Source organism: Flammeovirga aprica JL-4 (assembly GCF_012844305.1).
Taxonomy (GTDB): domain Bacteria; phylum Bacteroidota; class Bacteroidia; order Cytophagales; family Flammeovirgaceae; genus Flammeovirga; species Flammeovirga aprica.
Genome location: NZ_JABANE010000035.1, coordinates 1 through 57,671, shown reverse-complemented (window position 1 = coordinate 57,671; position 57,671 = coordinate 1). Strand labels below are relative to the sequence as shown.

Sequence of the window (57,671 nt, the reverse complement as noted above, 5' to 3'; positions counted from 1 at the left end):
GTGTAAGGCATTTTGAACACTAAATACTTGTGCTTGTAATACAAATGAATTGATTAAGAAAAAGAAAAATAGGAATAGTTTAAATATGTTCTTCATGTTGAAGAGTTGATTGAGATTGAGCCTTTAATAAGGAAATACGATTAATATGTCTTGTAAATTTAGTAATATTCTTGGTTTGATGAACAGCTTAGTGAGATTATTATGATGAAATAGTATTTAGAATTTAAACATTCTTATAAAAGGAATGATAAAAAAGGTTTAAGTACCAAAGCATTAGTTATCGCTTTGGTACTTAAAATAGATTTAGTAATCTAATTGTACATGCTTGACAATCATTTTACTCCCTACTCCTCCAATAAAATCTGCACCATATGCACTTGATGCAAAAACGATGATGATATGAGTCGGGTCAGCCTCTTTATCAGGATAAAAACCATGTTCTGGCATTTCAATATTTTCCTCTGATGGTAACATATAATCAGGTACTCCTGATAGTTCACCGTATGTAAATTCAAGGGACATATCTTTAAAGCTTGATACTTCTTCATCAGAACGGTACCAAGCAGTTGCAAGTCTATACCTTTTTTCATTACTACCGCTTCCTTCTCTTACTTGTAATATGACATAAATATCACATTTATCCATTGTACCTGAGTATGGTTGAGGTTCATAAGTAAATGAAGTACTGAATCCCTTGGGTCTACCTGTAAACGGAACGCCAAAATCAGTATCCACTTTATCAAAACCTGAGCCGTGAATTTCACCTGTAAATAACGAACCCGCAGCTAGTTTACCTAACACAGACTTTGTTTCAAGCTTTGCTCCAGATGGATTAGTTGGGTTTGGATCTGGAAATACGGTGTGCAAATGAGCAGGAATTATTACTTCATCAGCCCCTTTATCACCACTTCTCCATGGTGTGGTCAAATTATTTCCCGGCAAATAATAGCCCTTACTTTCTGAATCTCCTTTTAAAAACCAAGTTCTGAAATCGCTAAACAAAACTTGTTCTTCCTCTACTTCTTCTTTCGTAACCGTCACAACCCATTCTGTTCCATCTTCAAAGAGATAATGAACTGGAGATGAAAAATCCGTTACTTCATCACCTGGTGTGATTGTACTGTTTTCCGGTAAATAATGAAAGTTTGAAATTCTTAAATTGGATAAATCTGCGGTTGAAGGCATCAATACTTCTACGCTTTCAGAATCAAAATGAATCGTTGAAGAAATTTGGCCATCAATAGTAAAAGCAGTAAACATGGATGATTCATGCATAGCGATCACTTTCCATTCTAACATTTCTGAAAAGAAAAAAGAAACGGTATCACTCAAATCATGGACTGTAGTATAATCAGGTGAAAGCTTATGTTCTTCAGGCGTATACTCAAAAGATGTGATATTTACATTCGTCAAATCATACTCCGCTGGCATCACTACTGTAATAAGCTGAAGTCCATTATCAATCACCGTTGAACGTTGATCTTCTACTTCAAATTTTAGAACTTCCACCTCCGGCATGGCTTTTTCTACAACCACTTTCCAATCATAATCTTGATAGGTGGAAATTGTAAATTCCACATCATCGGTAAAATCATTTACAGAATCTGGATTAGGATAAATACTTGCTCCTTCAGTGATCACTAGTGAATCAATACTTAAATCTGACAGATCACTAGAGGCATTTACATAAACTTTAGCAGTTTGTTCAGCAGAAGATATTGTGGACTCTCCTACTTGATCACTCATTTTGATATACAAAATTTCTCCCAACACTTTAGGGTAAGGCAGATCATTTTCAATACATGAAACGCTAAAAATGAATAGGGTTAATAAGGTAAATAGTTTATATATTTTCATGTTCTAAATGTAAAAGGCTAATCCAATGTTCAAGGAAAAAATATCAATATTGAAGTTGGCTTCACTTGTTCTCCTCCAACCTTCAGTTACTTGGTTTTCTGTTTGTTGGACCCATTTATTGGAGAATCCCATAATTCCGATCATTACTTCCAACGCAACATTATCATTGATAAAAGCTACCATTCCTGGTGATACACCAATATTAAATTCATTAATTACAGAGTAAGTTCCTTTCGTATCTGAAGGAGTTTCTCCATGCGTCATACTTTTTGATTGACCATATCCATATGATATCCCCACTTCATTAAAAAGTGCAAATCTTTTACTATTCCCTAGCGTAAGATAATGCCTCATAAATAGTGTAGAATAAAAGGTGTGGGATATTTCTTCTTGGCCTTGAATGGTAAATGAAATATCATCATCAATGGCAATTTTCATATTGTCCACTTGTGAAAATGATCTGTTGTAGGTAAATCTAGCACCTACTGCAAAATCATCTCTTAGGAAATAAGCGACAAATGGACTAACATCAAAATTGTAGCCATTGCCTGTCCATTCTTCCATCATTAGAAATTTGAAATTTTCAGTGGAATTCTCTTTATATTTAAAAGTAGTACCAACTAACCATTGTCCTTTGGGGATGAAGGTGGTCTTTTTGATATCTCTTTTAAAATGATCGCTTCTATGATGTTCAAGATCGTCGTTATTTTGTTGTAAAGTTTGTCCGAATAAAGGGTTATAATAAACCATCAGACATAGCAGGATTAGTTTTCTCATTATATTATTAATTGCTTCTGGACAAAGATTCTAGGATTTTGTCTGATAAAATATCTTATTAATAATATTTGGGGCCTTATTAACGTATTACAAGGAATTTATTTTTAACAATGTTATAAGTCTTGATAAAATAAAAAGCTCAATTAGTGTTATTTATAGTACAACATTAATTGAGCTTTCCGTTAAAGCAATTCAATGAGAGCTTGTTACCTTTAAGTTTTTTTAGAAGACTATTTACATTTATAGGTTATGATCCCACTTCCGTCATAGTAAATGGTCAGGTGTTTACTTTTACGTTTTGGAGGGGAAACCAATAAAGATAGCGTGTCATTATTATACTTCACTTTAAACTCTTGTAAATATTGTTCTGTATCAAAAGCGTAAGTGAATTTTTTGGCATCCAATTCCGTCTTTATTTTGATTTCAACTTGTTTTTTTGCACTTATAAATGCTGTCAATGGAGAGACAACTTCCGTACTTTTTGTTATTGAGGTTAGATAATATAAAGGTTGATTGGTAAAATCTGTCAATGACTTATTTAAAAACAGCCATTTTGTATCTGAAGGATAGTGATTTCTGAAAAATACTTCAGGGCTCCCTTTAAAGTAAAGTGGTTCATATTCCCAAACAAACTTCATAGATTCATCTAAATACCCTGCCCCCCAAGTAACATCAACTAAATACCATTTCCCATCAATTTTTATCGCATTCCATGCATGATCTGGATTTTGGAATTTTCTATTTAAGTCTGATAAATAAACTCTTGAAAAACCTTCTACAACTTCACATTCAATCGATAATTGATCACAAACTGCTTTATACAACTTAGAATAACCATCACAAACTGCTGTTTTATCTTTCAAAGCATCTTGAGCAATTTCCTGAAAAATCTGTTTTTCTATCTCCAATTTTTGAGCTTCATTGCTATATGAATACTTAAAAACTTTTTGCTCATTAAGTCCTTTTACATTATAACTAATATTGTAAGCCATCCAACAATAAACAGCTCTAGCTTGTTCTTCCTTTGTGTTGAAGTCGCTTTTCACTCTATTGGCAAACTTTTCAATGGAAGAAAATCGTTTAGGATAATTTTCTTTGACATACTGATCTACATTTTCTTTTGGTGAAAAGCCAAACACAGAATTTGTAACGATCAAAAGGATAACTAAAAAAAATCTTTGTAAGGGAAGGTTCAATGACATTCTAATTAGGATAATTTATTGTTTGATTTGAAAGTTACTGATCAATTGCTTAAAATAAAAATAGTTTAAAGAGGATTTAATTGTTCATTAGTACTATAATAAAAAAGACCTCAATATGAATTGTATTGAGATCTTTTCGTTTCTTTTTATTTCATACTATTTATTGATCATCCTTATAGATTAGAGACATTTTATTATAGTTGTGAAATAGAATTTCTGTTTTTTCCGATTCATTAATAGCTTCCTTAAAAGTAGAACAGAATAAATCTAATTCATTACTTCTTAAGCCTTTCAGATCGAAAACCTGCTCTTTTCCGTTGTAAAGTTTTACAATGAATGTGGTTCCATTAATGGAGAACTCATCAATCCTGTCTTTCTTAAGTGTAGTTTTAGGAGTTCCCTTTACCTTAATTTCGATCTCATTCAAATCCCATTTTAAATAGTTTTTTTTATTGATCACTAACATTAGACTGAGTCCACTGAAAGCGAATAAAATAAAATTAGCTAATTTGGCCTGATCAAACGAAAGAGGGTACACTAGTAGAAAAACCAAACTGATTACGGGTACCATTAAAATACTTTTTTGGAGTAGTGAGTACCTGTAATAAAACGAACGCTTATTAATCCTTTTCATTTTTTGTGTTATTTAGAAGGGTCAAGATGATAGTAAAATACATTTAAATTTAATGAGTGGTAATTACATGAGTTAGTGTATACTTCTAATTTTTTGAGTTACCATACAAAACATTAATTTAATTATAATTGTTTTGAATATCAAACACTTACAATAATTAAAATTATTTATAAAGTACGTGTGTAAGCTATAGCCTTATAACGATAGTGTAGAATTAGTCTATTTTTTTATAAATTTTGAAGATAGGAAATTCTGATCAACTGTTTTGATTCTGATAAAATACATTCCTTGTGATAGGTTTCGTACATCAATAGTATAATTATTTCCTTCTGAATTTATAGTAGGTTCTATCACAAAATCCTTTATTTCCTGTCCAGAAACATCAAACAATTTTATCATTTTTAATTTTTGAGAGTTGGCTAAAGTAAAATGTATTCTATCGCTCACGGGGTTAGGGTAAATATCTAATCTTTGGGTTGTGATTGAGTTTTCTAAAGAGGTGGGGATAGTATCTTCTAAAACAGTCAATTCAAAACTAGTACTAATACTTCCGTTATAATCGTCTTCCGCTTGTACAGTAATTATACCATTACCCGCTTGATTAAACTGAATTTCTAATGTTTTTTCGATTAAATTAAAAGTCACAAAATCTGAGTTAGTAGTACTGATACTATAATTTAAAGGGTGCTGATCTTGATCTTCAAAATAATCGGAGATAATATATAGTTGTTGTTGATCCGATAGGTAGAATTCTTGATCCTCCATTTTTTTCAGAAGCACAGGAATACGGTTAGGAATATTGACACTAAATGAGGTTGATACTTCTGAATAAGAATCGGTTGCTGTAATTACAATTAAAGCTTCACCTATTTCCATAGGTATAAATTCATAAAGATTACCCGTTAGCTTTCTTTGTGAAAGTACACTATTATCATCTATTTCTATGTTATAGCTTAAATCATGACCGTCTACATCATTAAAAATAGTGTCCATATCCATCAAAATTCCTTCATCAGTAATATACATTTGTACATCATCTATATCCTTGATTAAAGTAACAGCATTATTTAAGGCTATTACATTAAAAGCTATTTCACTTTTCTTCTCTCCATCTGAAACTATAATATTAATTGAAGCTTTTCCTTCTTCCAATGCTTTTAACTTCAGTGAAGTCCCTTCTATCTCAGCTTCAACATTTTCATTGGAAGTACTTACTTCATAGGACAAAAGAGCATCTTCAGGATCTACAAATACGTTACTAATATCTATTTCTTTAGTAAAACCTAAAATCAATTCCTGATCTTCAATCGTAATATTTTGAACTGGCGAATAATTCCCTTCCACAGTTATATTGATAGTGTCGTTGATAGACTGATAGCCATCATCAACTGTAAACATAAGTGACGCTATGCCTTTATCTAATGGCGTTATTTTGAAACTTGAACCTTCTGCTTTTTCGACTTTAATTATTGTGTTCGTTGGGATAAATACTTTATAAAGTAATGAATGCCCGTCTCTATCACTATATATTGCAGAGGGGTCCAAAAGATAGCTTTCACTTTCTACTATATCAATGACGATATCATCGCCTTTACCTTCTGGACGATTGTTATAACTGACAATATTGAAAATCTGTGTTATTGACCCTTTAGAATTTAAGGCTATCAGTTTTACTTCAAGGCCGTTCTCCTTACCAAAAATATGATTAGTTTGAAGAGTTAAAATGGAATCTTCAATTGAATAATTTGCTTTTGCTTCATCTTCCAATTCGATCATATACATCTCTTCATTCGTAGGGAAACCAAAGTAATCCTTAAGGTTAAAAGAATAGGTACCTCCAATAAGGAGTGTTTTATCGGTTATTTCTTTTTTGATATAGGGCTTATCAGTAAATGTATTCAAACTAAAAGACTGCTGATTACTAATATCACCTTGACTCGCTATAACAGATATAGATTGCATATGATCAAAGTAGTGGTCAACAATTATTGTCAAAGTGCCATCAATTTCTTTAAAGGTAAGATAAGGGTTAGGCTGTACCGAAAAATTGATATTTGTATCTTCTAATGAAGAAGAAAAGTATTGAGTCATATCTATTTTAATAGAATCTTTTAACTCTACTGTCTGATTGGGGATCGTATCTTTTATATGAATTCCCCTGAGCACATTAAAGTCTATATCTAATTGATAAGCCGGATAATCAGGATTTGAGGTTTGAATTGTAATTGACTGTTCAAAATTATCCGCATAAAAAAGGTCCTCTGCATTCACTGCAAAATATACTTCTTTACTTCCCCCTCCTTCTAAAGTAAACCTTGTAGATTGAGGTACCAAAACTCTTTTGGGAGGTGTAAGATGATAACTTGTATTAGCAGTGATTTCATTTGAATTATAAGCGATAGTTAATCCTTCATAACCTGCATAATTTTCAATCCCTATGGTATATTCATTGGCTTCAACATTTTTGTAATTGTATTGAATCAGTCCATTTTTCCAATACACCACTTGGAAGGTATTTTCTCCTTCAAAATTATCATAAGTGGATACTTTTGTATACTGAACTATCAATTTATCATCATCCAATGCATAATGAATAGTGCCTGACCTCTGTGGTGTTAAATCGGTCCAAAGTGGTGCAATGATACTATGTGGTTTACTGGTATTAGGTAATTCTTCGTTTTCAAAAACAGTTGTATTCTCTTTATCAAAGGTAAGGTAGCCATTAGAGGAAATATAGATGTTCTCGTAATGCTTTTCATATAAGATAAAGTCCCAACTCAGGTTTTGCAATTTAAAGGATTCATCATCTCCTAATATAAGCTCCGTTCCAGTTGTTGTGATGTCAATCCACTCAAAAGAAGGGCCTCCAACATCATTACTACTAGTAAATGAATACTCTTGTCCTGTGGTCTGTAAAGATGAATTGGAGTAAAGATTTTCCAACACTGCCTCCTCATAATAACTACTCAATATAAAATCAACGGAACCTGTTTCTGGATTGGTAAAGGTATGAGAAACGATTTTCTTTTCATCATGTTCAACATTGATCACTAATGTATTTTCAAAACTCAACGTACCATTAGGTACCACATTACCTTCTATGGAAAATACCACTTTCTCACCGTCTGTACCTACTAATGTGATGGAATCTTTTACTATACCAACTTCATCCGCTTGATAAGTGATATCATAATAGTAAGAAGTGTAGGGATTGATTTGACTGTCTTTAATGTCGGTATCTTCAATGTTTATTTTATCTGAACTTAATAAGGTCTCATCAATGTAAAAGTACCCTGCCCCTTTATTTTCTAAAGTGATACGCTTGGGTATACTTTTATATTGTCGCTCATTATTAATTACAAATGTACTGTCCACTGAAATTAAATGGGTTGCTTGAACATTGACATCTATATATGATGTTGTTTTTAATACATCATAATTCCCCTCTGTCACATATACTTGTAAGCTTGCCGAATGACTTCCTCCAAAAATATCTTGATGTTCATTAATCAGAAAATCAAAATCCAGTGACTGACCCGCACCTATTTCACCTTCAAAAGGTATAGAAGATGTAACCCACGATAATGAAGATCCTGCATTTACATTATATGCCTCATGAATCACATTGGCAAAAAGTTGTCCTCCATCAGAACCTTCTGTCCAATAAGCTGTATAAGAGTTTACATAGAAAATGCTTTTGTTATTGATATTACGTTTTAAAACACAAGGAACACCATCGTTATAACTCACCAATACTTCTGTATCCGTTTTTATCTTGTTCGTTGGAATTCCTAATCTATTGTAAGTATCAAAGTAATTAACCCCATCTAACAAAGGGTGAGTATTATCTGCAATACCATTCCCTTTTGTACTTAATTGTTCATTCGTTACCTCAATAGGATCATAATCGTTTTCTTTCCATAAACCCAAAATCTGATCTGAACTTTCTAAATTTACGAAGGCTGATAGTACAACACTTCCCCCTTTTTCAATGTATTGATGCAGAACATTACCTAATTTTTCAGAATTGTCATAACCAAAAATCCCATTCACTAAGATCACATCAAAATCTTCTATCTGAGGAATACTAGGTGTATAGTCAAAAGCGTTAATTCCTGAAACGGAGGTAAACCTTCCTGTAGCATAAAGTTCATCCACTGACTGTTTCAGCCACTCATCTCTTCCACTACCTAGAATTAGAACATTAAAACCATCATTGTAAGTTGAAGCAGGGCGATCTATGACCTCATCAGATGATTTCTCTTTTACGACAATTTTATACAATGCCGAATGATCTGAAGTATTTTCAATATTTAGTTGTCCATTTGCCGTTTCATTAAAATCAATATCAAAAGTGCTGAATCGTTCCGTTACTTCAACTTCTCTCTCAAAAACACCATTACCTGAAAATCGAATTTCATAGGGTACTGTATCTGCCATATTCGTTAGAATTGACAAATTTTCTGTCACTTCGTTTTCACTTAATGGATTAAAATCAAACTGTAGTGTATCTTTTTCATTTGCTCCTAAAGTAAGAGCCGTATTATTTATAAGTCCGAAAAACTGAAGATTGGATTCATCGTAGCTCAAGTTTAAATCTTCATCTCCTATGTTCTCAATGACAGCCAAAAAAGTATTGGTGCTATCAATATATCTTTGATCAAAATGAATAAACTCAACCACTGAAAGATGTGGAGATGGATTAACTGTAAGTTCTATAGCTATCTCTAGTTGTGGTTGAAAAGGATCATTTGTTTTAATTATTACTTTTCCTGAATAATCACCAGTAGGTAAATTCTCCTTGATTTCAATTCTTAATGTTTTCTCAATATTTTCATCCAAAGAGAAGGCAGCTAATGTGGTTGAATCATTTATAGTGAACCAAGGAGTTGGGGTATCAGACTCTACTGTGACTTCAAGGGTTAAAGGTAAAACTCTTCGGTTTTTAACAATAAATGAATCCAATAACCCTATAGTTCTTTGGTAATAACCATTGAACTGTAGAAGGCTTTTTGTCACTTCCACTTCTGGATAATCTATATTATGAATAGAGACAGGAATTTCAACATTCTGTTGTGAAAGATCATTTGTTTTGAATGTGATATTTCCCTCTATATTTTCAACAATCTCAGAAAGTCTTTCGATCTTAATAATAACTGAATCGTTGGATGGAACAGTTAGATTCGTTTCATCAAATAGAATAGCTGGAATGTTAGAGGTTAGGTCTGAGATTAGTAGGTTTTCATAGCCATTATTATAAATGATAATTTCTTTTGAATATTGATTTCCTATATATGAGGTATCATTTACCACAGTGTCTGAAAGGGCTAATACCACATCACCATATTGAACAGTAAATGGAAGTAAGACCAAAGGTTGGGATGGATCATTTGAGTAAATAAAAACTGAATGTTCATTTCCACTCCCTGCATCAAAATAAGAAGCAGAATTATATGAAAGTTGAACACCTGCATTCGTATTTGAAATAACAGTTCCACTTTCAGGACTAAATTGGAAATAAGATGGAGTGATATGAATAGCTCTTTCATTCTGTATAAAACTATTATTAAAAGCAATCAACAACCCTTCCTCCGCATTCTCGTTTTCAAGACCTACTGTTCCTTTGTGAGATAGTGTGATAGTATGATAATAAAAATCGATTTCACCGCTTTTGTGGAGGACTACTTGAAATTTTGCTTCACTCTCAGGCTTATGAAAATACTGTCCTTGGTATTGGATAACAAGTTTATTCTGCTCTTCAAGAATAGTCACTTCAACGGAATCAAGATCAGTCCAATAAGGAGCTATTATATTGTTTACTGCATCGTTTACTGGAAAGCTTGTATTATTCCATTGGCTTGATGAAGAATTACCCAATTGCAAATAACCATTTGAAAAAACCGTTATTGATTGATGTAATGTTGAAAAGAAAGGAAACTCAAATTGATTAAAAGCATATGTTGTCGATCCTTCATCTAGAAGCTGATAGTTTTGGCCTTTTGACCGTATATCATTCCATTGATAGGTTACTTGTTGAGAGGTCCATTGATAAAATTGATGGGTTGAAGAACCATAGTTCTCCACTACTTCCCTCCCTTTCAGATATAAACTATCTCCTTTTTCAAACTGAGCTTGGTTGTAATAGTTTTCTTTTACTGTAGTAAGTTGACTTATGGCATTTTCATTTCTTTGAGGTTGAAATGAATACTTTAAATCATCTGTACCCGTATTTTCAATTTGAAAAGTAGAAGTAATAATGCCACTCTCAGCTTGTTTTAGATTGATACTATCAGTGGTTGAAATTACAGGAGGAGCATTCGGATAAATTGATGCTGATAGTGGAATCGAGAAAGATGTATTTTCAAGGTCATTGGTTGAGAATGTTAAAACTGCATTTTCATCTAAAGCGTTTAATGTGGAGTAAGTTACCGGAAGAAAAACATTCCCATAAGGAGGAACTGTAATTGATGTTGTTTCAATTTCAAAAGAAGTAGCACTGCTTTGTATAGCACTCAATTCAAGCTGTGCAAAAGCGTTATTATAAATTTCAATTTGTCGTGTTTTGGTAAAACCTTGATACACTTCACCAAAATTTACAGATACAGAATCCACATAAATATTAGGCTCCTCATAAACATTTATCTGTACATCAACATTAAAATCTACATTTGAATCAAATAGAATATTCTCCTTATAATTACCAAAATCAAACCCTTCAGGATTAAATGTAATCGTGATTTCCTTTGTTTCATCTATACCTAACTCTACATTAGTTTCGTCAAAAGAAAAATAGGATGAATTGGAAGTTAAATCAAAATTAACTGAATTATCTGATATATTAAATACAGTCACTTTTTGAGATTGAGGTTGATTTTCGTAAACATTAAATATAATCTCTTCAGGAGTTACACCTATTGTTTTAATGGATTGTAGCGCTTTATAGGCATTGATTCTTCCGGTGCCTAACTTTCCATTAAATAAAGGGTTTTGAGCTGAAATATCGTCTACTGCATTTTCTAAAATCGACCTTAATTCAGTATTTGTCATATTTCCTTTTGCTGCAGAAACTACTAATGCCGCTACACCTGATACATGAGGACAAGCCATTGAGGTTCCTTGAAAATAGCCATAAGTATCATTTGGTAAAGTACTCAAAATTCCTTTTTCAGCATTGCTTATTGTTTCCCCACCTGGCGCCGCAATATCTACCCAATCACCATAGTTACTGTAATAAGCTTTTTGATCTTCGTTGGTAGTTGATGCAACAGTCAAAATTGGTTCATAATAGCCAGGGTAATACAAGTCATTATCATTACTATTGCCTGAGGCAAAAATAACAATACCACCTTTCATAGGACTATCATTTTCACTTCCTGCTTCGGCTATAAAATAATCGATAGCATCTAAAATCTCTTGATCAAAATAAGAAGGAGTAGTATGTCCCCAGCTATTTTGAGAAATAACGGCACCATTATCGGTCGCATAAACAAAAGCTTGTGCAAAGCCACCATTCGAACCGTTATTTGCAAAATTCATACAGGACATCAACTTTACACCATTCGAATTTCCATTTCCCCCTGCCACTCCAGCCACTCCAATACTATTATTATTTACTGCTGAAATAGTTCCACCAACGTGTGTACCATGCTCCCCTGCTTCAATGTCTCCATTATTACTCACGAAGTTAAAGCCATTAATATCATCGATATACCCATTTCCATCTTCATCTACTCCATTATTTGGTATTTCAATTTGATTTACCCAAATATTATCTTCTAAATCAATATGGTCTACATCAATGCCTGCATCCATCACTGCAACGATAACATTACTGCTTCCTGAATTAATTTCCCATGCATCATACAAACTAATATCAGCTCCAACAACCCCATTATTTTGTCCTGTATTATGATAATGCCATTGATTGCTTAGAAAGGGGTCATTCATTGAAACCTCTGAAGAAAATCCCTTTATTTTAGAAGCTTCAAATGCAGTATATTTCCCTTCAGAAAGTACTTTTCTATTAACTGGTTTAGAGATTTCAAAATCCGTAAAAGTGGAGAAGTTTTCTGCTACTATATCTGGTGATTCATCTGTGGTAAATGTAAATTCATACCAAAGGTGTAAACCGTAATGCCTATGTTTTTCTTCAAATTTTGAGGAATAGGGAAATACTCTCTGTAATTTTGTGATACCATATCGCTCATTCAAAGCATCAAGTTGACTATCTCCTGTAGTGATTATGCCTTGATCGGATGATGAATTATTCAATTGAGTAAATGCATCAATCTTATCCTTCTTCAATTTTACACGAATAATATGTTCTTCATATTTCTGTAAAATTAAATCAGAGTTTCCTTGAGCTAAACTATCTAATGAACAACTTATAATAGTCATGAAGATAGTTGAAAAGTAGAGCAATAATTTTGAGCAAATATTCATTTAGAATAAGAAAGTAACAACCTGTATGTAATAGCGAAGTTTAGTAAAGATAAAAAAATAAACCCAAAGCAGACTAAAAATTAGTCGCTCTGGGCACCATATATATAAACCTTTTCTTATTTCATTAATTTGAGATGGACGGTTTTACCTGATCTAGATTTGATTTTCAAGATGTAAACTCCTGTTTTCCAAGTTGAAATAGATAAATCCAAATTGCTAATACCGTTCGCATCGGCTTCACTTTCTACAGTATAAACAGACTGTCCTGTCAGTGTGGTAATTTGACCTTCAAAAGATTCATTTGCGACTAAACCACTTATGGTTACCACCGCATCATCTCCTTCCAATGGGTTAGGGAAAGCAAATAACTCTATCTCTGTATTTACTTCACCATTATCATTTACCAATGTCACCGGACCGAAGTATTCGTATTGACCGTCAAAATCAACTTGTTTTAATCGGTAGAAAGCTAATTTATTATCAATTTTATCTTCAAATGAATATTGAATAGAAACATTAGAGTTTCCACCAGCCTCAATACTACCCACTTTTTCATAAGCTTTACCATTGAAAGATCTTTCGATATCAAAATGAGAGGCATTTTCTTCAGAAGCTGTTTCCCACTCTAAAAGTACATTTCCTTCAGTATCAATTGATCCATCAAAATATGTAAGTTCAACTGGGAGCTCATCTGCAGGGTCCACATACTCTTCTAATGAAGCTCCGAAGTCAGAGAACTTTTGAATATTCTTAGCTTCTACATAATTGCTTCCTCCATCTGTAACAAAAACATTATCTGTTTCTTCCTCATACCATTGAATACCATCACCTTTATCATAATAGTGAATCAATTTTCTAAGACTTTCAGCTGCTAAAGTGAAAGGAGACAGATCTTCTAAATACAATCTAATACTAATACCATCCGCATCACTAGAACCATTTGTTATGTTCCAGATAAATTGGGATACTTCCATAGCTGTACCATCACCACCATCAGCAATAAGTAAGTTTTCACCTCTATCTTCAGTAGTGTATTCAACCGTGTAATCATGAGTTGCTCCTACTAATACTGTATTAATAGCAGCTCTTGCCCATGTTGATTGCGATCCAACTGGGAATTGATACCATTCAGTTGACAAGAAAGCAGGAGCTATACTTTTCGCAGTCATTTTACCATAAACATACGATGTCGCAGATGAACTTATACCTGTTGATCCACCAACGCCTGCTTCTAAAATAACATGAGGTGCTTTTAAAATACCATTCGTCAATGTCAGACCGGTTGTTATGGTAATATCCAATTCTGAATCAACACCAACTGTGTTATTTATAATCAGGTTTGCAAATGTTTCTTCTCCTGTAAAACCAGATAAAGTTTGAATTGAAGTGCCACTGAATGTCACAGTACCAGTCGTTGATACATTTCCATTTCCAAACTGATTTACCCAATTTCCTTTCAAGTCTAAATTACTTGATCCAAAATCAATCGTTGTTCCATTACCTTCAATTGTAAAGTCTCCTTCTACAATAAGATTTCCTGAAATTGTTTTTGTACCTGTTCCTTTTAAAGTCAAGCTCCTTAGGTTATGGTTATTAAGTTTCAGAGTTTGGTCAGCACTATCCAAAACTAGAGTAAAATCATCCTCATAATTAAGCACTACTCCAGCGGCTAAATCAAAATCACCTTTTACTGTAAAAGTATTCCCACCGACATTCAATGTACCATTATCCATGCTGAATAAACCTAGTACATTCACATTTCCAGTAAGATTAATTGTAGGGTTATTTGATCCGTCGATATATAAATCATTATAATTTTCACCTGCAGCCAAATCAATATCATCACCTGAAGATGGTTTTAAAACCATGATGGATGATTCTGGGAAGAAAAGACCATCATTTCTAATTCGACCTTCTACTCTTACTAAAGATTTTACAAAATCAACAAAACCTTTTCCTACTGGGCTTGCAAGAATAGAAAAATCATTTTTAATAATCATTTCATAATTACTGTCAAGACTTCTATCTAAACCACTTGGATCCGTATCTGACTTAATCACCATACCAGCCTTAGGGTCAACTCTTAATGAGAAGATTGTCACCTCTTTTGTATTCAATAATATAGGAGCACTATTTCCAGCAGATGGGATTGGAATAATTACCGTAGCAAGTGTTCCATGGTCATCGATTTCACCAGGATAAACAGCAGGTTCACCGAGACCATTTAAATCCCAGTTTTTAGGGTCAGTCCAGCTGTCACTTTCATCACCTACCCAAGTGTAAACATCTTTAGTTGATTCCCATACTATAGAATTTGAAACTACTTCATCTTCAAAAGCATCTCCAGGAATACCCCCTTTTGTATCTGAGAAATAAACGGTATTGCTTGAACTGTTTCTAACATTTGTTCCTGAAGGTCCATTTAAGAATAAACTATAGAACTTGTTCTCTAATAATGCGGCACCAGCAGATGGAGCTGTTCCTGTATAATTAAAAGCTATAAAGTTAATTAATCGTCCATTCGCTTGACCATTTTGGAAAATACCGAAAGGCAACAGAACATCAAAATCTGTATCTGCATCACTTGGGTTTTTATTTTCATCTATCGGTTTTGAAACTGTATTCAAAGTAACGCCATTGAATACAATTCCTTCCTCATCCATATATTCAAATGTAAATGTGTCTCCTGTAAAATTACCTCCAAGCAGAGAGAAAGAATAGGAAGATGAAGTATTAGCACTTGTCACTTTGGCTCTGTTTGTCATTAAAAGAGAACCTCCATTCAATTCAAAAAGAGTACCGTCATTCATGACTAATGTAGATCCAGAAAGGTCAAAAGTACCTGCACTTACCTCTATTTTATTAGTTGGATCACCTTGGAAATAAATCGTATTTCCATTACCTGTAAGTTTTCCTTCAAGTAAATCAAGTGATGTTGATACGTAAATGTTAGAACTCAACTGATACTCGTCTAATGGATCTTTTGTATCGATCGTTAACAGCTCCAATACATTTGTAGCAGAAGGTATATTTATAGTGAAAACATCAGCTGCATCGTCAGTATCATCATCACCTACAAGTTTTAAGGTATTTGAGTTTGTTACAATACTTCCTTGAACTGAAACATTACCACCAATACTTAAAGTCTTCAATGATGCATTTAAATCTAATGAAGCTCCAGACTCAATGGTAAAATTACCCATTACATCTTCTTCTCCATTCAAATTCAACGTGCTTACAGATGAACCTCCAATTGTCAGGTTTCCAAAATCAAGACCTGCATTATCAATCTGCTGTGCACCCGATCCATTTGCGGTTAGTTGTCCTCCTCCATGTTTGAAAGTACCTGTTGGATTAACAATCCAGTTTCCTTTAAAGGAAATACCGTTATTCTCTGATTCCATTCTCAACTGACCATCCAATTCTACGTTTCCATGAATTTCTAAATCGTTATCCGAATCAGTAGAAGTCAGCACCAATAGGGAAGCCGTTTTTAATGTAAAATTATTAGCGTAAGCAATATTAGTGTCATCAATTACAGGCTGATTTGTTGTGGGTTCAATTACCACATCATCATTGGAAGTAGGAATTCCTCCGTTTGTTGAAGACCAATTGACCGCATTAAACCAATCATTGTTTTCTGCACCTGTCCAAGTATAAACATCAGGACCATACCAATTGATCAAATTATTAGGATCTCTTTCAAAGTTACTTCCTGATAACTGACCATTTGCATTGTAAAAATCTACTCTTCCTGTAGTTGAACTTTCTTTTGCAACATTGGCTGTACCTCTCAATGAACTTTGAATAAAATTGACATTCTCAATTGCTCCTCCTGTGTAATTTCCTCCTCCATCAAACTCTGCATCAAACTCTTGATTATTTTCAATTTTAAGGGCTACCCCACCTTCTCTGTAATTCGTCAATGTACCGTCTGAGAAGTTATTTGTTGCATCTACAGTTGCTGTATTTTTAATGAAAATACCATTTGTAGACATCCCGCTTATGTTGTAGTAACGAGCACTTATTGTCCCTTCTACATTAAAACTATAGTTATAACCTGTCTGAGAGCTTTCAATAATTGCAGGAGTTGAAGTGGTTCCTACTACATCAATCGAACCAATCACATTCAATGTAGAATTATTACCCATGATCAGTTTACCTGAATCTCCAAAAGTATACTTTCCTTTAGAGCCTACATTAAATTGACCGTTGTTACCGATATTGATTGTTGCATTCGCCGTGTTCAATGTACCTTGTTCTAGCTCGAGGTCGTAGCCATCTGAAATGGTAATATTATCTTCTAGAGAGTATATTGTGGTATTCTTACCATTGATTCTTAAACCTCTAAATTTTGAATTGTTCGTTTTAATGATTGCTCCTGTTCCTGAAGCTTTCATATAATAAGAACCTGTCTCGGCTAATGAACCTTCGTTTACAAGAAGATTTTTATTTAAAGTAGCAGTATTACTTCCTAATGAAAAATTACCTTTTTGCACTACTAAATCCCCCTCAATTGTAACATCAGAACCACTAATTGTCAGCGTTGTGCTAGAAGGCTTATTGACATTAATATCATAAAATTTATTTTCTCTTGTCTTTGACAATGTGATAGTTTGATCTGCATCACCATCAAATGTGAACTTACTCGTTCCGTATATCAAAGTTGAGTTCTGATAATTATGCTGAAAATTCTGGCTGATTTTTACATTCTCATTATTGGTGTCAAAAGTTGCCTGATTAATTCTCAGGTTTCCTTTAACGATCAATTCACCCTCAGTAGAAATTGTTTTAACCGAACCTTCTCTTTCTAGAAACAGGTGACCATAAAAGATGGGCAATTTATATTGTAAAACATCAGCATCGTCTTTTACTTCTTCTTTAGTATGAATGGACTGATTCATACCACCGTCATAAATCGTTCTACTATCCGCATCAAAAGTATAATTACCAAAACCTTTAGGGAAATTATCCGCTCCTTCCAAATCAAGTGTATGACCTGCTCCTAATATAAATTCACCTTTATAATCACCTGTGATTTGTTTGTCTCTAGTAATCACATTAGCATTTGAAGCATCTAAGGTAAATAAATCCAGATCAGCGTATAAGGTCATCGCATTAGTGATCAGTGTTACACTATCAAAGAAGGCCTTATCTCCTTGAATATTGATATTTCCTTCAATCTCCTGGAATATAAAATTCGAAGATCCGTTATTTGAAGGATTTGTAAGATTTGAAGTTGTACCGTAAGCATACCAATTTGCATCTCTTAAATAGTGAGTACCTCCACCGTCATACAATTCAAAGAAAAAGGCATCGTTTTCAATATCAACTCTATTGTAAAACACATACGAACTCATCTCATTTTTCTGCTTCAAAGTACCTTTATCTAAGTAAGCTCGTGAAGTAATAATCAATGAGTCTTCAACAATATATTCTGTTCCCTGAAAACGTGCTCTTTTGAAACTAGCATTTTTTAAGTTTTGGGTAGATGTTCCTTGTAAATAAATCCATCCATCCGATTGAGTATCAAATGAAGCTGTTTTGTCTAATAAAACATCACCATTAAAAGTTACATTATGATTCGAAGGCAAAGTTATACCTCCTGTATTGGTAATCACGAAATCACCCTCCACTTTTAATGTACTTTGAAGTGATACTGTTGCTCCATTTGAAATCTCAAGATTATTAAAAGATGAGTTGTTCTGATCAATCACCACAGTACCTGAAGATTTTGTGATTCTCAACGTACCATTTCCTGCATTAAAAGATCCATCATTTGCTACAGAATGATTTTCACCTACCGTAATTAATTCGTTATCATTGAACGAAATCAGACCACTTTCCAGTTGCAAGTCTCCACCCACTTCCAAAGTAATGTCAGTACCACCTAGATCAGAGTCAAGCGTCAATCGTCCACCTTGTATTGTCAGGTTTCCACAAACAGCTTTTACTGAACCTGAAATAACAGGATAAAATGTTGTGGCAGATGTTTTTGAGGCAATAATTACATTATCTGTAGTTGATAAAGGTGCAATACCTCCATCCCAGTTATCTCCATCAAACCAATCTGTACTTTTAGTACCTAACCAGTTTCGATCATTTACTGCTGGCCAATTGATTAGATTTCCACCATCTAATTCATAAGTCTCACCTTGAATTGAACCTGCTACACCCGTACTACCACCAAAAGTAATAGCTGTACTTGCTGTTTGACGTCTAACGTTATATAATCTCGTGGCACTAGCTGGATTTCCACTATAATCAAAGGTTACATTTTCAATGTCATTGGTAACATCTGCTTCAATATAGAGATACACTCGGTCGATCATATCCACCGTACCTAAATCATTATTTCTAGACATTCCAGCAAAAACACCTTCAGAGAAGTTATTTGTATCATCTACTTCTGCAGTTGCCTTCACTTCTATTCCGCCATGATCCAAATCTCTGAATTCATAAAATCTAGCTGAAATTTTTCCATCGACTGTTACAACCAACCTATGGTTATCCGAACCTCTATCAACAGCACTTAATTTTGATAAAAGACCTTCTTCTCCCACCACACTTAAATGACCTGTGTTACTTACTGTTACAGTTGGTCTTTCAGCAAGTGTTCCATCACCATCTCTAGCATTTAATTGCACTCTTCCGCCTTTTGATATTAATAGTTCTCCATTTATAGTAAGATCTTCAACATCTGTAGTTAATGAAGGGTATTCTTCAAAATCAGTTCTCGCACCAATATATAATAAGTGACCATTGACATCCACTGTGGTGTTTTCATCGATATTAACAGAGGTATAAGTATACAAGTCATCTGTCAATTTATAGGTGTTATTATTATTTCCTGTAAACTGCACTTCAAACATTCTTGTACTTCCATTTTGGAAAATAGTATACTCAGTATCTGAACCTGCTCCATCAAATACAACTTTTGCCTGCTTTGTGCTGTATCTACCAAACTCAAAATTCCAATTTCCTTTCACTGTAATTGTTGATGGATTACCTTGCGGAATTAATCCCGCATTATCAGTGGCAGTAATGTCATAAGCAGTTAAATTTCCACTTATTATTTTATTTCCTCCATTTGATAAAGTTAGGTTTTTCACAGAGAAATTATTAGGTATCTGCTGTGTTGAACCATCAAAATTGAAATTGGCATCTGTAGTGATATCAGAAGCATTTAATGAAATTATTGAAGCTGCAATATTATGGGAGTTTGACCCGAAATCGACCTGTCCTCCTGTTGTACTTAATTCATTATCAATATTTAAATTGCAGGCGATTGTTTTGGTGGCTGATTCTGACAATACTAATCTTCTGATTGTATGATTATCTCCAAAGTTAAGATTTTGATCATCTGATGTAGCATCTACGTATAGATAATTAGTTGAATTAAAAGTTGCTCCATTTTCAGCAGTCCATTGAGCCCCTTTAAAACGTAATTCTCTCGTTAAATATACATTAGCATCCGAACGAAGTGTAACATCACCGTTGATGATGTAATCATCACTAGTTAAGTTTTTAGGAGAAGCACCTGAGAACTCGATATTATTGAATATAATTGAAGTACTATTAGCATCAATTGACTGTGTAACCTCTGCATCATTGCCATTCAGGTGAACTGTCGATGTAGGAGTATAATTTGTAAAATAGGTATTACCTCCTATATATATATCATTAGCGGCATCATTTAAGTCTGCTATAAAACCTGTAAGTCTTTCATCAAAATTACCTTTAACATGTAAATCAGATAATAAGAGTACTATTCCATCAGCTCTTAATGATAAGTTACCGTAAGAAATACTTCCATCAGATAATAATGAAGCATTTGATATAGTAGAATATATATATGTATTAGATGTCTTTGATAAATTGTAAGTACCAAAATCCCTTGCGAAAAGATATTGGCTACTTGATAAGTAACAATTGTAACGTGAATTTTCTCCTAACTTAATTTCACCACCAGCTGTACCAGTCACAGAATAAAAATTGTCTGAGTTACCTTGATTGAAAGTGACACCATCCTTTATTTCAAGGTCACCTCCGATTGTAATACTAACGGTTGTTGATTTAGTGCCTGTCCCATCAAGAATAAGATGATGATAAGCTGTCAATTCATTTGGCATTGTCCAATTTCCACCATAATGCCTCAATGTACCTGAATTCCAATCAATCAAAGCATTTGTCATGCTAGATCTAGTATCATCAATAGAAAATGATCCTCCTAAATTCAAAATCTGACCATTTACATCAAGTTTAGTTTCCTGTGTATCATCATCATTTGCAAAAATTCTGATCTGATTAGACACATTTGTTTCTCCTTGAAGCGTTTTAGGGCCATTGTCGACATGCAAATTGTAATATTGGAAGTTACCAATATTTTGCACTACACCATCATAATCAAAAGTACCTCCAGTGATCTGATATTGAGCGAAGTCTTTAGGATAATTTTCAAGACCTCTTATATTAATTGCTCCACCTGTCATAGTGAAAACACCTGTTCCACTTAATGTACTGCCATCGATCAAAGTAACACTAATACCATCTAAAATTGTAATATCGCCTTCGACTGTTACTGATGCATCACTTTGAAAATCTTTTCTGCTTGTTCCTTGTAAGATTACATTTCCAAATGTGATCTCACCACTAATATCTTGACGTGCTCCATTAAAAATTATAGTACCTCCATCATATGAAAAATTCGCAGGAAGCGCTTGATTATTAAAATCACCTTTAATATAAATTAGCTTTCCATCTGCATTAAATGAAGAAGTTGCATCTTCTATATCAATATCATTATGAACAGTTATATTACCTCCAATAGTGACTGACTGATTTGCCTCCACAATAAGGTCATAAAAGTCTCCACCTTGAATTGTAGCTCCTTCACTATATAATTTAGAGGTTCTGTATTCAAATGTACCTCCTGTTTTATTCCAAGTACCAGATAATTTTATATCAGTATCAGATACATCATAAATACCAGATTTAATCTCGATATCTTTTACATTCAGAGTATTGTCCGATTGAAGAATAGTATGCTCTTTTCCGTCAATTAATATACTTTCATAATCATCCGTACCTGGAATAAATGAAATTAATTGTGCTGACACACCGTCTTCCTGAGTGAATCTTAAAGGGGATGAATTTGCAGTAAATGTTCCTTCATTAATCCAGTCACCAAATACTACAATTGAATCAGTATTAACTGTTCCACCAATCACCGATCCACCTGTATTAATAAAAATACCATCATAAGCTTCCAAACGGTCCTCAACAGTCAATGAACCTCCATCTAGAATTTCAATTCTCTTTGCAACTGCAGTAGCTCCATCCACTACAGGATAATTTGTTAAACTTGATGGAATTAAAACATTATTTGTTTTGGTTGGCACTGAAGTTTCCTTCCAATTAGCAGCGAGGTGCCAATCTGTTGATGTACCACCCTCCCAAGTGAAAAATGCATCAAAATCCCATTCAATCAGATTAGGAGTATCATCTTCTATTAGTTTATTTGAGCCTTTGGCATTAAAGAATGTGATGGTGCCAATATCAGAACTATTATTCACAACAGCATTTGCAGGACCTTGGCCAAAAGTTACATTCTCAATTGTTGTTGTTCCTAATGTTGCTCCTGAAGCAATTGTAATGGATGCCGTTGCATTATTGAGACCATTTACAAATATACCGTTCGTCAAATTATTTGGTGTAGCGGCTAATGAACTACTTGAACCAAACTGAAGACCATAGCTTCTTAAGTCCGTGATTTTATAGTTTTTTGCGGATAATAAACCATTGATCAACACCATATATGAATTATCAGCATACCCTTCAATCAAAGCATAATTGTTATCATCACCTGCAAAAGATATTGTACTTAAAGCTTCACCAAGTAATGCAGCTTGTGAATCAGATCCTGTCAGTTGTAAAGTAGAACCTGCACTTACAATCAATTCTGCATTACCCTTTACGATAACCTGTTTATTGTTATTGGTTTGTTCTAAAGAAAATCCATTTAAATCTAACTTACCGCTATTCACTGTCAAATCACCCGTAGAACCTGTCATTCTGATGTTTGACATTAAATTATAAGTAGCATTTACAGTCGGTGCAATAACAATATCAGTATTATTGTTATCTGCTGTAGTACCTTCATCACCACGGTCTAATCCATTTTTGATCTGATACGTCCTTGTAGCATTATCACCATTAAATGTTAGAGTTGTTACATTATAAATATCACCATCAGAAAGAAGATCTCCTCCTATTGTGAGATCGTGATTACCAATATTTACTCTTGAATCCAGGCTTACAGTAAAATCATTTTCAACAACCAAATCATTATTAAATGTCAATGTTTCATCTTCAATCAGTGTACTGCTTAAATTATAAAAAGGATCAGATTCAGTAATCGTAGAAGATTGACCAGTGAATGTTACAGTTCCATCACCATGAACAAAAGTACCATTGCCTGTCCAAGTACTTGCACATATAATTGTATTTCCATTGGTATTTAGTCTAGTACCAGCATCTTGCAACAGCTGATAAATTGATATATTTCCGGTTAGATTTACCTGAGTTAAATTATTTTGAATAGAAAATCTATAGAAGGAAGTAGACTGAACAGTTTGTGCTTTTTCACCATTAAAATTTACTGTACCAGTACTTTCAAAAAGACCATCATTATTCAGCCAATCGCCTTTGATATGTATTATTTTATTACTGCCATCTACCGTAGTACCTGTAATTGATATACCTTTATTAAAAGTAAAATCTGAAACTCCTTGGAATTGCTTCATCCCCTCTCCAGTAAATGCCACTAATTCTCCAAAGGTTGACTTAAGGGGATCATCTACTCTTAAGTATTGTAATGAAGAACCGGCAAAGGTCAATGTTTTGTTCTCGGCTTGAGTAAAATCATTACCAGTACCTAAATTATAAAAGTGGCCCTTTAATATTAGATCTTCATTTACTTCCAAATCACCTCGCTCTGATTCCATTCTTAAATCACCTGCAATGGTAACATGCGTATTAAATACAGTAGTTATAGAAGGATCATTATTTAAGGTTATATCATTAAACTCACTGCCTGTGTTTTGAGTGACTGTTTGATTTACAGTTGTAGAAGTTGATGAAAATCTTACTCTACCTTTTGTCTGAGAAAATTTTGATGTTGCATTTTCTGACCAATTCCCAAACAAATCAATATTTTCATTGGCAGTCAGGTTTAGCAAATTCGCTTCATCAGTTCCTCCGCTTAATGTCATATCACCGTACACAGTAATTGGTCTTGCCAATGTTACATTACCGGTGGTATTGAAAGTCAAATTACCGAAAGCAGCATCGTTAATCACTTGATCATTTGTACCTGCAAAAATTACTGTCGATTCATCAATTCCATCATGTTGATCAACAGCACTGTTGTTATAAATCCAATCACCATATATAGTCATTGTATTTGTTCCTGCTAATAAAAAATTAGTACCGCCAGTTCTTTCAATTCTTCCATTGATAATCACATTACCTGCTAAGGTTTTATTACCATTACCATTAAGTTCTAAGTTACCATAAGTAATGGCTGGAATCGTTTGGTCTGTCCCTATGAATTCCATAAATGCATTACTCTGATCTATATCCACGGTGGTTGGTGTAGTTAAGAAAGGAGCTGTAGCACTTCTAGTTCTAAGATGGGTAAAATCACCTTGAGTTAATGAAGTAGATATATCTAATATTTCAGTGGAACCATCTCTAACATCCACAATTAAAAGTGTCGATAAAGATCCAGATGTATTTGTAATTGTCAGCTCATCTATATCTAATTTATTAGAGATTGTTAATGACCTAGTTGAAGTAAGTGCTGTACCCACTTCAATGTTGAACTTTGAAATAACATAAATATTATCTCCTCCACCTGCTAAATCTTTGGCTAAAGAAATACTTCTATTTACATCATTCATGACCATTGTGATTGTTGCTGCTGATGCATCAATTGTACCTGATTCACCGGCATCATCTTCACTTCGGTTTTCAATATTTTCATGAATTGTCACCGTTTTATCGGCACTAACTACCAAATTAGCCTCGTCATATACACCAAGATCTCCTTTAACAGTTATGTCATCCGCCGCAGTTTTATTAGAGGCATTGTATAAACGAAGATTACCGTACTGAATAGGTAATAATGTTACATCGCTTGTAGATTCATAATAAAAAGTAGACGCATCTGATATAGTATAGGTTCCAAACGAAGGTGTAACTGTACCTCTTACATAAACCCTTGAATCATCATTGATGGTAAGTGTTCCTCCATTAGAATTTAAAACAGTGTTAGTTCTTAGTGTTAATGAGTAGCCATTACTCATTGTTAGGTTACCTGTAAATGTAACGTTATCTCCATCAGAATTAGAATCTCCAAAACTTAAACCTGCGTTCTCAGCAAAAATATTTACAGTACCAATATCAATTGTACCCACTGCTGACGGGTCGTTTGAGTCATAATGTTCTATTGATGAAGAGTTATTAAGATAAACATTACCACCGTTAAACTTTATAGCCTGACCCAAGTCCGTTACATCACTTCTTACTCTGATAGAGCGCAAGCTGTAATCGCCATTCTCAAATTCAAGTTTAGCTCCTTGTTCTTTATAAACATCTAAAGTACCTGTTGAATAAAAGCCTTTTGATATAGTATAATTTCCTCCAACTGTAAAACGAACATCACTGAATTGAGCAACGGTACTGCCAGATGCAGACAAATTAGTTACAGCAGGAACAGATATACTCTGATCACCACTGCCATCCAAAATCAAGTCATTTCCAGCTTCGGTAGAGTATTTACTTGAAGCATCAATATCTATATTACCTGATAAATAAATATAGCTTTTAGATTCGAACTCCGTATTATTGATATCAAAATTTCCATCAATGTTTAAGGGTGAATCATTGATAATCACCTTATTTCCTCCTTTATCAAAAGTTAGGTTACTGAAATCCAGACGTTTTTCTGATCCATTTGTATTTCGGGCTTCTAGCACAGAAATACTTGAGCTATTATTAAAAATAATCTCTGAGCTTGGATCATACACTACATCTCCAGTTTGATAATAGTAGTAGTCATTCGAGATTTTAAGTACCGAACTGGCACTCATCTCTAATGTTCCTGCTATTTCCAAGGAATGAATTTCAATATCACTTGTCGTAACTGTTACTGTATAAGTATCCAGTATCACAAAATGATTTCCATTGATAGAAGTAGGCTCTAAGCCTGTTCCATCACTATTTTCTGCCCAAGTAGAAAGAGAACTGAAGTTACCATCTGCCTTTGAATAGTAGATCGTCTGAGCATTTGCGTAGAAAGAAAACCCCATCAAAAACAACAACAAAAATAGTTGTTTTTGAAAGTGGCTAGTGTGTAATATTTTCACAGTAATTTAAGGTTTATATTTTGGGTAGTTGGTAATTATTAATAAAATTCACATTATCTAAATCCAATATATAACTTAATTTTTACATTTATTTAATAATGACCATTAATATTTTTATTTTTTCACATAATTTTGTGTTAATACGGTGATTTGAATTAACATATAATCACAAAAAAAGCTACATCATGGAGTAAAACTCACAAATGTAGCTTCTTGTTTATAATTTTCTTTTTTTGACTATAATTTTCCCAAAAAAATTATTTTTGAAGAGAATAGATTAAGCTTAAAATTGAGTTTTTTGATAAACAGCTCACATTTTTAAGTAACCTAATTAATACTTAAAAATTCTATCTAAAAAACTACTCTAATCCATCATATCCATTGAGTCTCCTTGTCCTCCACTTCTTTGTTTACTACCTTTTTTAGGCTTTTTAGATGTTTTACCAAACCTGTAAGTGAAAGTAAGGTAGCCCACTCTTGATTCCCAATCGTAGGTCATATCTGAATTAAAGCCGGTTCCTTCACTGTAAACGTTAAACTTATAAGTATTGAAAACGTCAGTCACTCTGGCCTGTAATGTGCCTTTTCCTTTGAATAACTTTTGGGAAACAGCCATATCCACACCTCCCATAGGTGCAATATAACCTTGTGCAGTTGCTCTTTGTGAACTGAATCTTCCGGTCACTTGTAGAGATAACGTTTTTGTTATAGAAGTTGAAGACATCAGTTTTCCATTCATAGCCCATGCTTGATTGGTCAGGTTTAAATCTCCTGAACTACCTGTAATTAAGATGTTATAGACGTTGGCACTTGCTGTAAATTTCCACCATTTTGTCATATTGTAAGTGGCAATTGCTTCTGCACCATAACTTTGAGAATTATCTACATTATCCCATGTCATCACCATCACACCATCAGGCTGTGCCATCTGAACTCTTTGTATGGCGTCATGCGTATAACGATAATATAAACTACCTGTTAGTGTAACATTCTCCCAGCCATGCTGATAAGTTGCTTCTATCGCATCAATAAATTCTGGTTTCAAATAAGGATTACCTTGACGTAATGATTGAGGGTTGGCATAATCTGGAAAAGGGTTCAAACTTCTGCCTCTTGGTCTGTTTACTCTACGGCTATAGCCAATAGACACTTCTCTCATATCAGCAAACTTATAAGCCAAATGCAACGTGGGATAAAGAGCGAAGTAATTATTGTTTACTGTCTGTTCCTCAGTCACTGCATTCGCTTCCAAATGCGAAGTGGTATAGGCTTGTTCTGCTCTCAAACCACCTTGAAGGCCCCATTTTCCAAATTGATGACGATACATTACATATAAGGCATGAACATACTCGCTGTAATTAAAATTATTATTCAATGAATCGTCAGGTGTCCACATTCCTGCATCTCTGCTTTGAGAATAAAAGTCTGTCTCAATTTCTCTGCCCGTTGACTTCCAACCAGTTTCTAAGGTACCATTTTCACCTACAGGCTGAACATAATCAATCTGCCCTAAGAAAATTCTATTTCTTTCAGGACTTTCATTTTGCTGTTCGAAAATTGGGTCCGAATTTATCTCATTCCCGAAATTATCAAATTCAGTATAATCACCATTATTATTTCTGATACCATCAGAGTATTGACCCGATATATCTAAACTTTGACTAGGATTTACAAAAGTCTTTCTGTACCCAAAGTTGTATTCCTGATTTTCTGAAGTTCCTCTTGAATCGTTCAGGCGATAAATTTGAGATATCACATCATCATTGGCATCAAAATAATTTAAATGAAGCTTCTCCATCTTATTTCTATAACCGGTATTATAAGTGGCAGAAAAATAGATATTATTATAGTCATTGATGTCATAATCAATGCCACCTTTGAATAAATGAGAATAACGTTCGTCGTCTCTTCTTGAAGTCTGAGTATTGTAATCCGTCATATTGCCATCAGCATCAATATTATTCTGACGGAGTTCTTTATTGACATATCTTTCTTGATATCTCCCTGAATAATTAGCGTAAATATTAAGCTTATTTACTCTAGCATTTACGCCTGCTGAAACATTGTATTTATTATTGTTACCTGCACTAACTGATATATTACCATTCACACCTCCCTTTCGGTCTTTCTTCAAAATGATATTAATAATACCACTTGTTCCCTCAGGATCATACTTTGCCGAAGGATTGGTAATCACCTCCACTCTTTCAATTGAACTTGCTGGAATTTGATCTAAAATATCTGCATCAGATGAGCTTGTGAGATTGGATGGTTTACCGTCAATAAAAATTGTCACATTACTGCTTCCTCTTAAACTCAACGTTCCTTCAGCATCAATATCAATAGAAGGAATATTATTTAATGCATCCGTCATTGAGCCACCAACCGTCGTTAAATCTTGACTAACATTAAAGGTTTTTCGGTCAATGCCTAATTCCATCACATCTCTTTCTGCTGTTACAGTAACTTCATCAAGGTTTTGAGCTCCTGTACTTAACGCCAATGCACCTAAAAACTTTTCTTTTTGATCAGGTTGAATCACAAAGGGTTCTGTCTGCATCTCTTCATAACCGATAAAAGTAATTTTAGCAAACATCTTCCCTGCTGGCACTTCAGTGATTTTAAATCTGCCTTGTGCATCTGTAGAAGCTCCTGTCAGAAACGTGGTATCTCTTACAGAATATAATGCAATTGTCACAAATTCAAGATTTTCACTTGTTTCTGCATCTATGATTTTACCGGAAACAGTTCCGATTTTAGGACGGTTCCCTTTCTTAAATTGTCCATTTCCAGATTTTGCACCGCTTGGACCTTGAGCCCACAATAAAGTTGGAAGAATAAGTAGACAGATTAGAAAATTAAGTTTCATTGTTGATGATAATGGTATTGGTCAGAGAAGCAAATCTAATCCCCCCTATTGACCGTAAAAAATTAGATGCTCAAATATTGCAAAAAATCATTTAAGTCTAAAATATTATCAACAAACGTCTGTTATTATTCAACGAAAAGTATTTATTCCTCTTCTACATTAATCTTTTCTAACTTTTCATTGTACAAACCTACAAGCAACGACTTCCCATCTTCTGCTATTTTCAAAGCTCCATATTTAGCGTCAGCATAATAATCAGCATGTCCTTCTTGAAAGAAAAAAGATTCAGCACCAAAATTTACAGCCCAATTGTTTCTTTTAGTATACTTCAGAATAAACTCATTTTGGTGTAATGGCTCTTCAGCTTCTTGAAATCTTATTTTATGACCAATTCCTCTATCATCTAACTCAAAGACCAAGTATCCTCTATTAGGAATATCAACAGTATCACCAATCGTTGAGTTTTTATAATTCAAGACCATATAATCACCCTGCATCAATGATCTTGAGTCTCTTGGTACCAATTCAAATAAAACGGTTGAGCCTTCTTTTAATAACTTTTCATTTTTATAAATCGAATAATTAAAGGCTATCAGAACAAGAGCTATATTTACGACTATAATTAACTTTTTATATTTTTCCATTTGAGCTTTTTTGATAAAAGAAAAACCAATAAATACCTAGGAAAACTATCCCTGAGATCATCAATGCAATTGACTTTTCAAGCAATGTGATATTCAAATCATAATAGAAATACATGATAAAACTTATAAAAGAAATAATACCCAATCCCTTTAAAGATTTCCTATTACTAATTACCCCTAAGATCAAAATATAAAAACTTCCAATAATATAGGGTGCAAATAAAGTGGGTAAACCTATCAATACTACTAACGCGATTCGTTTTACTGGTGAATACCCCAGCTCCAAGGATTTATTTGAATGAAAAAGATAATAGATGATAAGCCCACATATTGTTATTGTAGAAACCCAGATAGAATGCAATCCTGATTCATGTTTATAAAAAATTAAACTCATCAACTCAAGATAAAAAGCTACAATCAGGCCTTCTGTAATTGGATTAATCAAGTAAGTATGATCTTTAAACAGACGATAAATAGCCCCCTCTTTTGTAAAGATATAAGTGACCATCCCTCCTAAAAAAAAGAGTAACAAATGATGTAAATCTACGATTTTTAATACAGTAATCCATGCCGAAAAATTCATTGCAATACCTAGTGTACATAGGAAAACCAACATATATCGCTTGACAAAAATGATAGCCACACAATTCAATAACAATAGAGCTGTAAGTATACCATACTCTGACATATCTGCCATTATTAGACCGGTAGTAAAAATAATTTGCCCAATCAAAAATGAGGACGTGGCTAAAGATTCTGTAAAAAGTTCATGAGAATTTCTACTGATAAATATACTTATTCCACAAAAGACCAATCCCAATATTGAAACCACATAATAATTTTCACCTGATACACCAATAAATACGATGAATAACGTAAAAAATAAAGAGGCCAAAAAACCACCAAAATAGATCAATACCTTCATCAACAAATTTAGCTCTGTATGATATTGAGAAACCTCCTCTTCTAAAGATTCATAATTCACTGGCAAAGTGGTGTCTTCCTCTTTTTCAAATTGCTCAAGTGAATTTTTAATACTTGAAAACTTATTCATTTGCCCATTTTTTTTGAAGTGAAACAATTTGATAGACTAACCCAGTAACACTTAACATTAAAAATAGGCTTACTACAAGAGCAGTAGCGGCAAAGTCATCTGTACTTCTAATGATAAAGGTCGTAAATAGTAAAATACAACTAATGATAAAGGTCGTAAATAGTAAAATACAACTAAAGATAATCAGAGCAAAAGGTACAATATATTTCTGCTTTATAGCATATAAAACACCCAAAATATAGGCAACGAAAATAACTATATTCGTAACTGATTCTTCAAAAATAGGTTGGCCTGATTCTACTATATTATACCCTACTATCAAAGTTCCGGCAGCGGTGATAATTAATACAGTACTATGCATCCACCAATTGGGTATTTTCCTATTCGCATTTTTAAGAAAATGAGTAATTACGAATACAGACAGGTAGAATAAAAATATACCAAACAACTCATAGAGCTCATGATATCCGCTTATAACCTGTGAAAAGTAAAAGTGCCATGTGGTGACTAAGAGCAATAAATATAAAAACCAAAGAACAGCAAAATCAGACAACAATACGATGATTGTAATTGCCATAGCCCAGTTGAAGAAAAAATCGTAAGCATTTGCTCCCGTTTGATAAATCTGACCAAAAACAGCAAACATTACCCCAATAAGAAATGAAACACTGGTGGCCATAATATTAGCATAAATCGCTTTTTTTCGGAAGAATAAATACAGAGCAACTGAGAGTGCTACGACAACTTCTACTGTAATTAACTTTCCTGTCTTTGAAAGGTCATCCCAGTTATAAGCAAAGAAAAACATTATACCAATGGAGACAAATCCCAATCCAAAGACTAGAAAAAGGATTCTCAAAATAGAATTCCATTCCTCTTTATCCACATAAACATTTTTCTGGAGAACGGCATCGACTTCACGCTCCTCCCAATCAGCATGTTTATTGATAATTTGAATATCGTTTCGAGTTAATTTAGTCATACAAAAAGAGGTTTTGCAATGTTAGCTTTGGCTTTGATCTTGAAAATTTACCCAAGAGCCATATTCCAAGTTAAACAACAAAACCTTCTGAAAAAACAAAACTCCTCAATAAAACCGAGGAGTTGATTGCACATCTAAAAATTTATACGTTATACTAAAAAAAGTCAGAACTGTTGATTCTGCTAAAAAGGTATTTTATAATCGAATATATTTTGCTAACCAATTCATTGTAATTATAACACACGCTATTCATCTTTTAAGCAGCTGAACTTTTAAAATCTAAAGGTTTAGATCTCAATTGAACAGTTGCTTCATTATCCAATTCTTTGTAGATGCCTCAAGTAATGGACAGTGCAAAAGTAGGTGTGCATTATGAATCGTTTATTTACTAGAGATTACCTTTTAGTTATTAGAATTCAACCAATATTACCTCAACTTTTCTATTTTGAACTTAATTATAAGATGGCAACTGAGATAAGTGAACCCCTAGTACTTTTTCACTGATCAAGCTCAAATCATCTTTACTTCCTTCAAAGTGATAAACTGTTTGCCTGTGCTTTAATTCCTCACTTTTCTGTAATTCTTTAGCTGCAGAAAAAGATTCAAACTCAAAAAATGGCCAATTACGGTCTAATGAAGGCGTCACTTCACCATTAAAAATATTCATCACATCTCCTTCATAGTTTTTGGAAGATTCCCAATCTGAACTCACATAGAGGCTATCATTTTCAAAGGAATAAGTCACTATGTTTAATAGATTATATTCAGGAGAGTAACTACCCATAATTGGTTTGATGTTTTCCCTTGGAAGTCCCATCTTATTAAGATATTTCGCATCTACTTTATAAAATACAATTCCATCTTTTATCGTCACTCGTCCTTTCTGTTCTGTAAAATAATTGGTCACAGTATCAAGTTTGGCGGTATTTGTGGGTACAATAGCCCACTGATTATCAGAAGGCAACATGCATCCTATTTCCCAAATTGGTAATAAACCAGTGCCTTTTTCCCACTTTCTCTCATCTAAACTTTTTATAGTAGTGACAGTAGAAAAACTAACATAATCCACACTTTGAGGTATTTGAATTTTTAATTTATCCTCAATTTGATCTTTCTGATTATAAGAAATATTTCTTTCCGCCATGAGATTGAAGACGGTACCATAGTTATTTTCAATTTTCATTTGATTTGAAGAACTGCTCATCATGGAATTAATTTTAGCAGTTTGAAAAAATAAGGTATCCAATGCTTCACTTACCTGCATATTTTCACCTGACCTTTCTACATAAGGAGGAAAGAAAACTGAAAATTCGTTGACCTCAGGGCCAAACCACATTCTAGACTCTCCACCTAGTTTTGACATCTTCCTCAATCCTCCTTCCGAAGCCATCAGTTCTTTATTGAAAAAACCGATACTTCTTCCTTCATAACCTTTGGTAGTAGTGGTAAAAACTCTTCCTTGAAATTTTGGAGAAACGGCCACCAAATGATTTCCTTCTCCCAATATAGTGAGATCGTCAATATACTTTTCAAGAAACTGAATATCTGCACCAAAAGAGCCCTTTGTATAGTTTTTTTCTAGTTGACAATTACTAAATAGGAAGAGAAAAAATACACTAAAGAGAAGTTTGCTGTTGTTGTTCATCATTTAAAATTTAGTTGGTTTATAGATGTTTTAATTTACTTATTTTTATTCAATTTATAAACACTTTCCTCATGGACACCACTTTATCCATAAATCATCAAAAAGGTCGTTCAGCTTCCTAAAACAAGCATTTTTACCATAGACATGCTATAGACAATTGGTTTTTCAACACCCATTTGCTTGGGGAATAATAAGCAACCCGAGATATTCGAAAATGTGAAATGCAAATGGAAAATCTAAATGAAAGCAACAACAGATCAATTTATTACTCTACATGTGGTGAACCGTGTAGGGTACATTAAAATCAACAGACCAAAGGCCAATTGTTATGACCTAGTGTTTATGCAGCAACTCATTTTCTGTATTAAAACGGCAGAAGTAAATGATGAAATTAAAGTGATTGTAGTAGAAAGTGAACTGGAAAAGTTCTTTTGCGCTGGTGCTGATGTAAAAATATTTCAATCGAATACCACGGAGCAAAATAAACTCATGGTGGAACATGCTCAACTTTCAGCGAGGCTATTATCTACAAGTAAAAAAGTGGTGATTGCAAGTATCAATGGACATGCTCTTGGTGGAGGATTAGAATTAGCCATGGCCTGTGATTTTATCATCGCCCAAGAAGGAAGTTATTTATTGGGTCTTCCTGAAATTAAGTTAGGCTTGATTCCTGGAAATGGTGGGTCGCAACGACTGATTCGACGAATTGGTAGAGGGAAAGCATTAGAAATGCTGATAACGGGTGATCCTATTCAACCGAAAGTGGCAAAAGAAATTGGCTTGGTGAACGCTCTATATCCCAAAGTAACATTTAGAGCGGAAGTAAAAGCTTTTGCTGAGAAAATTGCTCAAGGTCCTTCTAAAGCCATTACCGCTACAAAAAAATGTGTTTACAAAGGGTTGGAACTCTCACTGGATTTGGGATTAAAATTAGAGAGTCAATTAGTAGACTCACTGTATGAGACGGAAGACGCCAAAGAGGGCAACCTTGCTTTTGTAGAAAAAAGAGAGCCAAAATTTAATTAATAGAATGAATACAACAACACAAAACATTAAAGTTTATCCATGCTATATTAATGGCGAATGGGTGAACACTGAACAGGGAGATTATATTGATGTAGAAAACCCAGCCAATAATCAAGTTTTTGCTAGAATGTACTGCAGTACGCCTGCTGATGTTGATACTGCCCTCGAAACTGCCGAAAAAGCACAATTCAAATGGCAAATGCTTCCCGCTACTGAAAGAGCCAACTACCTCTATGCTATTACTGAACAACTGCACAAAGAAAGGGATCACTTTGCAAAGCTTTTGGTGATGGAACAAGGAAAAACACTTGCTGAAGCTTATGGTGAAGTGGATGATACCATTCGATACATCAACTACTCCGCGGAAGCTGGACGTCGTATAGAAGGAAGTATATTTCCATCCGATATGCCCAATGAACAATTAAGCATTCATAAAGTACCTTATGGTGTAACCGTTGGATTGATGGCCTTCAATTATCCACTAGCATTGATTGGACGTAAAATTGGTCCTGCATTGATCACAGGGAATACAATGGTGATCAAGCCTTCAGAACTTACACCGATTACTGCCTCAGAATTTTGCCGATTAGTTCATCAAGTGGGACTGCCTAAAGGAGTCATTAATTTAGTAATGGGCTGGGGACATACCGTTGGAAAACAATTAGTGGAAAGCCCTATTACAAAATTGGTTTCTATGACTGGAAGTACTAGAGCTGGTCAAGCTATCTACCAATCTGCCGCTCAAAATGTAGCAGGATTAGTTCTTGAATTAGGTGGAAAAGCACCGTTTATTGTGATGGATGATGCCGAAATCGACAAAGCCGTTGAAGCTGCTGTAATATCCAGATACGCTAACTGTGGACAGGTTTGTATTTGTAATGAAATGCTTTTTGTTCATGAAAAAATTGCGGATGAATTTACTGAAAAGGTCATTGAAAGAACGAAGCAAATTACTGTAGGTAATCCAATGACCAATGTGAATATGGGACCCAATGTCAGTACCAAAGGGTTAAGTCGAGTACATGAATTAGTGATGGAAAACGTGAAGCAAGGTGCTGAATTAGTCCTTGGTGGTAAAAAGCCAGAGGGTGATTATTTTGAAAACGGGAACTGGTATGAACCTACCATTTTAACCAACGTCAAAAAAGACCATGCTACGCTTCAAAATGAATTGTTTGGCCCGGTACTGCCTATCATGAAAGTCTCAGGTTACGAAGAAGCAAAGGTTACTTTAAATGAAAGAGAGGAAGGTTTATCCGCTTATCTTTTCACTCAAAATCATAAAACAATTATGAAGTCTATCAATGAACTTCAAGTAGGTACTATTTTTATCAACAAAGGAATTGTTGGTTATATACAAGGCTTTCACTCAGGACATAAAACAAGTGGTATTGGTGGCGAAGATGGCATTTATGGTATTGAACAATACCTTCAGAAGAGAGCCATCTATATGAATTATGAATAAAACTAATCTAAGTACTTATCAAACTAAATTTACATGAAACAATTAAAAGGCATTACTTGGAACCACTCAAGAGGTTTTACATCCATTGTGGCCTGTGCACAACGCTTTTCAGAACTTCATCCTGAAGTAGATATAAAATGGGAGAAAAGATCATTGCAGGCCTTTGCTGATGAACCTATCGATCAGTTGGCAGAAAGATTTGATTTCTTAATTATTGATCATCCATGGGCTGGTTTTGCAGCAAGAACTCAAGTAATTCAACCCCTAAATACATTACTCAGTAAAGCATTTTTAGATGACCAAGCTGAAAACAGTGTTGGCCGATCTCATGAAAGTTACAGTTTTGACCAACAGCAATGGGCATTAGCCATTGATGCTGCTACTCCTGTTGCTGCTAGCCGTCCTGACCTTTTTGAGAAAGAAGGTTTGAAATTACCTGAAACATGGGATGATTTAGTCGAATTATCGAAAACGGGTAAAGTTGCCATTCCGGGTATTCCACAAGATACATTGATGAGCTTTTACATGATCTGCTCAACTTTAGGAGAAGATGTCTGTGTTTCAAAAGACAAAGTAATCTCTGATGAGATCGGCTTGAAAGCATTGAGAATGTTAAGAGATCTGGGTGAAAATATTCGACCAGAAAGCTATGACTGGAACCCCATTACAGTGTATGAAAAAATGACACAGACTGATGAGTACATCTATTCTCCTTTTGCTTATGGCTACACGAATTATTCTAGAAAAGGATATGCTAGAAAACTATTAAAATTTCATGATATGGTGGCCATCAATGAGCAAAAATTGATTTCAACTTTAGGCGGTACCGGATTAGCAATTTCTTGTAAATGTAAAGAAGTAGAATGGGCAAGTAAGTTTGCTGAATATGCCACTCACCCAGACAATCAAAAAGGCATTTTCTTCGATAATGGCGGTCAACCTGGACATAGAGCTGCTTGGTTAGATGAGCATACCAACGCAGTATCAGATCAGTTTTTCAAAGACACTCTACCTGCATTAGATAGAGCCTTTTTAAGACCAAGATATCACGGACATATGTTTTTCCAAGATCGTGCTGGTGCACCAATCAGAGAATATATGATGCATGGAGGTGATGAAAGAAAATTGCTTGACCTCTTGAATAGTATTTACGAAGAGTCACTTTGTGTTACCAACGAATAATAAATCTTAATTCGCTGTAAACTACATTTCAAATATTAATAGTTTTTAGATATCAGGAGATGTTTGATGATCAATAGACCACGAATGACGGTTTCTCTTAACATTCGCAAAGTGGTCTTATTACAAAATTCGTATGGAAGTACTTTTATCGGCCTTGAAGGGAAAAGCGTTAAGAATTTCATGTATTGAGCCGTTAAAAATGATTTTCTTGTTTGAGCTTTAGCGAGTTTAAAATCATTTAGGCGAGAGGAATGGAATTTAGCTTTTGACTTCTAAGCCTTGAATTTTTTGCTTCGTTTTTGTTTCAAGACAAAAATGAAGAAGAAAGATGATTGAAAGTAGGACCTAAAATGATAGTAGGACCATCAATTGATAGTTGATGATAACTTAGTTTACAGTGCATTTTACAATCTTAATTTATATAAAATGCTTCCATTAGAAGGAGTTCTAGTACTTGAATTTTGTCAATTTATGGCCGGCCCATCCGCTGGCTTAAAATTGGCAGATTTAGGGGCTAGAGTGATTAAAATAGAACGCCCAATCCATGGTGAAGGTGGAAGGCAAATCGCAATCAAAAACCTTTTTGTTGACAATAGCAGTTTGGTGTTTCATACTGTCAATCGAAATAAAGAATCCTATGCGGCCAACTTGAAAGATCCTGAAGACCTTGAAAACGTCAAAAAGTTGATCGCTCAAGCCGATGTAATGACGCATAACTTCCGACCTGGCGTAATGGAAAAAATTGGTTTGGATTATACCACTGTCAAAGCAATCAACCCTGCACTGATTTACGCTTCGGTCACGGGATATGGTACTGAAGGGCCTTGGGTAAAAAAACCAGGACAAGACCTTTTGGCACAAAGTGTTTCAGGCCTTACTTACCTTACCGGTGATAGAAATGACACGCCTACTGCAATGGGATTGGCCGTAGCTGATATTTATTGTGGCACTCACCTAACCCAAGGAATTTTGGCGGGATTAGTCAGAAGAAATAAAACTGGTAAAGGGGCATTAATTGAAGTGAGTCTTTTAGAATCAATGCTTGATTTCCAATTTGAGGTAATCACTACCTACTTAAATGAACCAAAAGCCCTGCCTGAAAGATCAAAAGAAGGAAATGCTCATGCCTATTTAAGTGCCCCTTATGGAGTATACCCTACTGCCGATGGGCATATTGTGTTAGCCATGGGATCATTGATTAAACTAGGTGAGGTATTGGAATGCGAACAACTTCTGCAATACCAAGATCCTGATTTATGGTTTGAAAATAGAGATGAAATCATGTTTATTTTAAAGCACTTTTTTGCCTCTCATTCATCTGAATATTGGATCAAGAAAATGGAGGCTGAAGATATTTGGTGTGCTGAGGTATTGGATTACAAAAATCTTCTCGAACATGAAGGTTACAAAGTGTTGTCTTTTGATCAGGTCGTTACGCTGACCAATGGTGAAAAAGTACATACTACCCGATCTCCCATTCAAATCAACGATCAAAAGCTGTTCTCAAAAACTGCAGCTCCTCGTGTGGGTGAACATACTGAACAGATTTCAAAAGAATTTAATTTAATGTAATGAAACCACTACAAGACGTACTCATTATTGATCTCAGCCAATACCTTTCCGGTCCATGCTGTACTTTAAAACTCGCCGATCTTGGTGCTAGAGTAATAAAAGTGGAGAAGCCGGAAACGGGTGATTCTTGTCGTTCAATGTATATTTCAAATGTAAACATGAACGGGGAGTCATCTATCTTCAGGGCAATCAATAGAAATAAAGAAAGCTTCTGTGCTGATTTAAAAAATGATCTTGATAAGAAAAAAGTGCAGCAATTGATATCAAAAGCAGATGCATTGGTGCACAACTTCCGACCTGGAGTGATACAAAGATTAGGTTTAGACTATGACTCTGTTAAAGATTTAAATCCCAATATCGTTTACTGTGAAATCTCCGGTTATGGTACAGAAGGCCCTTGGAAAAAGAAGCCGGGTCAGGATTTGCTAATTCAAGCAATTTCGGGTGTTACAACATTAAGTGGCAATGCCAATAAAGGGCCTGTTCCATTGGGTTTAGCTATGGCGGATATGTTATCGGGTGGACATCTGGCACAAGGAATTTTAGCGGGTTTAGTTCAAAAAGGAAAAACAGGGAAAGGTTGTAAAGTGAGTGTCAACATGCTTGAATCAATGCTTGACCTTCAATTTGAAACCGTGACTACTTTTTATCATGACGGAGGGCAACCTACGCAACGAACAGAAAGTAATAATGCACATGCTTATTTAGGTGCTCCATATGGAATTTATGAAACGTCCAACGGTTTTCTTTCACTAGCCATGGGAGCTATTCCTAAGTTGGGTGAATTGTTAGATTGTCCTGACTTATTGGAGTATCAAGAATTCAACTCTTGGTATGATCAAAGAGATGAAATCAAACAAAAATTGGCCAATCATTTGAAAACGAATACAACTGAACATTGGCTTTCAATTTTAGAACCCGCAGATATTTGGTGCGCCGATGTGATGAATTGGGAAAGACTTTTTGAGCATGATGGATTTAAGGTACTAGACATGCTACAAACCGTTGAAATGTCAGACAATTATAAATATCAAACTACGCGCTGTCCTATTAAAATTGATGGTAAAGTGATTAAAAATACGAAAGGGTCTCCTTTTCTTGGTGAAAACAATAATAGTATTACTGCTGAGTTTTTATAAGAGCATATTTGAAATATATATTTTAGAAGTAAATTAAATAGTTGAATTTTATATTGAATTTTAGATCAAAAAAAAATGGATCCTCAATGAGGATCCATTTTGTAGAGTAAAACCGGAAAGGTATTTACTGGCTTAGGTTCGTGAATTGTAAACCCCTTTCCATAATTCTTATCGCAGAATCTATTTGTTTATTAAACCATTTCTAATTTTTGTACTATTTTTTCTGCTAGCCCTTCAGGATTAAAACCAAACTCCTCATCCAACACAGAAGCAGGTGCTGAATAACCAAAGTGATCTAAACCATAAACCTCTCCATCTACCAACTGCTCTAAAGTGATCGGTAATCCAGCTGTCAAACCAACAGATTTTACACCTTCTGAAATCACTTCATTTTGGTATTCTTTTGGCTGATCTCTGAATAGTCCTTCAGAAGGAACAGAAATAACTTTTGCTGAAAGGTCATATTTTGCTTTCAATATTTTTGCAACTTCTGCCAAAGTTCCTACTTCAGATCCGTTCGCAATTAATTGAATATCTACCGCTTCACCATTTTGAACAGCGATATAACCACCTTTCGTTAATTTCGACTGGTCTTCCAAACGTTGAGCGCTTGGAGCCACTTCATTTATATTTTGTCTTGAGAAAATCAAACCTACAGGACGGTCCATTGACTCTACTGCAAATTTCCATGCCTCGGTCGTTTCATAACAGTCTGCAGGACGCAAAGCAATAAAGCTTCTTTTCCCAGAGTGATTTTTTAATTTTTCTAATAATCGAAGTTGCGCTTCTTGCTCAATCGGTTGGTGCGTTGGTCCATCCTCACCTACTCTAAATGAATCGTGTGTCCACATAAAGATCACTGGTGTTTTCATCAGAGAAGCAATTCTTAATACCGGCTTCATGTAATCCGAGAATACGAAGAATGTAGCACAAACTGGAATCACACCTCCGTGTAAGCCCATACCTACCATAATTGCTGCCATTGTCAATTCAGAAACACCTGCTTGAAGGAACGCACCAGAGAAATCACCTTTCTGGAATGCTGTTGTTTTCTTCAAGAACGCTTCTGTTTTATCACTATCTGCTAAATCGGCAGAAGCAACGATCATATTATCTAAACGTGTAGCTAAGTGAGACATCACTTTACCTGAAGCCGCTCTTGTTGCCGCACCGTCTACTTGTGTAATATTTGCCCAATCTACACTAGAAGTATCTCTTGCATAGAATTTCTCCAACTTCTCCGCTAGTTGAGGGTATTCCTCTTTCCAGCTTTCCTCCTGTGCTTTTGCTTGACGTGCTTGATCTTCTTTAATATCAATTACCTTTTGATAATAAGAAGCTACTTCATCAAAAATTTCAAAAGCGTTATCAGGATCTCCCCCTAAATTTTTAATAGTTTGCTCAAAGCTTGCACCTGATTTTGAAAGAGGCTGACCGTGTGTAGAACATTTTCCTTCAAAGTTCTCTCCACCTTCTTGAACCGCACCTTTACCCATAATTGTTTTACCAATAATCAAGGTTGGTCTGTCTTTCTCCTCGTGTGCTTTGTCTAATGCCTTTCTAATTTCAGTAGCATTGTTACCGTCGATTGTGATGACATTCCAATGCCACGCCTCATACTTTTTCGCTGTATCTTCTGTAGTAACTTCTTCTACAGTTGTAGAAAGTTGTATATCATTTGCATCATAGAATAAAATCAAGTTGCTTAAACCTAAGTGACCTGCAATTCTACCCGCACCTTGTGAAATTTCTTCTTGAATACCTCCATCAGAGATGTAAGCATATGTTTTATGCTCTACAACTTTACCAAATCTTGAAGATAAGAATCTTTCTGAAATCGCAGAACCTACTGCAAATACATGACCTTGACCCAGCGGTCCTGATGTATTCTCAATCATTCGATCCACGTCCACTTCCGGGTGACCTGAAGTTGGACTTCCCCACTGTCTGAATTGCTTTAATTCCTCAATTGAATATTTGCCCAACAAAGCCAATTGACCATAAAGCATCGCCGACATATGTCCTGGATCTAGGAAAAAACGGTCTCTTGCATGCCAATGTGGATCTTGTGGATCAAACTTTAAATATTCGCTGTAAAGGATATTGATAAAATCAGCACCACCCATAGCTCCTCCAGGGTGACCAGATTTTGCTTTTTCTACCATTGCAGCTGATAGAATTCTTATGTTATCCGCACACTTATTTTCTATTGAAGTCATGTTTTTATTTAATAAAGAGTAAGGAGTAATTGTGAGAAATGTGAATTCAACTCCACATTTCTCTTCTCAATTTGTAATAGTTAATTTATAGATTCGACAGTGTAAAGTGGACACAACACTTACCCTACTTTACTTCTGCCTTTTATCTATGCTTATTAAGCCTCTACCACAGCAGTCATTGATTCAGCATCTTTGATAAATTGAGCTAAACCTTTGTCTGTTAGAGGGTGATTTAATAATGCTTCAAATACTTTAAGTGGGCATGTAGCAACGTCTGCACCTAGTTTCGCACAGTTCAATAAGTGCATTGAGTGACGCACTGAAGCAGCCAAAATTTCTGTATTCAAATGCTCAGGATATTGGTCGAAAATTGTTTTAATTTCCTCAATCAATACCATACCATCTTGTGAAATATCATCTAATCTACCTACAAATGGAGACACATATGTAGCTCCAGCTTTTGCTGCTAATAAAGCTTGTCCAGCTGAAAAAATTAAAGTACAGTTTGTTCTGATTCCTTTTTTAGCGAAATGTTTAATTGCCTTTAAACCGTCCTTGATCATAGGTATTTTCACTACGATTTTTGGAGAGATAGCCGCTAACATTTCACCCTCTTTGATCATTCCCTCTAAATCTGTTGACAACACTTCTGCAGATACCTTGTCTTCTACGATATCACAGATTTTTTTATAATGAGCAATAATGTTTTCTTCTCCAACAATATTTTCTTTTGCCATTAAAGAAGGGTTGGTAGTTACACCATCCAAAATACCCATGTCATACGCTTGCTCAATGTCGTTTAAGTTCGCTGTATCAATAAAAAATTTCATTGCTTTGTTTAATTAGATTGTAAAATATTTTGATCTATATTCAGATGCTTAACTAATTCTTTCTTCCAAAGTTGGTAAGCTTTTTCTGTTTGTTCTTGTTCTTCTTTTTGAGGATAGATTGTTTCCAATACTTTTAAAGATTTAAATGCTTCTTCAAAAGATTTGAAATGTCCTGACCCCACTGCTGAAGCTGTTGCCGCTCCTCTTGCACCATCAGTATTCACTAACTCAATAGGTGCATTCGCAATATTGGCTAACGTTTGTCTGAATAATGGACTCAAAAACATATTGGCATGTCCCGCTCTGATCACTTTTGGATCTAAGCCCATCTCTTTCATCACTTCAATACCATATTGGAATGAGAACACAATCCCTTCTTGAGTAGCACGGATCATATCTTTTTGATCGTGTCTGTTGAAGTCCAATCCTGCATAAGATGCTCCAATAGATTGATTTTCTAATACTCTCTCCGCTCCATTTCCAAACGGTAAATAACTAATACCATTACTACCGATTGGCGACTGTTGTGCTTTTTCATTCAACTCTTCATAAGAACAGTTAGAAGCGATATTTTTCTGCAACCATGAATTGGCAATACCAGTTCCATTGATACATAATAATACGCCTAAACGGTTTAGATCTTCTCTATGATTTACGTGGGCGAAAGGATTTACACGCGATTTCAAATCACATTTCGTTTCCTCAGTCACACCATAAACCACACCCGAAGTACCTCCAGTAGCTGCAATTTCACCTGGGTTCAACACATTCAATGACAAGGCATTATTAGGTTGATCGCCTGCTTTGTAAGTGATAGGAATACCTGCATTTAACCCCAACTGTACGGCCACTTCATCAGTTACTGTAGAATGTTGGTCAAAAGTATTTTTCACTTCTGGTACAAGATCGAAAGAAATACCGTATTGCTCTAACAGCTCAGTATTCAATCTATTTTCTTTGAAATTCCAAAGAATACCTTCCGACAAACCACCAATTGTAGTATTGATAACACCTGAAAGTTTCATAGCGATATAATCGCCAGGAAGCATAAACTTATAGCACTTGGCTAAGTTTTCAGGTTCATTTTCTTTCACCCACTTTAATTTTGATGCAGTAAAGTTACCCGGCGAGTTCATAAAGTTTTCAAGACAGAACTTCTCTCCTAATGCTTTAAAAGCTTCCTCTCCAATACTTACAGCTCGGCTATCACACCAGATAATTGAAGGACGAATCACTTCTTGCTTTTCATCCACCATCACCAAACCATGCATTTGATAAGTGATACCAATTGCACCAATTTCATTTGGAGTAAAAGCATCATCATTATGCAATCTTGCAATTCCTTGCTGTATAGCATCCCACCACATTGCTGGATCTTGCTCTGCAAAACCAGGCTGAGGTGCATCAATTTTCATTTCTTGATCAGGATACTGTGCTGATGCTACTACTTCACCCAACTCATTTATTGCCGATACTTTTACGGAAGAACTTCCTATATCTAAACCTAAAAACTGCATACCATTTATTATTTTTTATCCCAAATTGTTTCCATTTCTTCTAATGATTTCCCTTTCGTTTCTGGCACCATTTTCCAAACGAAAAGAATAGTTACCATACACATCGCTCCATATACCCAGAATGGGAATGCCCCGTGGAAAGTTGAAAACAGATAATCATTATCCATCATCATCGGGAAAGTTTGAGAGACTATAAAATTAAATATCCATTGGAAAGCTACTGCAATTGCAAGACCAGTAGAACGGATGGCGTTCGGGAAAATTTCTGATAACAATACCCAAGTCACAGGTCCTAATGATAAAGCAAAGCATGCGATATAACCCAGTACAAAGAACAACAACCAAACATCAGTATTTCCAAAATAAGCGGCAGTACCAATTGCTGAGATACACACGCCCATTCCTAAGGCTCCAACCATCATCAATGGCTTTCTACCGAATTTATCTACAGAGAAAATGGCAATTACTGTGAAAAGTAAGTTCACCGCTCCAACAACAATAGTCTGTAGTAATGCTGTATCTGTATTTCCTCCACCCAATTGTTTGAAAATTTCCGGTGCGTAATAAAGGAATACATTTATACCCGTAATTTGCTGGAATACTGATAACGCTACACCAATTACAACGATCATCAAGAAAGGTTGCTCTGTAATGCTCACTTTCGCTTGATTTTGATCTTGATGTAATGAGTGCTTGATTTCATTTATTTTCAAAGAAGCATTTGTTGAAATTTTCTCTAAAATCACTAAAGCTTCCTGTTCTTTATTCTTCATCACTAACCAACGCGGGCTTTCTGGAACGATAAATAATAATCCTGTAAATAATACTGCAGGAATACATTCTGATCCAAACATATAACGCCATCCTATTGCTTCATTCCATGTAGTATCACCTTGTAATGCAATAAAATAGTTTACAAAATACACCACCAACATACCAAAAATAATGGCAAACTGATTACATGACACCAATCGCCCTCTGTACTCAGAAGGTGCGATTTCAGCTATATACATTGGAGATAACATAGAAGCAATACCTACTCCTACACCCCCTATAATTCTAAAAATAATAAATACTGTAAATGACTCTGGAATAGCTGAACCAAACGCTGAGATAAAAAACAAAACACCTGCAATGATCAGTGATTTCTTTCTACCTAACTGATTCGCCAATCTACCTGCCATACCTGCCCCTACAATACATCCTACTAAGGCACTTGAGGCTGCCCAACCTTTTTGTGCTGCTGTCAGTCCAAAAAACTTTTCTAATGACCCAATTGCACCAGAAATCACAGCAGTATCATAACCAAATAACAGACCTCCTAGTGCCGCTACAAGTGTTACGATCAAAATAAATTTAAAATCAACCTTTCCTTCTTTTTCAGTCACTTCTTCAGGTTGTTCATTTCTAAGTAATAGATTCTCTTCCATTTCAGTTTCTTTCTTTAGTTTTAAAACTTTATCAGCTCATTTCACGACCCTGTCTGACAAAGTGTAATAGTATTTTTGTCTTACTCTTAATAAATACTCATAGCCAGAGTAATTTTGAATAGTAGTTGCTTTTGTGTTTTACTGCCTTATGTTTTGATAAGACAAAGGACAATTGATGAAATAATCCATCAACTGTCCTTCTAACCTTCAATTAAATATATAAATTAATCAAGTTTTCGAAGTATTCCTGACGACCGCTCGTAGGAACTGGTTCTCCTGTCTTAATTGCAATATTTCTTAAATCTTCTAATGATAATTTACCATCTTCGAATAATTTACCCTCACCGCTATCGAATGACGAATAACGATCAGTACGCAACTGATTGTATTCAGAATTTTCTAAAATATCATTTGCAATAAGTAATGCTCTTGCAAAAATATCCATACCACCGATATGAGCGTAGAACATATCTACTAAATCAGTTGAGTTTCTTCTAACTTTTGCATCAAAGTTAACTCCACCACCTTGGAAACCGCCAGCAGGAAGGATGATCAACATCGCCTCAATGATTTCGTATAAGTTGTTCGGGAATTGATCCGTATCCCAACCGTTTTGGTAATCACCTCTGTTCGCGTCAATTGAACCTAATTTACCAGCATCAACCGCCACTTGTAATTCGTGAGTGAATGTATGGTTAGCCAATGTTGCGTGGTTTACTTCCAAGTTCAAGAAGAAATCTTTATCTAAACCGTATTGTTTTAAGAAACCTAATACTGTAGCTGAATCAAAGTCATATTGATGTTTTGATGGCTCAGCCGGCTTAGGCTCAATAAAGAAGTTACCTGTAAATCCTTGCTTTCTAGCGTAATCTTTTGCCATATGTAAGAACTGAGCCATGTGCTCTTGCTCTCTCTTCATATCTGTGTTCAACAGACTCATATAACCTTCACGACCACCCCAGAATACGTAGTTTTCACCACCCAATGCGATAGTTGCATCTAAGGCATTTTTCACTTGAGTACCTGCTTGAGCTACAACGTTGAAATCAGGGTTAGTAGAAGCACCGTTCATGTAACGTGGGTTAGAGAATGCGTTTGCCGTACCCCATAATAACTTCACGCCAGATGCTGCTTGCTTTTGCTTCGCATAGTCAACAATTGCTTCTAATCTTTTTTCTGACTCTAAAACTGATCCACCTTCGTCTACTAAATCGAAGTCATGGAAACAGTAGTAAGGTAATCCTAACTTTGTAAAGAATTCAAAAGCAAAGTCCATTTTCACTTTCGCTTTCTCTACAGGATCTTTAATGTCTTTGTAAGGAAATAAACGTGTACCTGGACCGAATGGATCAGAACCTTCGCCACACATGTTATGCCAGTAAGCCCCCGCAAATTTGAAGTGCTCCTTCATTGTTTTACCAGCTACCACTCTGTTTTCGTCATAAAAACGGAATGCTAAAGGGTTCTTCGATTCAGGACCTTCATACTTGATTTTCTCGATGCCTTTGAAGTGTTCTACGTCACCCAAAGTTACTTTTGATTCTAAAGTTGTATTCATCATTTCTTACTTTAAAAAAATTCCTTTGAACTAATTTATTTTCTATTGTTTGTTTTTGATCTACGACTGCTATTTAGCTCGAAAGGCCATTTCATCACAAATATTTACACTTGTTTCTGAGATGAAACCGTGTTCGCAACCGCTCCCGGAACTTTAAAAAAGTGGAAAAATGAATGTTTTTATAGAAAAAGAGCAAAGTTCTAGGACAGAAGAAAAGGGATAATTTGGGTAAAAAGTAATGAGTTAAGAATGAAGAGTTAAGAGTTAAGAAAATAGACCGTGATATGGCACTGAAAGTGGTTTTTATGGTGGTCCACAGTGGACGTTGCAATGCTAACTAACATTCTACCAAAATTGAAGGTAGACTGTATGGGCTACAACAAGTACAATTCTTCCCTTTTCCCTCTTAACTCTTAACTCTTAACTCTTAACTCAAATTAATCAAAGATTGGAACCATCATATCCTTTGAATTTCACTTTGTAAAATAAACTGTAGAAAACAGGTACGAGTACTAACGTAAGTACCGTTGCGAATAATAAACCGAACAGTAAACTGATAGCGAGGGGTTCAAACATAATTCCACCACCCAACCATAATGGGATAAGACCACATACTGTAGTAGCGGTTGTCAATAATATAGGTCTGAAACGTTCTGTGGCGGCCGCTACAATGGCATCTGGTGGTGTTCTTTTATTTTCTGTTAATTCTATTTCGATTCTATCAATCAGTACAATTCCATTGTTGATCACTATACCTGCCAAAGATACCAAACCAAGGAATCCGAAAAATCCCATATATGAATTGGCAATAAAAAGGCCGTAATAAACTCCTATAGCTCCCATTGGGATAGTGAAAAGAATGATCAGTGATTTTTTGATTGAATTGAATTGACCTACCAAAAGCAGTACAATAATACAGAATGCCAGTGGTAAGAATGCGACCACTGAACCTATGCCTGATTTTGTTTTTTCAATATCTCCACCAAAATCATAAAAATAACCAGTATCCCACTCTTTCTGATTTTCTTCCAGCCAAGGCGTTATCTGATTCATCACCTCACTGGAGGTTGTATTTTTTGCGACATTTGCCGTAACGGTGATGGTTTTGAAAAGGTCGTATCTCTTCACTTTTGTAAACTGCCAATCGGTAATAATATCTGCTACCTGTTTTAAAGGTACATTATTGCCATTCATCTGAGAATAGATGTTGATAGATTCAAGCTGTCTTAAAGTATACTCTCCTTTGTGATTGTCTTTCATCATAATAGGAATTGACTCATCGTCTTCTCTATAACGATCTAATTCCACACCCGAAATACTGGTCAGCATTGACATGGCAATATCCTGATTCGTCACCCCTGCCAATTCTGCACGGTCTGGATCAATTTTGATTACAAATTTCTTGGTTTTCAAACCCCAATCGTCATTGATATCTTTTGTACCCGGTGTCTCCGCCAATTTTGCTTTTACCTTATTGACCAAATCATAAAGGACAAGAGGGTCTCTTCCTGAAATACGGACCTCTATAGGATTATCGGCCCCGCCTGCACTTCCCAGACGTTTGATTCTTGGTTGCAGATCTGGAAAATTATTGAAACAGTACAAGTCCAGACTATCAATCACCACTTGATTGAATTCATTTGAAGTAGTATTGACCAAAATATGGGCGGTGTAAGATGATTTTTCAGGTGCTTGATAACCCAAATCATATTTGGGAGCTCCTTCACCTACATAAGAAGTATAATCCAAAATCCCTTCTTCTCCATTCTGAGCCTGTTCAGCTGTCAATAAAAATCGCTTCAAGTATTCATCTACATCAGCCACCACATCTTTTGTCACTGAAATATCTGAAGTCATTGGGAGTTCTAAATTGACTGTGACCAATGCCCTATCGGAATCAGGCATAAAAATAAACGGCACATGAGGGGCTATTTTTGTCATGGACAAGAAACAAAGTGCAATAATGCCGATAAACAAAAATGGACGCTTTAGATTCCATATTAAAAAAGGCTGATAATACCCCATCAATTTATCAAAATTACTTTTTTCGGTTTCGTTTGATGCATCTTTCGGTTTTACCTTAATCAAATAGATGGCAAGCAGCGGAATCAAAGTGATAGACATCACCCATGAACTTACTAATGCTATTGTAATCACAACGAAAATAGGGCCGACTACCTCACCCATTGTGGATTGTGCTAAGTAAAAAGCTAAAAAGGCCGCTGAGGTAGTGAGGGTAGAAATCAATAGCGGTACCATTAGTTCCTTGGCTGAATCAATTGCTGCATCATATACCTTAGCTCCTCTTTCCATTTTTACCATTATGGATTCGGACATTACAATGGCATTATCTACCAACATCCCCAATGCCATAATTAAAGCCGCTAATGATATCTGGTTGAGACCTACATCCAACAAGCCCATAATGACAAAAGTGATGACAATTGTGGATGGAATCAGTGCCGAAACAACAAGGCCCGTTCTTAAACCTAAAAACAAAAACATTACTGCAAGTACCGTAGCTACTGATTGTATAAGGTTACTGACAAAACTATTTACAGATGATTCAACATATAAATCTGCAGAAGCCGTTCTGGTAAACTCAATACCCCACGGATACTGTTGTTGATAATATCTGATTTTCTCATCAATTTCCTGCCCCAGCTGTACGATATTTCCTCCATCTTTTAGTTTCACACCCAAAGAAATGGCAGGTTGTCCTGAAACCGTCACAATACTTTCCGGAGGGTCTTTATAACCTCTTCTGATTTTAGCGATATCTCCTAGATGCACTGATTGCCCATTCTGTAAAGGAATCACCACTTTTTCAATCTGACTTACCGTTTCAAAACTCCCGGTAGGTTCAAGAATTATACGTTCTGTACCAAACTTCACATCACCCCCAGGGAAAATGATATTGGTATTGGCAATTGCATTTTTGATCATATTAGTGGTCAAACCGTATTTAGAAACGGCCGCATTGTCAAACTCAACAAAAACATTTTCCACCTGTTCACCAACAATTTCTACTCTTGCTGCATTGGGCAGTTTGATCAAACCATCTTTTACATCTTTGGCTATATCATAAAGCTCTTTGTAAGAATAACCGTCGCCAGTGATGGAATAAATCACTCCGAAAACATCTACTATATCTTCATCTTTAATTTGTACACTGCAACCGTCTGGCAAATCAGGCGTCACTTCATCTACTCTTCTCCTGATTTTATCATAAATAGGTTGCATCTCCGTATACATCTCTTTAATTTCCAAAGTGATGATAGATACATTATTTCTAGACTCCGATTTAATGGATTTTAATTCTGAAACTTGTTGCAGTTGTTTTTCAATTTTATCACTGACCAGCATTTCTACTCTTTCAGGAGAACCGCCAGGATAAGTTGTGATAATGGAAACAAACCTTACGGTAAACGGAGGCATACTGTCCCTTGGCATGGTTTCATAAGTTTGAAAACCAAGAAAGCCCAATAGCACCACAAGTGTAAGCGTGAGTACATTGTATTTTATTGAAAATTCGGTAATATTCATATTGCTCTAAATCTTCTGTTGGTACTTTTTAAGGAACTTCACTTTCAAACCATCACTGATTTTTGTGACACCACTTGTCACCACCATTTCACCTTCTTTTAATCCCTTCTCGACTATAAAACCCTTTCCACTTATATCACCGATTTGAATTGTTTTGTAATGCACAATTCCAGTTTTATCATCTAAGCGCTCCACCGTGTAGACAAAACGTTGCCCATCAACAGCTTCACCAACAGCATCAACAGGCACAATCATATAAGGTTGAGAAGATTTTTGCTGTACTTGAAAAGTAACATTGGCAGACATACCCGGTCTTACATTCTGTGATTTAGCATCTAATAATACTGTCACGGGAAATGTGGAAGAGACATCAGCCACATAAGATAGTTTTGTCACTTTCCCCTTGAATTTTTTGCCACTCACCGACGTAAAAGCCACATCTACTTTATCACCTACTTTAATTTTGGAAATGTACTTTTCAGGAATACCCACCTTAATTTCAAGATCATTGCCCGAAGCAAATTTTACTACCGGGTTTCCTGCCATGATGTTCTCATTTCTGGAAGCTATTTTTTCAGCAATAATACCATCCATAGGAACATAAAGTTTATAATAACTAAGTTCTCTTCTTTTCAAATCTTCAGTTTGCTGACTGTTTTTATAGGCTGCCTTTGCTGAAGAAAAAGAATTTTTTGCTTGTTCATACTCAGAAAGTGAAACGTTATTGGCTTCGTAGAGCTTTTTGGTTCTGTCTAAATTTGCTTTCATTGTTTCAAGCTGTACTTTCGAACTTTGTGTTTGGGCTACAGTTTGCTGAAATGCGATTTTAGCATCTGAATCATCGATAGTGGCAATCAACTGTCCCTTTTTCACCACATCACCTTCTACTACATTGATGCTGGTCAGGACACCGCTAACTCTAAAACTCAATTGAGATTCTGTACCGGCTTTTGATACACCTGCGAAAGTTTGAAATGCTTCCCCTCCAGAAAAGTAAACTTGAGCATAACGAATTGGTCTGATAACCTCTTCCTGTTTTTCTTCTTCTTTGGAGCAGCTTCCTATTAGCAGTACAAAGCCTAAGAAAATAAATAGTTTTGTGATCGTATTTTTCATTAGGATATTATCTATCTAATTTTTGTAATAATTCATTGATATCTTCTGTGGTCTGCTCTCTTTCCTCATCCGTTTGGAGCAAGCTGAAAGTGCCCACAGCCCTTTGTATTTTCATGGACGATTGAAGGAACTGATACACAGCATTCGCCGCATTTTGTTCAGACTCAAACGCGTTGTTTTGTGCATCAATCAGTTCAATAATCGAAACTCTTCCTTTGGAATAATTGTCTCTTACAATTTCAAAGTTTTTCTGGGCCGCTTCCATCGCCTCTCTCGAATTTGTGATATTGGTACTTGTACTTGCCAATTCATAGAGGGCACTTCTCACTTCCTTCTCCACATCAAGATTGATTTGTTGTTGCTGAGCTTCTAACTGCAGTTTATCATACTTCGTTTTCTGATAATTTCTGTTCTTCTGAAAACCAGAAAACAAAGGAATAGAGGCTACAATGGAAATATTCCAGTTTTGATCCAATGGATCCAAGCCTGTTGCTCCACCAGGAATTGTGATGGACTCTGTACCGCTTCCCCCTCGTGCTAAAAACCGGTTATAAGAGCCCTGCAATGCGACTTCGGGAATAAATCTGTTTCTGCTGTCTGAGGATTGCTGACGTTGTATGGCTAACATTTGTGCGGCATATTGCTGTACAACAGGACGCTGAAGCACTGCTCTGTCTACCACATAATCAGAAATGATCAATAAGGAAATGGGGTCTTTTACTAAATTCGCCATGCCTTCAGAAGCTAAGCCAGCATAAATACCATCCGTCAATTCTACATCTTTCACAAAAATAGGTGAACTCATGTCTCTATTCAGCAAGCTATTCAGCACCAGCATTTGTTGCCTTTCTTGTAAATTCGCATCAATCACTTGTTGTTCAGACTGTGCCAAATTGGATTGCCAGCGGTACACATCAGAATTACCTGAATACCCTACATTTTCCCTGAGCTGTGCTATTTCTAGGTTTCGCTTTGTGGATTCCAAATACCTTTCTGTGATTTGAATTTGAGTTTTGGCATACAATAAATTAAAATAAGCGATGGATACCTGGTAAACTACATCAAGCATGACTTGCTCATTTCCTGCTTCTCTGGATTGTTGCAAATATTTCTGTACTCTAGCATTGACAAATACTTTTTCTGAATAAATGACCTGCTGCAATTCCAATGTACCTAACAATTGCCTTTCTGCTCTTGTTCCAAAAGCCCTGTCGGCGGTCGGTTGGTCAATCCACGTTCCCGCCATTGAAGCACTGATTGTGGGCATCAAAGCTGAGTTGGCTACTTTACGGAGTTCATCACCACTTAAGGTTCCAAATTGAGAAGCTTTGTAGTTCATATTTTCAGCTATGGCCTCATCCAGTACATTTTCTAAACTTAAAAGTTCACTTTCTTCAGGTACAGCATCAATCCACTCTGCATTAAAAATGACATTCCATTTTGGCAAATAAGACAACTGACCTGCTACAGCCGCATTCAATACTATTTTCTCTTCATAATCCACTCTTACTGGAAGATCTTTGGCATTGGTGTTTTCATAAAAAATAGCTTCAATATTCAAGGCAATTCTACGGGAAATGATATCAAATTTATCTTCCGTTTTCAACCCTGCCAAAGCACCATTTTTCACTCCCTCTTCACCTTCTGCAGTAAACACGTAGAGACCTCTTTCGGCAAGCGCTTCAAATAGTTCTTTTTTCTTTTCATCTGAAAGTTTAAACATAAATGAGGCATAAACGGCATCATAGGTAGTATCGATCTGTGCTAATAGAGAATCAATATCCTGCTTCACACCAAATGCGGTATATTCTACACCAATATCTTTCACAATCCTGTCGAGTGGTTTGGCTGGGGAATACAGATGATGGATGTAATCATCAAACAAAACGGCTATTTTTTCATATTTTATAGCATCATGAAAAGTGATGATATCCGTTTTTAGTGATGAACTGGTCAGAATAAAATTCAGGTTATGAATTCCAGTTGTTCCCTCTTCTGTCAAAGGCACACCCTGCCCCTTTGGATCAATGACTCCCCATAAGATCGTGGGTTTTGTTAAATTTTTATTTTGAATGGCAATGGTGGACCCCAACACACCTAAACAAATTACAACATCTACTTCTTTGTCTGTCTGTAAAAGCTTGAATTGTTCATGTGCACGATCATCATCCCATTCACTGGAAAGCTGATACTTATCTGGGAAGGTTACATTGTAAGAAGATCCCATCACTGCGGGTACTTCTTTTTCTAAAATATCAATAAACTTAGACTCTTTATATACTTGAGCATCATACAAAATACCTATAGTGAGGTCTTGAGGCTGATCTTGACTAAATGCTGTTGGAGTATAAAAAGAAGAAATAGATAGTAAAAAGATTATTGATAAAGTTAAGTTCTTTGTAAGGTAAAACATATTATGTAGTTATCTTTTCCTCAAGTACTGTATAGGTTGTTAATCATGTTTGAAACATCTCTGTTAATAGAATTCTTTTTTGAGAAAACTATCGAATAATATTATTTACAGCACTTTGTTATAAGCTACAAAAATGTAAACTAAGATTGAAGAAAAAAACAGTGTAACCTTCGGATAATGTCAAAAAATCTTAGATTAAAATAATTTTTAGTTACACTGTTACATATTTAACATAAAAAAAGAACAGAATACTTTTACAATAAGTATCCTGCTCTTCAAATTTGGTAAAGAATCAATATGATATCTAATATACTTAGCTAACAGATTCACTAGAAAGTAAGGTTCTTTCTAGTAACTATTTTCGACATAACAAATATATTTGCTTGTGCTTAAACTTCTACTACCCAAAAGGGTAGTTTCTACTCTATTTCTGCCTAAATTTCATTTAAATTTGAATATGTAATGCAATTCTCTCTCAAGTGTTCTTTAAAAATGTAATACAACTTCCATTTAACTATTTGAAAAATAGCGCCCTACAACATTGTAGCCCTTAATTGAATGAATAATAGAATTTGTAATTCCTCATCATTTGTAAAATAATTTTTGGTTTTTACTTCAATAAGTGAACGTTCATGTTAAATTTGTATGACTTTTAGATTATAAATAAGAATAACTTAATGAGACTTACATTTTGGGGAGCAGCCAAACAGGTAACTGGAAGTATGACGTTGCTGACTTTGGATGATGGATATCAAATATTGATAGATTGTGGGATAGACATGGCAAATATGGCTGAATCAGACCCGTTATACCCTACTTCAGCTTTACCTTTTGATGCTTCATTGGTCAATGTAGTTTTATTATCGCACGCCCATTTGGACCATTCTGGGAAGCTTCCCAATTTGTATAAAGAGGGTTTTGAAGGGCAAATATTATGTACTTCTGCTACTGCCGCACTTACTCAGATCCTTCTGGACGATTCTGCACGTATCAATCAGAGAAAATTAAAAGCCTACAGCAAAAGAAAGTCGAAAGGGCTGAGCTTGGACCATTTTAATTTTATTCCTGAAAACCTTTACACCACTTCAGAGGTAAATGACACCATGAAAGAGGTGGTGCCTATTCAGTTTAAAAGGAAGTTCAACATAAAACCCGGTCTTTGGGTAACATTCCTTCCGGCCGGTCACCTTTTGGGAGCAGCCCATATTCTTATTGAAGTAGAAGAAAATGGCACTACTAAATCATTTTTATTTTCTGGTGATATTGGAAGAAAGAATTATCCATTGTTGCAAGACCCTATAGAAATGCCACAAGTGGATTATGTAATTTGTGAAACCACTTACGGTAATAGAGAGCATTCAAAAATTGCGGACTCTACTGCTGAACTTCAAGACGTCATTAAAAGGGCATGTGTTGATATTCCGGGCCGGTTGATTATTCCTGCTTTCAGTATTGGAAGGACACAAGCGGTACTTTTCGAATTACACAAACTTTTTGAATCGGGTAAACTCCCAAGAATCAAAGTTTTTGCTGATTCTCCATTGGCAATGCAGAGTAATAGAATCTATGAAGATTTTCTTTATTTGCTGAATAAGGAAGCCAAGGATTTCAAAGAGGACTATGATTCTTTATTTAATTTTGAAAATATTGAGTATGCTCAAAAGCAAAATGAGAGTAAGGCAATTTCCAATTACACTGAACCGTATATTATAATTTCTTCTTCTGGGATGTTAGAAGGCGGACGTATTCAGCATCATATTCAAGCTAATATGGAAAATCCTTATGCTACTGTTTTAATGGTAGGTTTCTCTGCTGAAGGAACGCTAGGCGCCAGACTTAGAGACAATGAAGGGTATTTGAGAATTGGTAATGAAGATTTAAAAGTCAACTGTAAAATTGAACAAACTGATTCTTTCAGCGGTCATGGTGATGTCAATGACCTTCAAGGTTTTATAAAACACCAAGATAAAGAGAAGGTCACACAAATTTTCTTGAATCATGGAGAGGAAGAGTCGATGACTGCTTTTAAAGAAAGAATTGAAAATCTAGGATATAAAAACGTTGTGATCCCTCAGAAGGGACATGAATTTATTGTATAATGATGAGGGTAACTTTAATAGGTTCGGGAAGAGTAGCCACACACTTAGGAACGGCTTTAGAGGATAAAGGTGTGGTCATTGAGGAGGTATACAGCAGAAATAAAAAACACGCAAAAAAACTGGCGAAAAAGTTTTATGATGCAAGTCCTACGGATGAATTGGATTTCACTAACAGTATTGCAGAAATTTTTATCATCGCTGTTGCTGACAATGCTATTCAGGATGTGGCCGACAATATTAAACTACCCAACCATAAAGCAATATTAGTACATACTTCAGGTGGCACTCCCTTGGAAGTTTTATCTGGAAGCACACTGTATACAGGTGTTTTCTATCCTTTACAGACTTTCTCCTTTGAGAAGAAAATTAAATTCAGTGAGGTGCCTATTTGCATTGACGCTACCGCAAAAACGGCTTTGGATCAATTGGCTCTACTGGCTGAAATTTTAACGCCTAAAGTTTTTCACCTTAATAGTGATGAAAGAAAAAGGCTTCACATTTCCGCTGTTTTTGCTTGTAACTTCACTAATTATCTTATGGAAGTTTCTTCTCAAATCATTGAAACCTCAGGATTATCCTTTCATGAATTACAACCTCTAGTACAAGAAACGGTAGACAAAGCTTTTTCACTTCCTTCACCAATTGAAGGGCAAACGGGGCCTGCTGTTCGCCATGATCACAAAACTATCAAAAGACATTTGGATACCCTAGAGGAAGACAATCCAAAATTCAAATACCTTTATGAACACCTTACTGATGCTATTCAAGAAAATAAAGGACAATATGTTAATGCGGAAGTCATTAAAAAACTAGAGGAATTAGAGGAACAAGAACACCTTCAGGAACAGTTGAATGAAATGGGAAACTCCTTATCTGAAGAAGATGAAGATTATCTCGACCTTGAGGAATAAAAAATGGTTTTAAGTACTAAGTACTAAGACAAAAATAAATCGGGTCAGTACCAAAAGTTGGGCACAGACCATAATGTTGCTACCTTTGTAATATTATGAATGACGATTTATT

The 57,671-nt window shown here is 35.2% G+C and carries 27 protein-coding genes (1 of these 27 running past the window's edge); 7 read left to right on the top strand and 20 right to left on the bottom strand.

Annotated elements, in window-relative coordinates:
• The 12 genes from HHU12_RS14200 to HHU12_RS14145 all read right to left on the bottom strand — a co-directional run.
• Nucleotides 1–96, bottom strand: partial view of a TonB-dependent receptor gene (locus tag HHU12_RS14200; RefSeq protein ID WP_169657410.1) — the beginning only. Its footprint begins 2,397 nt before the window's first position; only the first 96 of its 2,493 coding nucleotides appear in the window; its start codon is at nt 94–96; the stop codon falls past the left edge of the window.
• 207 nt (nt 97–303) lie between these two features.
• Entirely contained in the window at nt 304–1,857 is a 1,554-nt protein-coding gene (locus HHU12_RS14195) for a PCMD domain-containing protein (protein ID WP_169657409.1), read from the bottom strand.
• A gap of 3 nt (nt 1,858–1,860) precedes the next feature.
• Nucleotides 1,861–2,634 carry a hypothetical protein gene (locus tag HHU12_RS14190; RefSeq protein ID WP_169657408.1) on the bottom strand — a complete coding sequence of 258 codons (774 nt, stop codon included), beginning with the start codon at nt 2,632–2,634 and terminating at the stop codon, nt 1,861–1,863.
• Nucleotides 2,635–2,864: 230 nt separating this feature from the next.
• On the bottom strand, nt 2,865–3,791 hold the full coding sequence (locus HHU12_RS14185; protein WP_169657407.1) for a transglutaminase domain-containing protein: 927 nt from the start codon (nt 3,789–3,791) through the stop codon (nt 2,865–2,867).
• Nucleotides 3,792–3,996: 205 nt separating this feature from the next.
• Nucleotides 3,997–4,470 carry a hypothetical protein gene (locus tag HHU12_RS14180; RefSeq protein WP_169657406.1) on the bottom strand — a complete coding sequence of 158 codons (474 nt, stop codon included), beginning with the start codon at nt 4,468–4,470 and terminating at the stop codon, nt 3,997–3,999.
• 219 nt (nt 4,471–4,689) lie between these two features.
• A complete protein-coding gene (locus HHU12_RS14175; protein ID WP_169657405.1) occupies nt 4,690–12,867 on the bottom strand; it encodes a S8 family serine peptidase in 8,178 nt (2,725 codons plus the stop codon).
• Between the two features lie 161 nt (nt 12,868–13,028).
• Complete coding sequence (locus HHU12_RS14170; protein WP_169657404.1) at nt 13,029–26,285, bottom strand: T9SS type A sorting domain-containing protein; 13,257 nt, start codon at nt 26,283–26,285, stop codon at nt 13,029–13,031.
• A gap of 421 nt (nt 26,286–26,706) precedes the next feature.
• The gene (locus HHU12_RS14165) at nt 26,707–29,211 is read right to left on the bottom strand and encodes a TonB-dependent receptor domain-containing protein (RefSeq protein WP_169657403.1); all 2,505 of its coding nucleotides are present in this window, start codon (nt 29,209–29,211) and stop codon (nt 26,707–26,709) included.
• A 143-nt stretch (nt 29,212–29,354) separates the two neighbouring features.
• The gene (locus HHU12_RS14160; RefSeq protein ID WP_169657402.1) at nt 29,355–29,855 is read right to left on the bottom strand and encodes a GDYXXLXY domain-containing protein; all 501 of its coding nucleotides are present in this window, start codon (nt 29,853–29,855) and stop codon (nt 29,355–29,357) included.
• Entirely contained in the window at nt 29,842–30,909 is a 1,068-nt protein-coding gene (locus tag HHU12_RS14155) for a DUF4401 domain-containing protein (RefSeq protein ID WP_169657401.1), read from the bottom strand. The genes HHU12_RS14160 and HHU12_RS14155 overlap by 14 nt, the downstream gene beginning before the upstream one ends.
• The gene (locus HHU12_RS14150; RefSeq protein ID WP_169657400.1) at nt 30,902–31,891 is read right to left on the bottom strand and encodes a DUF2157 domain-containing protein; all 990 of its coding nucleotides are present in this window, start codon (nt 31,889–31,891) and stop codon (nt 30,902–30,904) included. The genes HHU12_RS14155 and HHU12_RS14150 overlap by 8 nt, the downstream gene beginning before the upstream one ends.
• Before the next feature lie 451 nt (nt 31,892–32,342).
• Entirely contained in the window at nt 32,343–33,539 is a 1,197-nt protein-coding gene (locus HHU12_RS14145; RefSeq protein ID WP_169657399.1) for a DUF6786 family protein, read from the bottom strand.
• A 237-nt stretch (nt 33,540–33,776) separates the two neighbouring features.
• On the opposite strand from HHU12_RS14145, the gene HHU12_RS14140 reads away from it, so the two are divergent.
• From HHU12_RS14140 to HHU12_RS14120, 5 genes are all read left to right on the top strand, one after another.
• Nucleotides 33,777–34,562, top strand: coding sequence for an enoyl-CoA hydratase/isomerase family protein (locus tag HHU12_RS14140; RefSeq protein WP_169657398.1), 786 nt, complete (start codon nt 33,777–33,779; stop codon nt 34,560–34,562).
• A gap of 4 nt (nt 34,563–34,566) precedes the next feature.
• Nucleotides 34,567–36,027, top strand: coding sequence for an aldehyde dehydrogenase (gene aldA, locus HHU12_RS14135; protein ID WP_169657397.1), 1,461 nt, complete (start codon nt 34,567–34,569; stop codon nt 36,025–36,027).
• A 33-nt stretch (nt 36,028–36,060) separates the two neighbouring features.
• A complete protein-coding gene (locus HHU12_RS14130) occupies nt 36,061–37,209 on the top strand; it encodes an extracellular solute-binding protein (protein WP_169657396.1) in 1,149 nt (382 codons plus the stop codon).
• Between the two features lie 426 nt (nt 37,210–37,635).
• Nucleotides 37,636–38,781 carry a CaiB/BaiF CoA transferase family protein gene (locus HHU12_RS14125; protein ID WP_169657395.1) on the top strand — a complete coding sequence of 382 codons (1,146 nt, stop codon included), beginning with the start codon at nt 37,636–37,638 and terminating at the stop codon, nt 38,779–38,781.
• Nucleotides 38,781–39,920: a CaiB/BaiF CoA transferase family protein gene (locus HHU12_RS14120; RefSeq protein WP_169657394.1), complete on the top strand. Its 1,140-nt coding sequence runs from the start codon at nt 38,781–38,783 to the stop codon at nt 39,918–39,920. The genes HHU12_RS14125 and HHU12_RS14120 overlap by 1 nt, the downstream gene beginning before the upstream one ends.
• 191 nt (nt 39,921–40,111) lie before the next feature.
• On the opposite strand, the gene HHU12_RS14115 is transcribed toward HHU12_RS14120, so the two are convergent.
• From HHU12_RS14115 to HHU12_RS14080, 8 genes are all read right to left on the bottom strand, one after another.
• On the bottom strand, nt 40,112–42,139 hold the full coding sequence (locus HHU12_RS14115; RefSeq protein ID WP_169657393.1) for a transketolase family protein: 2,028 nt from the start codon (nt 42,137–42,139) through the stop codon (nt 40,112–40,114).
• Nucleotides 42,140–42,294: 155 nt separating this feature from the next.
• The gene (gene fsa, locus HHU12_RS14110) at nt 42,295–42,969 is read right to left on the bottom strand and encodes a fructose-6-phosphate aldolase (protein ID WP_169657392.1); all 675 of its coding nucleotides are present in this window, start codon (nt 42,967–42,969) and stop codon (nt 42,295–42,297) included.
• 8 nt (nt 42,970–42,977) lie between these two features.
• The gene (locus HHU12_RS14105) at nt 42,978–44,486 is read right to left on the bottom strand and encodes a xylulokinase (protein WP_169657391.1); all 1,509 of its coding nucleotides are present in this window, start codon (nt 44,484–44,486) and stop codon (nt 42,978–42,980) included.
• An 8-nt stretch (nt 44,487–44,494) separates the two neighbouring features.
• Nucleotides 44,495–45,916, bottom strand: a complete 1,422-nt coding sequence (gene xylE / locus HHU12_RS14100) for a D-xylose transporter XylE (protein WP_169657390.1) — start codon at nt 45,914–45,916, stop codon at nt 44,495–44,497.
• A gap of 211 nt (nt 45,917–46,127) precedes the next feature.
• The gene (gene xylA / locus HHU12_RS14095) at nt 46,128–47,477 is read right to left on the bottom strand and encodes a xylose isomerase (protein WP_240970965.1); all 1,350 of its coding nucleotides are present in this window, start codon (nt 47,475–47,477) and stop codon (nt 46,128–46,130) included.
• A gap of 438 nt (nt 47,478–47,915) precedes the next feature.
• On the bottom strand, nt 47,916–51,020 hold the full coding sequence (locus HHU12_RS14090) for an efflux RND transporter permease subunit (protein WP_169657389.1): 3,105 nt from the start codon (nt 51,018–51,020) through the stop codon (nt 47,916–47,918).
• A 6-nt stretch (nt 51,021–51,026) separates the two neighbouring features.
• Nucleotides 51,027–52,136 (bottom strand): efflux RND transporter periplasmic adaptor subunit, encoded by a 1,110-nt coding sequence (locus HHU12_RS14085; RefSeq protein WP_169657388.1) that lies wholly within the window; start codon nt 52,134–52,136, stop codon nt 51,027–51,029.
• 7 nt (nt 52,137–52,143) lie between these two features.
• Nucleotides 52,144–54,549, bottom strand: a complete 2,406-nt coding sequence (locus tag HHU12_RS14080; protein ID WP_169657387.1) for a TolC family protein — start codon at nt 54,547–54,549, stop codon at nt 52,144–52,146.
• Between the two features lie 677 nt (nt 54,550–55,226).
• On the opposite strand from HHU12_RS14080, the gene HHU12_RS14075 reads away from it, so the two are divergent.
• Both HHU12_RS14075 and HHU12_RS14070 read left to right on the top strand, forming a co-directional pair.
• Nucleotides 55,227–56,648 (top strand): MBL fold metallo-hydrolase RNA specificity domain-containing protein, encoded by a 1,422-nt coding sequence (locus tag HHU12_RS14075; protein ID WP_169657386.1) that lies wholly within the window; start codon nt 55,227–55,229, stop codon nt 56,646–56,648.
• Nucleotides 56,648–57,559: a Rossmann-like and DUF2520 domain-containing protein gene (locus tag HHU12_RS14070; RefSeq protein WP_169657385.1), complete on the top strand. Its 912-nt coding sequence runs from the start codon at nt 56,648–56,650 to the stop codon at nt 57,557–57,559. Before HHU12_RS14075 ends, HHU12_RS14070 begins: the two co-directional genes overlap by 1 nt.
• Nucleotides 57,560–57,671: the final 112 nt, after the last annotated feature.

Excerpts from the sequence above, each read along its gene's own strand:
- HHU12_RS14170 (WP_169657404.1), bottom strand. The coding sequence starts at position 26,285 with ATGGGGTTTTCTTTCTACGCAAATGCTCAGACGATCTACTATTCAAAG.
- HHU12_RS14075 (WP_169657386.1), top strand. The coding sequence starts at position 55,227 with ATGAGACTTACATTTTGGGGAGCAGCCAAACAGGTAACTGGAAGTATG.
- HHU12_RS14120 (WP_169657394.1), top strand. The coding sequence starts at position 38,781 with ATGAAACCACTACAAGACGTACTCATTATTGATCTCAGCCAATACCTT.
- HHU12_RS14160 (WP_169657402.1), bottom strand. The coding sequence starts at position 29,855 with ATGGAAAAATATAAAAAGTTAATTATAGTCGTAAATATAGCTCTTGTT.
- HHU12_RS14080 (WP_169657387.1), bottom strand. The coding sequence starts at position 54,549 with ATGTTTTACCTTACAAAGAACTTAACTTTATCAATAATCTTTTTACTA.
- HHU12_RS14165 (WP_169657403.1), bottom strand. The coding sequence starts at position 29,211 with ATGAAACTTAATTTTCTAATCTGTCTACTTATTCTTCCAACTTTATTG.
- HHU12_RS14175 (WP_169657405.1), bottom strand. The coding sequence starts at position 12,867 with ATGACTATTATAAGTTGTTCATTAGATAGTTTAGCTCAAGGAAACTCT.
- fsa (WP_169657392.1), bottom strand. The coding sequence starts at position 42,969 with ATGAAATTTTTTATTGATACAGCGAACTTAAACGACATTGAGCAAGCG.
- HHU12_RS14155 (WP_169657401.1), bottom strand. The coding sequence starts at position 30,909 with ATGAATAAGTTTTCAAGTATTAAAAATTCACTTGAGCAATTTGAAAAA.
- HHU12_RS14180 (WP_169657406.1), bottom strand. The coding sequence starts at position 4,470 with ATGAAAAGGATTAATAAGCGTTCGTTTTATTACAGGTACTCACTACTC.
- HHU12_RS14195 (WP_169657409.1), bottom strand. The coding sequence starts at position 1,857 with ATGAAAATATATAAACTATTTACCTTATTAACCCTATTCATTTTTAGC.
- xylE (WP_169657390.1), bottom strand. The coding sequence starts at position 45,916 with ATGGAAGAGAATCTATTACTTAGAAATGAACAACCTGAAGAAGTGACT.
- HHU12_RS14115 (WP_169657393.1), bottom strand. The coding sequence starts at position 42,139 with ATGACTTCAATAGAAAATAAGTGTGCGGATAACATAAGAATTCTATCA.
- aldA (WP_169657397.1), top strand. The coding sequence starts at position 34,567 with ATGAATACAACAACACAAAACATTAAAGTTTATCCATGCTATATTAAT.
- HHU12_RS14105 (WP_169657391.1), bottom strand. The coding sequence starts at position 44,486 with ATGCAGTTTTTAGGTTTAGATATAGGAAGTTCTTCCGTAAAAGTATCG.
- HHU12_RS14090 (WP_169657389.1), bottom strand. The coding sequence starts at position 51,020 with ATGAATATTACCGAATTTTCAATAAAATACAATGTACTCACGCTTACA.
- xylA (WP_240970965.1), bottom strand. The coding sequence starts at position 47,477 with ATGATGAATACAACTTTAGAATCAAAAGTAACTTTGGGTGACGTAGAA.
- HHU12_RS14070 (WP_169657385.1), top strand. The coding sequence starts at position 56,648 with ATGATGAGGGTAACTTTAATAGGTTCGGGAAGAGTAGCCACACACTTA.
- HHU12_RS14150 (WP_169657400.1), bottom strand. The coding sequence starts at position 31,891 with ATGACTAAATTAACTCGAAACGATATTCAAATTATCAATAAACATGCT.
- HHU12_RS14140 (WP_169657398.1), top strand. The coding sequence starts at position 33,777 with ATGAAAGCAACAACAGATCAATTTATTACTCTACATGTGGTGAACCGT.
- HHU12_RS14085 (WP_169657388.1), bottom strand. The coding sequence starts at position 52,136 with ATGAAAAATACGATCACAAAACTATTTATTTTCTTAGGCTTTGTACTG.
- HHU12_RS14130 (WP_169657396.1), top strand. The coding sequence starts at position 36,061 with ATGAAACAATTAAAAGGCATTACTTGGAACCACTCAAGAGGTTTTACA.
- HHU12_RS14125 (WP_169657395.1), top strand. The coding sequence starts at position 37,636 with ATGCTTCCATTAGAAGGAGTTCTAGTACTTGAATTTTGTCAATTTATG.
- HHU12_RS14190 (WP_169657408.1), bottom strand. The coding sequence starts at position 2,634 with ATGAGAAAACTAATCCTGCTATGTCTGATGGTTTATTATAACCCTTTA.
- HHU12_RS14145 (WP_169657399.1), bottom strand. The coding sequence starts at position 33,539 with ATGATGAACAACAACAGCAAACTTCTCTTTAGTGTATTTTTTCTCTTC.